Annotated in this window: 57 protein-coding genes and 1 tRNA gene (1 of these 58 only partly in view); 26 read left to right on the top strand and 32 right to left on the bottom strand. The window is 69.5% G+C overall.

All coding sequences use genetic code 11. The features are described from left to right. A protein-coding gene (locus ACFDS6_RS07565; protein ID WP_375271522.1) for a homoserine O-acetyltransferase crosses the window boundary here: on the bottom strand, positions 1-11 show its 5' end (the start). The gene continues 1120 nt to the left of window position 1, outside the view; 11 of the gene's 1131 nt are visible here — the first part of the coding sequence; it begins with the start codon at positions 9-11; its stop codon lies off the left edge, out of view. A 213-nt stretch (positions 12-224) separates the two neighbouring features. On the opposite strand from ACFDS6_RS07565, the gene hisC reads away from it, so the two are divergent. Continuing rightward, positions 225-1403 carry a histidinol-phosphate transaminase gene (gene hisC / locus ACFDS6_RS07560; RefSeq protein ID WP_375271521.1) on the top strand — a complete coding sequence of 393 codons (1179 nt, stop codon included), beginning with the start codon at positions 225-227 and terminating at the stop codon, positions 1401-1403. Further along, entirely contained in the window at positions 1403-2311 is a 909-nt protein-coding gene (locus ACFDS6_RS07555; protein ID WP_375271520.1) for a prephenate/arogenate dehydrogenase family protein, read from the top strand. The genes hisC and ACFDS6_RS07555 overlap by 1 nt, the downstream gene beginning before the upstream one ends. Before the next feature lie 167 nt (positions 2312-2478). Here ACFDS6_RS07555 and ACFDS6_RS07550 read toward each other — a convergent pair whose 3' ends face one another. From ACFDS6_RS07550 to ftsE, 4 genes are read right to left on the bottom strand one after another with little or no spacing between them, the layout of a single operon-like run. Beyond that, a complete protein-coding gene (locus ACFDS6_RS07550; RefSeq protein WP_375271519.1) occupies positions 2479-3168 on the bottom strand; it encodes a lysophospholipid acyltransferase family protein in 690 nt (229 codons plus the stop codon). After that, entirely contained in the window at positions 3161-3697 is a 537-nt protein-coding gene (locus tag ACFDS6_RS07545) for a YdcF family protein (RefSeq protein ID WP_375271518.1), read from the bottom strand. The genes ACFDS6_RS07550 and ACFDS6_RS07545 overlap by 8 nt, the downstream gene beginning before the upstream one ends. Next, entirely contained in the window at positions 3694-4563 is an 870-nt protein-coding gene (locus tag ACFDS6_RS07540) for a cell division protein FtsX (protein ID WP_375271516.1), read from the bottom strand. Before ACFDS6_RS07540 ends, ACFDS6_RS07545 begins: the two co-directional genes overlap by 4 nt. Further along, a complete protein-coding gene (ftsE, locus tag ACFDS6_RS07535) occupies positions 4560-5264 on the bottom strand; it encodes a cell division ATP-binding protein FtsE (protein WP_375271515.1) in 705 nt (234 codons plus the stop codon). Before ftsE ends, ACFDS6_RS07540 begins: the two co-directional genes overlap by 4 nt. Positions 5265-5435: 171 nt before the next feature. Between ftsE and ACFDS6_RS07530 the strand changes: the two genes are divergently transcribed. The 6 genes from ACFDS6_RS07530 (at position 5436) to ACFDS6_RS07505 (ending at position 11603) form a co-directional block, all read left to right on the top strand. After that, positions 5436-6149, top strand: a complete 714-nt coding sequence (locus ACFDS6_RS07530; protein ID WP_375271514.1) for an MJ0042-type zinc finger domain-containing protein — start codon at positions 5436-5438, stop codon at positions 6147-6149. Between the two features lie 106 nt (positions 6150-6255). Then, positions 6256-6342 (top strand) — tRNA-Leu (locus ACFDS6_RS07525). Between the two features lie 160 nt (positions 6343-6502). Continuing rightward, on the top strand, positions 6503-7585 hold the full coding sequence (locus tag ACFDS6_RS07520; protein WP_375271513.1) for a type III polyketide synthase: 1083 nt from the start codon (positions 6503-6505) through the stop codon (positions 7583-7585). A 35-nt stretch (positions 7586-7620) separates the two neighbouring features. Further along, the gene (locus tag ACFDS6_RS07515; RefSeq protein WP_375271544.1) at positions 7621-8268 is read left to right on the top strand and encodes a methyltransferase domain-containing protein; all 648 of its coding nucleotides are present in this window, start codon (positions 7621-7623) and stop codon (positions 8266-8268) included. Then, positions 8250-9338: an NAD(P)/FAD-dependent oxidoreductase gene (locus tag ACFDS6_RS07510; protein ID WP_375271512.1), complete on the top strand. Its 1089-nt coding sequence runs from the start codon at positions 8250-8252 to the stop codon at positions 9336-9338. The genes ACFDS6_RS07515 and ACFDS6_RS07510 overlap by 19 nt, the downstream gene beginning before the upstream one ends. Before the next feature lie 75 nt (positions 9339-9413). Further along, complete coding sequence (locus ACFDS6_RS07505; protein WP_375271511.1) at positions 9414-11603, top strand: PBP1A family penicillin-binding protein; 2190 nt, start codon at positions 9414-9416, stop codon at positions 11601-11603. Here ACFDS6_RS07505 and ACFDS6_RS07500 read toward each other — a convergent pair. The 3 genes from ACFDS6_RS07500 to ACFDS6_RS07490 are packed head-to-tail and all read right to left on the bottom strand — an operon-like array spanning position 11576 to position 13288. Next, complete coding sequence (locus ACFDS6_RS07500) at positions 11576-12253, bottom strand: M48 family metallopeptidase (RefSeq protein ID WP_375271510.1); 678 nt, start codon at positions 12251-12253, stop codon at positions 11576-11578. The genes ACFDS6_RS07505 and ACFDS6_RS07500 overlap by 28 nt on opposite strands. A gap of 10 nt (positions 12254-12263) precedes the next feature. Continuing rightward, positions 12264-12698 carry a YcgN family cysteine cluster protein gene (locus ACFDS6_RS07495; RefSeq protein ID WP_375271509.1) on the bottom strand — a complete coding sequence of 145 codons (435 nt, stop codon included), beginning with the start codon at positions 12696-12698 and terminating at the stop codon, positions 12264-12266. After that, the gene (locus ACFDS6_RS07490; RefSeq protein WP_375271507.1) at positions 12695-13288 is read right to left on the bottom strand and encodes an SCO family protein; all 594 of its coding nucleotides are present in this window, start codon (positions 13286-13288) and stop codon (positions 12695-12697) included. Before ACFDS6_RS07490 ends, ACFDS6_RS07495 begins: the two co-directional genes overlap by 4 nt. A 97-nt stretch (positions 13289-13385) precedes the next feature. On the opposite strand from ACFDS6_RS07490, the gene ACFDS6_RS07485 reads away from it, so the two are divergent. Beyond that, a complete protein-coding gene (locus ACFDS6_RS07485; RefSeq protein ID WP_375271506.1) occupies positions 13386-13997 on the top strand; it encodes an ankyrin repeat domain-containing protein in 612 nt (203 codons plus the stop codon). 2 nt (positions 13998-13999) lie between these two features. Here ACFDS6_RS07485 and ACFDS6_RS07480 read toward each other — a convergent pair whose 3' ends face one another. The 12 genes from ACFDS6_RS07480 to ACFDS6_RS07425 all read right to left on the bottom strand — a co-directional run bounded on the left by ACFDS6_RS07480 (position 14000) and on the right by ACFDS6_RS07425 (position 22750). Continuing rightward, positions 14000-14494: an MmcB family DNA repair protein gene (locus tag ACFDS6_RS07480; protein ID WP_375271504.1), complete on the bottom strand. Its 495-nt coding sequence runs from the start codon at positions 14492-14494 to the stop codon at positions 14000-14002. Positions 14495-14547: 53 nt separating this feature from the next. Then, positions 14548-15006, bottom strand: coding sequence for a cell wall hydrolase (locus ACFDS6_RS07475; RefSeq protein ID WP_375271503.1), 459 nt, complete (start codon positions 15004-15006; stop codon positions 14548-14550). Positions 15007-15363: 357 nt separating this feature from the next. Continuing rightward, positions 15364-15696, bottom strand: a complete 333-nt coding sequence (locus tag ACFDS6_RS07470; protein WP_375271502.1) for a DUF1491 family protein — start codon at positions 15694-15696, stop codon at positions 15364-15366. Continuing rightward, positions 15693-16097: a PaaI family thioesterase gene (locus ACFDS6_RS07465; RefSeq protein WP_375271501.1), complete on the bottom strand. Its 405-nt coding sequence runs from the start codon at positions 16095-16097 to the stop codon at positions 15693-15695. The genes ACFDS6_RS07470 and ACFDS6_RS07465 overlap by 4 nt, the downstream gene beginning before the upstream one ends. Before the next feature lie 40 nt (positions 16098-16137). Next, the gene (locus ACFDS6_RS07460; RefSeq protein WP_375271500.1) at positions 16138-16602 is read right to left on the bottom strand and encodes a PTS sugar transporter subunit IIA; all 465 of its coding nucleotides are present in this window, start codon (positions 16600-16602) and stop codon (positions 16138-16140) included. Between the two features lie 22 nt (positions 16603-16624). Beyond that, the gene (gene hpf / locus ACFDS6_RS07455) at positions 16625-17215 is read right to left on the bottom strand and encodes a ribosome hibernation-promoting factor, HPF/YfiA family (RefSeq protein WP_375271499.1); all 591 of its coding nucleotides are present in this window, start codon (positions 17213-17215) and stop codon (positions 16625-16627) included. A 66-nt stretch (positions 17216-17281) separates the two neighbouring features. Next, a complete protein-coding gene (dnaQ, locus tag ACFDS6_RS07450) occupies positions 17282-17974 on the bottom strand; it encodes a DNA polymerase III subunit epsilon (RefSeq protein ID WP_375271497.1) in 693 nt (230 codons plus the stop codon). Between the two features lie 10 nt (positions 17975-17984). Then, a complete protein-coding gene (gene coaE / locus ACFDS6_RS07445) occupies positions 17985-18599 on the bottom strand; it encodes a dephospho-CoA kinase (protein WP_375271495.1) in 615 nt (204 codons plus the stop codon). After that, positions 18596-19405 carry a shikimate dehydrogenase family protein gene (locus ACFDS6_RS07440; RefSeq protein WP_375271494.1) on the bottom strand — a complete coding sequence of 270 codons (810 nt, stop codon included), beginning with the start codon at positions 19403-19405 and terminating at the stop codon, positions 18596-18598. The genes coaE and ACFDS6_RS07440 overlap by 4 nt, the downstream gene beginning before the upstream one ends. Before the next feature lie 230 nt (positions 19406-19635). Continuing rightward, complete coding sequence (locus ACFDS6_RS07435; protein WP_375271493.1) at positions 19636-20928, bottom strand: sigma-54-dependent transcriptional regulator; 1293 nt, start codon at positions 20926-20928, stop codon at positions 19636-19638. After that, positions 20925-21929: a sensor histidine kinase gene (locus tag ACFDS6_RS07430; protein WP_375271543.1), complete on the bottom strand. Its 1005-nt coding sequence runs from the start codon at positions 21927-21929 to the stop codon at positions 20925-20927. The genes ACFDS6_RS07435 and ACFDS6_RS07430 overlap by 4 nt, the downstream gene beginning before the upstream one ends. After that, positions 21929-22750: a cache domain-containing protein gene (locus ACFDS6_RS07425; protein ID WP_375271492.1), complete on the bottom strand. Its 822-nt coding sequence runs from the start codon at positions 22748-22750 to the stop codon at positions 21929-21931. The genes ACFDS6_RS07430 and ACFDS6_RS07425 overlap by 1 nt, the downstream gene beginning before the upstream one ends. Positions 22751-22907: 157 nt before the next feature. Here ACFDS6_RS07425 and ACFDS6_RS07420 point away from each other — a divergent pair, with 157 nt between their 5' ends. The 3 genes from ACFDS6_RS07420 to ACFDS6_RS07410 are packed head-to-tail and all read left to right on the top strand — an operon-like array spanning position 22908 to position 26491. Next, positions 22908-24401 (top strand): alginate export family protein, encoded by a 1494-nt coding sequence (locus ACFDS6_RS07420; protein ID WP_375271491.1) that lies wholly within the window; start codon positions 22908-22910, stop codon positions 24399-24401. A 40-nt stretch (positions 24402-24441) separates the two neighbouring features. Beyond that, the gene (locus tag ACFDS6_RS07415; RefSeq protein ID WP_375271542.1) at positions 24442-25749 is read left to right on the top strand and encodes an MFS transporter; all 1308 of its coding nucleotides are present in this window, start codon (positions 24442-24444) and stop codon (positions 25747-25749) included. A gap of 37 nt (positions 25750-25786) precedes the next feature. Beyond that, positions 25787-26491 (top strand): alpha/beta fold hydrolase, encoded by a 705-nt coding sequence (locus ACFDS6_RS07410; protein ID WP_375271490.1) that lies wholly within the window; start codon positions 25787-25789, stop codon positions 26489-26491. Between the two features lie 209 nt (positions 26492-26700). Here ACFDS6_RS07410 and ACFDS6_RS07405 read toward each other — a convergent pair whose 3' ends face one another. From ACFDS6_RS07405 to ACFDS6_RS07390, 4 genes are read right to left on the bottom strand one after another with little or no spacing between them, the layout of a single operon-like run. Continuing rightward, the gene (locus tag ACFDS6_RS07405; protein WP_375271489.1) at positions 26701-28629 is read right to left on the bottom strand and encodes a glycoside hydrolase family 2 protein; all 1929 of its coding nucleotides are present in this window, start codon (positions 28627-28629) and stop codon (positions 26701-26703) included. 58 nt (positions 28630-28687) lie between these two features. Then, positions 28688-29896, bottom strand: a complete 1209-nt coding sequence (gene uxuA, locus ACFDS6_RS07400; RefSeq protein ID WP_375271488.1) for a mannonate dehydratase — start codon at positions 29894-29896, stop codon at positions 28688-28690. After that, positions 29893-31266 carry an alpha/beta hydrolase family protein gene (locus ACFDS6_RS07395; RefSeq protein ID WP_375271487.1) on the bottom strand — a complete coding sequence of 458 codons (1374 nt, stop codon included), beginning with the start codon at positions 31264-31266 and terminating at the stop codon, positions 29893-29895. The genes uxuA and ACFDS6_RS07395 overlap by 4 nt, the downstream gene beginning before the upstream one ends. A gap of 32 nt (positions 31267-31298) precedes the next feature. Next, positions 31299-33635 (bottom strand): TonB-dependent receptor, encoded by a 2337-nt coding sequence (locus ACFDS6_RS07390; RefSeq protein ID WP_375271486.1) that lies wholly within the window; start codon positions 33633-33635, stop codon positions 31299-31301. 187 nt (positions 33636-33822) lie between these two features. Between ACFDS6_RS07390 and ACFDS6_RS07385 the strand changes: the two genes are divergently transcribed. Next, complete coding sequence (locus ACFDS6_RS07385; RefSeq protein WP_375271485.1) at positions 33823-34608, top strand: FadR/GntR family transcriptional regulator; 786 nt, start codon at positions 33823-33825, stop codon at positions 34606-34608. A 13-nt stretch (positions 34609-34621) separates the two neighbouring features. On the opposite strand, the gene ACFDS6_RS07380 is transcribed toward ACFDS6_RS07385, so the two are convergent. From ACFDS6_RS07380 to ACFDS6_RS07370, 3 genes are read right to left on the bottom strand one after another with little or no spacing between them, the layout of a single operon-like run. Continuing rightward, on the bottom strand, positions 34622-37024 hold the full coding sequence (locus ACFDS6_RS07380; RefSeq protein WP_375271484.1) for a TIM-barrel domain-containing protein: 2403 nt from the start codon (positions 37022-37024) through the stop codon (positions 34622-34624). Continuing rightward, a complete protein-coding gene (locus tag ACFDS6_RS07375; RefSeq protein ID WP_375271483.1) occupies positions 37021-38298 on the bottom strand; it encodes an MFS transporter in 1278 nt (425 codons plus the stop codon). The genes ACFDS6_RS07380 and ACFDS6_RS07375 overlap by 4 nt, the downstream gene beginning before the upstream one ends. A gap of 56 nt (positions 38299-38354) precedes the next feature. Further along, positions 38355-39302 carry a sugar kinase gene (locus tag ACFDS6_RS07370; protein ID WP_375271482.1) on the bottom strand — a complete coding sequence of 316 codons (948 nt, stop codon included), beginning with the start codon at positions 39300-39302 and terminating at the stop codon, positions 38355-38357. A gap of 130 nt (positions 39303-39432) precedes the next feature. On the opposite strand from ACFDS6_RS07370, the gene uxaC reads away from it, so the two are divergent. Together uxaC and ACFDS6_RS07360 are read left to right on the top strand one after the other, a co-directional pair. Continuing rightward, positions 39433-40845: a glucuronate isomerase gene (gene uxaC, locus ACFDS6_RS07365; protein ID WP_375271480.1), complete on the top strand. Its 1413-nt coding sequence runs from the start codon at positions 39433-39435 to the stop codon at positions 40843-40845. Continuing rightward, positions 40842-42248: a mannitol dehydrogenase family protein gene (locus tag ACFDS6_RS07360; RefSeq protein WP_375271479.1), complete on the top strand. Its 1407-nt coding sequence runs from the start codon at positions 40842-40844 to the stop codon at positions 42246-42248. The genes uxaC and ACFDS6_RS07360 overlap by 4 nt, the downstream gene beginning before the upstream one ends. Before the next feature lie 860 nt (positions 42249-43108). On the opposite strand, the gene ACFDS6_RS07355 is transcribed toward ACFDS6_RS07360, so the two are convergent. Both ACFDS6_RS07355 and ACFDS6_RS07350 read right to left on the bottom strand, forming a co-directional pair. Then, complete coding sequence (locus ACFDS6_RS07355; RefSeq protein WP_375271478.1) at positions 43109-43699, bottom strand: Maf family protein; 591 nt, start codon at positions 43697-43699, stop codon at positions 43109-43111. A gap of 41 nt (positions 43700-43740) precedes the next feature. Further along, positions 43741-44568 carry a pyruvate, water dikinase regulatory protein gene (locus ACFDS6_RS07350; RefSeq protein ID WP_375271541.1) on the bottom strand — a complete coding sequence of 276 codons (828 nt, stop codon included), beginning with the start codon at positions 44566-44568 and terminating at the stop codon, positions 43741-43743. Between the two features lie 311 nt (positions 44569-44879). Between ACFDS6_RS07350 and hemE the strand changes: the two genes are divergently transcribed. The 8 genes from hemE to ACFDS6_RS07310 all read left to right on the top strand — a co-directional run bounded on the left by hemE (position 44880) and on the right by ACFDS6_RS07310 (position 52180). Then, positions 44880-45902 carry a uroporphyrinogen decarboxylase gene (hemE, locus tag ACFDS6_RS07345; protein WP_375271477.1) on the top strand — a complete coding sequence of 341 codons (1023 nt, stop codon included), beginning with the start codon at positions 44880-44882 and terminating at the stop codon, positions 45900-45902. 3 nt (positions 45903-45905) lie between these two features. Then, positions 45906-46364, top strand: coding sequence for a CopD family protein (locus ACFDS6_RS07340; protein WP_375271476.1), 459 nt, complete (start codon positions 45906-45908; stop codon positions 46362-46364). Between the two features lie 188 nt (positions 46365-46552). Then, positions 46553-47809, top strand: a complete 1257-nt coding sequence (rho, locus tag ACFDS6_RS07335) for a transcription termination factor Rho (RefSeq protein WP_375271475.1) — start codon at positions 46553-46555, stop codon at positions 47807-47809. Between the two features lie 244 nt (positions 47810-48053). Continuing rightward, positions 48054-48761, top strand: a complete 708-nt coding sequence (locus tag ACFDS6_RS07330; RefSeq protein ID WP_375271474.1) for a YjbE family putative metal transport protein — start codon at positions 48054-48056, stop codon at positions 48759-48761. A 104-nt stretch (positions 48762-48865) separates the two neighbouring features. Beyond that, positions 48866-49471, top strand: a complete 606-nt coding sequence (locus ACFDS6_RS07325; protein ID WP_375271473.1) for an outer membrane lipoprotein carrier protein LolA — start codon at positions 48866-48868, stop codon at positions 49469-49471. A gap of 365 nt (positions 49472-49836) precedes the next feature. Then, the gene (locus ACFDS6_RS07320; RefSeq protein ID WP_375271472.1) at positions 49837-50619 is read left to right on the top strand and encodes an exodeoxyribonuclease III; all 783 of its coding nucleotides are present in this window, start codon (positions 49837-49839) and stop codon (positions 50617-50619) included. Beyond that, positions 50613-51671, top strand: coding sequence for a GTP cyclohydrolase II (gene ribA / locus ACFDS6_RS07315; protein ID WP_375271471.1), 1059 nt, complete (start codon positions 50613-50615; stop codon positions 51669-51671). The genes ACFDS6_RS07320 and ribA overlap by 7 nt, the downstream gene beginning before the upstream one ends. 23 nt (positions 51672-51694) lie before the next feature. Continuing rightward, positions 51695-52180: a YdcF family protein gene (locus ACFDS6_RS07310; protein ID WP_375271470.1), complete on the top strand. Its 486-nt coding sequence runs from the start codon at positions 51695-51697 to the stop codon at positions 52178-52180. On the opposite strand, the gene ACFDS6_RS07305 is transcribed toward ACFDS6_RS07310, so the two are convergent. Together ACFDS6_RS07305 and ACFDS6_RS07300 are read right to left on the bottom strand one after the other, a co-directional pair. Next, positions 52170-52883, bottom strand: a complete 714-nt coding sequence (locus ACFDS6_RS07305) for an HAD family hydrolase (protein WP_375271469.1) — start codon at positions 52881-52883, stop codon at positions 52170-52172. The two genes, ACFDS6_RS07310 and ACFDS6_RS07305, sit on opposite strands and share 11 nt — an antisense overlap. Beyond that, positions 52880-53599 carry a YggS family pyridoxal phosphate-dependent enzyme gene (locus ACFDS6_RS07300; protein WP_375271468.1) on the bottom strand — a complete coding sequence of 240 codons (720 nt, stop codon included), beginning with the start codon at positions 53597-53599 and terminating at the stop codon, positions 52880-52882. Before ACFDS6_RS07300 ends, ACFDS6_RS07305 begins: the two co-directional genes overlap by 4 nt. A gap of 22 nt (positions 53600-53621) precedes the next feature. On the opposite strand from ACFDS6_RS07300, the gene ACFDS6_RS07295 reads away from it, so the two are divergent. Then, entirely contained in the window at positions 53622-54155 is a 534-nt protein-coding gene (locus ACFDS6_RS07295) for a thiamine phosphate synthase (RefSeq protein ID WP_375271467.1), read from the top strand. A 7-nt stretch (positions 54156-54162) separates the two neighbouring features. Here the strand turns inward: ACFDS6_RS07295 and ACFDS6_RS07290 are convergent, their stop codons facing one another. Beyond that, entirely contained in the window at positions 54163-54873 is a 711-nt protein-coding gene (locus ACFDS6_RS07290) for a hypothetical protein (RefSeq protein WP_375271466.1), read from the bottom strand. Positions 54874-55089: 216 nt separating this feature from the next. Here ACFDS6_RS07290 and ACFDS6_RS07285 point away from each other — a divergent pair, with 216 nt between their 5' ends. After that, complete coding sequence (locus ACFDS6_RS07285) at positions 55090-55539, top strand: DUF3576 domain-containing protein (RefSeq protein WP_375271465.1); 450 nt, start codon at positions 55090-55092, stop codon at positions 55537-55539. Between the two features lie 14 nt (positions 55540-55553). Continuing rightward, positions 55554-56067 (top strand): class I tRNA ligase family protein (locus ACFDS6_RS07280; RefSeq protein ID WP_375271464.1); only part of this gene is annotated, 514 nt, incomplete at its 3' end.

The raw sequence follows: 56067 nt of genomic DNA, 5'->3' as shown, positions 1-56067 counted from the left end.
GCGAGCGACATCGAGCCGCCGCGATAATCCGCGCCCCGTCATCCCGCAAGCAACCCCACCGCGTCATCTCGGGCTTGACCCAGGATCCCGCTTCTCGCGGCAGTAGAAAAAGTAAGCGGGACCCCGGATCAAGTCCGGGGTGACGAGAGGATTAGTGCGCCTTCACGCCCCGAAAACAACGACACGCTTCCCCCCGCTCCCGCCGCGCACTAAGCCTCCGCGCCATGACCGACACCGCTCGCCAGACCCGCACCGGCCCGTCCGCCCCCGCCCCGAAACAGTGGGTGATGGACATCGCGCCCTACATTCCCGGCCGCTCGACCACCGACGACGGGCGCAAGGTCGCGAAACTGTCGTCGAACGAGAACCCGCTCGGCACCTCGCCCGCCGCGCGCGCCGCCTACGCCTCCGCCGCCGACACGCTCGAGCGCTATCCGGACGCCAGCGCCGCGCCGGTGCGCGAGGCGATCGCTGCCGCGTTCGACCTCGATCCCGCGCGCGTCATCTACGGCAATGGCTCGGACGAGATCCTCCACCTCGCCGCCGGGGCGTTCGCGGGGCCGGGCGACGAGGTCATCTTCGTGCGCTACGGCTTCGCGGTGTACGAGATCGCGGCGCGGCGCGTCGGCGCGACGCCGGTGATCGCACCCGACCGCGACTACGCCACCGACGTCGACGCGGTGCTCGCGTGCGTCACCGACCGGACGCGCGTCGTCTACATCGCCAATCCCAACAACCCGACCGGCACCTTCGCGCCGCGCGCGGAGATCGCGCGCCTCCACGCCGCACTGCCGAGCCACGTGCTGCTGGTGCTCGACCAGGCTTATGCCGAATATCTCGACGCTGCCGACGACGACGGCGGGCTCGACCTCGCGCGGACCGCGTCGAACGTGCTCGTCACGCGCACCTTCTCCAAAATCCACGGCCTGGCGTCCGAGCGGATCGGCTGGGGCTACGCGCACCCCGACATTATCCAGGCGCTGCACCGCATCCGCCTGCCGTTCAACGTCACGATCGGCGGGCAGCGCGCCGCTGTCGCAGCGATCGAGGATCGCGCATTCGTCGAATCGACGCGGGTCCACAATGCCGAGTGGCGCGCGTGGTTCGCGGCCGAGATCGCGAGCCTGGGCAACGCAGGGCTGCGCGCGATCCCGAGCCAGGCGAACTTCGTTCTGGTCGTGTTCGAGGGCGCGTTGACCGCGGAGACCGCGTACAAGGGGCTGATGGACGCGGGCTATATCGTACGCTGGCTGCCCGGACAGGGCCTCGCGCAGGGACTGCGCATCACGATCGGCACCGAGGAGGAGACGCGCGGCGTCGCCGCGGCGCTGCGCGCTTTGGTCGAGAACCACGCCTCCCCGAAGCACGCCACGCCGGCCGATCAGGGCATCGAGCGCGGCTGATGCTCCCCTTCGCACGCGTCACGATCATCGGACTGGGGCTGATCGGCTCCTCGATCGCGCGCGCGGTGCGTGAATACATGCCGAGCGTCCGCGTCACCGGGCATGACGCGAGCGCCGAGGTGCGCGAGGCGGCGCGCGCGCTCAACCTCGCCGACGACGTGACCGACACCGCGGGCGCGGCGGTGACCGACGCCGACCTCGTCATCCTGTGCGTGCCCGTCGGCGCGATGGCCGCGGTCGCCGCCGAGATCGCGGCCGACCTGCCCGCAGACGCGATCGTCAGCGACGTCGGCAGCTGCAAGGCATCGGTCGCCGCCGCGCTCACCGCGCACCTGCCGCCTGCGCAGGTCATCCCCGCGCACCCGGTCGCGGGCACCGAGCAGAGCGGACCGGACGCGGGTTTCGCGACGCTGTTCCGCGGCCGCTGGTGCATCGTCACCCCGCTGCCTGAGAGCGACGCGACCGGCGTCGAGCGCGTATCGGAATTCTGGCGCCGGCTGGGGGCGGAGGTCGAGCGGATGGCGCCCGACCACCACGACCTCGTCCTCGCGGTCACCAGCCACCTGCCGCACCTGATCGCCTACACGATCGTCGGGACCGCCGACGACCTCGAACAGGTAACCGAGAGCGAGGTGATCAAATTCTCCGCCGGCGGCTTCCGCGACTTCACCCGCATCGCCGCGTCCGATCCCGTCATGTGGCGCGACGTATTCCTGTCGAACAAGGACGCGGTGCTCGACATGCTGCAACGCTTCTCCGAGGACCTGTCGCAGCTCCAGCGCGCGATCCGCTGGGGCGACGGCGACGCGCTGTATGACCGCTTCGCGCGAACCCGCGCGATCCGCCGCTCGATCGTCGACCAGGGCCAGGACGACGACGCCGCCGACTTCGGTCGCCGCCACGACTAACCCCGCACGCGAACCGCTGTCCTACACGAGCCCGACCGCCTACCCGGATCGGCGCTCTTTCACATCATTCGAGAAAGCAATCGCGCTCGCGACGTTCGCGACCTTCGGTGACCGGCCGGGACCCCCGCGACGACGCGCGTTGGCCTTACCTTTGCCTCACCTTCCGCTCAATCGTTGAGCGCGTTGATCGCGGCGTGGACGCGTTCCTCCGCCTCGCGCCGCGGCAGCCCGGGCGGGATCGCCTCGCCCACCAGCACGCGGATCGGCCCCGAGCGCGCGTGCCCCTCGCGCGGCCAACGCCGCCCGCTGTCGAGCGCGATCGGCACCACCGGATAGCCGAGCGCGCGGTAGAGCCCGGCGAAGCCCGAGCGCAGCGGCGGGCGTAGCCCATGCGGCATCCGGGTTCCTTCGGGAAACACGATCACCGATCGCCCCGCCGCCTTGAACACCGCCGCGTCGGTCATCAGCTGGCGCAGCGCCTTGGCCGACGCCTCGCGGTCGACCGGCAGCGCGCCGTAGATGCGCGCGGCCCAGCCCCACAGCGGGATCTGCGCCAGCTCGCGCTTGATGACCACCGCGGGGCCGCCCAGCCGGTACGGCAGCTCCAGCGTCTCGTACATCGCCTCGTGCTTGGCGGCGAACAAGACCGGTCCCGGCGGGATCGCCGCGCCCTCGAAATGCGCGCGCACCCCCATGACGTAGCGCGCGATGAAGGTGTGGAATCGGGCCCAGCCGTGCGCGTAGGGGATCATCGCGCGCGGCCCGAACAGCGCGACGAATGGAATCACCAGCACCACGATCAGCGATCCGATCGCGAACATTAAGCGGAACAGCCACGTCCGCAGCACGTCACCCACGCCACTTCTCCCACCACAACACCGCGCGACGCAGCAGCAGCTTGTGATATTCGTTCATCAATTGCGCCAGGCTCGGCTGGCTCGGCACGCCGTCGATCGTGATCGTCGTGCCCGGCTCCAGCGCCTGCGCCAGCTCCATCGCCGCGCGGCGCGCGTGCCAGTTGGAGGTGACGAGCCGCACCGAGCCGTAGCGGTGCTGCTCCACCCAACCCGCGGTCTCCGCCGCGTTGGAGCGCGTGTCGACCGCCTCCTCGCCCAGGTCGACGCAGCACGCGAAGGTCGCGGCATGGCCGTAGGTCCGCACCAGGTCGCGCTTGCGCACCCCGGGCGCGGTTCCTGTCACCAGCATGCGCCGCGCGTGTCCGGCCTCCAGCACCGCCAGCCCGCGGTCGATCCGGCCGGCCGCGCCCGTCGGCACCACGACCGCGTCGGTGCGCACCTCGCCCGCCGGCTCGGGCAGCGCGACCGCGAACAGCGCGAAGCCGAGCGCCCAGGCGATCAGCGCCAGCCCAGCGAGCCGCCCGATCACAGCATCCGCCCTAGGCTGCGCACCACCGCGCGCCGCGCCACCGTGGCGGCGAGCGCGACGAAGGCGAACGGCATCGCCATCAGCACCGCCCAGCCCAGCGTGCCGAGCGTCACCGAGCCGAGCAGTTCGGAGCCGAGCGCACTCGCCTGCATTCCCAGCAGCGCAACGGTGACGAGCCCCGCGACCCCGCCGACCGCCGCCCCCAGCGCGGCGTCGCGCGACAGCCGCCGCTGGAACAGCCGCGCGACCTGTACGTCCGTCGCGCCCAGCATGTGCATGACCTCGATCGTGCCGCGATGCGCCTCCAGTCCGGCACGCGCCGCCAGCACGACGACGAACGCGGTCGCGGCCAGCATCATCGCGACGAGCGCCAGGCCCAGCGCGCTCAGCACCGCCAGGAAGCTACGCACCGGCGCCAGCGCGGCGCTGTGCAGGTCGAGCCGCGCGCCCGGTGCCGCCGTTGCCAGCACCCGGCGCACGCGCCCTGCGCTCGCCGTATCCGCCAGCGTCAGGTCGACCATCGCGGGGATCGGCAGGTCGACGTCCGCCGCGTCGCCGCCCAGCCAAGGCGCCAGCAATTGCGTGATCTCGGCGCGCGGCACCACGCGGACCTGCTCGATCCCGGCGACCCCGGCCAGCGTCGCCGCGACCGCGGCGGCCTCCTGCTCGCGCTGCGCGGGGTCGGCGGCGGCGATCTGCACCGTCGCCCGCCCGCCCAGCCGCACGCCGATCGCGCCGGTGGCGCGCGCCGTGCCGATCCCGCTCGCGGTCGCCAGCACCGTCAGGAACAGCATCACCGCGATGACCCACACCATCCCGCGCCCGGTGCGCGCGGTATCGAGGACGCGGGTGCTCGCCGCGCTCACGCGCGTCCTCCCGGCGGATGGCGCAGCATGCCGGTCGGGTCGAGCAACCGCCCCTCGTCGATGTGCATCAGCTGCGCCGAGCGCACGCGCGACAGCAGGTGCATGTCGTGCGTCGCGATCACCAGTGTGGTGCCCAATCCGTTCAACGACGCGAACAATTGCAGCAGCCGATCGGCCATCGCCTCGTCGACGTTGCCGGTGGGCTCGTCGGCGATGAGTATCTCGGGCCGTCCGATCACCGCGCGTGCGATCGCCACGCGCTGCTGCTCGCCGCCCGACAGCGTGGAGGGAAGCGCGTCGGCGCGGCTGGTCAGCCCGACCCAGGCGAGCATCTCCGACACCGCCTCGCGCACCTCGTCCTCCAGCACGCCCGCGATCCGCAGCGGGAGCGCGATGTTGTCGGCCGCCGACAGGTGCGGCACCAGCCGGAAATCCTGGAACACCACCCCGATCCGCCGCCGGAAGCCGGGAATGCGCCCGCGCGGCAGCGTGACGACATCGGTGCCGAACAGGTGGATCGCACCGCGCGTCGGGCGCTGCGCCAGGTACAGCATCTTGAGCAGCGAAGTCTTGCCCGCGCCGCTCGCGCCGGTGACGAAGTAGAATTCGCCCGCGGTCAGCGAGAAGCTGAGGTCCGACAAAACCTCCTCGCCCTGGCCGTAGCGCAGCCCCACATTCTCGAACTGCACGATCCCGGCCACCGGTCCGCGGTCTCCCTTCACGTGAACGCGCCCGCCATCGCACGGCGCGGCCCCTTTCATCAAGCGCGCCCCCGTCGCGCGGCCTCGTCGCGCATCGTTTCGATGGCGACACTTGCCAGCGAGCCATGGTTAAGTGTTTACGTCCGTCACGATAACCGTCAGCGTGGCGTCATGATCCTAGAGTGCCCCGAATGCCGCACCCGCTACCTCGTGCCCGACTCAGCGGTGGGCGTGACGGGCCGAACCGTGCGCTGCGCCAATTGCCGGCACAGCTGGTTCCAGGAAGGCGCGGCACTCCCGCCGCTCGCCGCCGCCGCGCCGCCCGCTGCCCAGCCCTTGTCCGCCGGCGGCAGCGGGTTCGCCCCCGCGGGCTTCGCACCATCGCCGGTGGCCGATACCGCACCGGCCGCCGATGCCAGCTTCGACGCCTTCGCGCATCGCCCGCCGTTCCGCCCCAGGCGCAACATGACGCGGGTACGTACGATCGCCTCGATCGCGGCGGGGCTGATCATGCTCGCGCTCGTCGGCGTGATCCTGTGGACCACCGCGCCGGGGCTCGCGCAGCAGGTCGGGTTCGACATCGGGCCGGCGCAATCGCCGCTGCGGATCGTCGACAACCCGATCGAGCGGCGGCAGATGACCAACGGATCGGAGCTGTTCGCGGTCAGCGGACGGATCACCAATCCGTCGGCGGCGGCGCAGCGCGTACCAGACCTGCGCGCCGACCTGCGCGACGCGGATGGTCGCGTGGTGTTCAGCTGGACGATCACCCCGCAGCAGCGCACCCTGCCCGCCAATGGCGCGATCGACTTCAACTCGGCGCAGGTCGACGTGCCGCCGTCCTCCAAGCGGCTCGACCTCAGTTTTGTGGGCGAAGCGAGCTGAGGCCGAAATCGTGACCGAGCCCCAACAAGGGGCGTTGCCATCGCACAGGTGCTTTGCTAGAGGCCCGCTCCTGCCAGTCGCCGGGCCTGCCCGGTGAACAACACGTGCGGTCGTGGCGGAACTGGTAGACGCGCAACGTTGAGGTCGTTGTGGCCGAAAGGCCGTGGAAGTTCGAGTCTTCTCGACCGCACCATTTTTCGCTCCTGCAGCGGAATTGATCAGCGTCCGACAGCGTCGGGCGCCGTCCTCCTCCAAGCACCGCGCTCTACCGCCGCAGCTGCTCGTGATCGGCTCGTAAGTGCCGCGGATCGATGGGCCCGAACGAACCCCAGGCGCGTTCAACCGTGATGGCAATGGCCGAACCTGTGACACCGTACCTGAACGCGATCGGCACGGCGGTACCCCGTCACGACATCCACGAGGCCTTCATCGGCTGGGCGCGCGATCGTCTGCCCGGCGGTCAGCGCAAGCTGTTCGACCGAATGGCGTCCAGAGCCGCGATCCGTCACCGCTGGTCGGTGCTGCCGCAGGAGGCCGGTTCCCCGGTCGGCGATGCGGGCTTCTACGCGGGAGATATGCAGCCCGGCACGGCCGCGCGCATGGCGATCTATGCGGAGGCTGCGCCGCGACTCGCGTTGGCGGCGATCGCAGAGTTGCAGCAACAGGCACCGATCTATGGTGCCACCCACCTGGTTGTCGCCAGCTGCACCGGCTTCGTGGCGCCCGGTATCGACCAGATCGTCGCGCGCGCGCTCGGGCTGCCGCCCACGATCGAGCGGACGCTCATCGGCTTCATGGGCTGCTACGCCGCGGTTGCGGCGCTGCGCACCGCGCGCCACATCGTGCGATCGGAACCGCACGCGCGCGTGCTGGTGATCACGGTGGAGCTGTCGACGCTGCATCTGCAGGCGGTAGACGAGATCGAGCCGCTGCTCGCGATGCTCCAGTTCGGTGACGGGGCGGCGGCGGCGATGGTATCCGCCGACCCGCAGGGCCTCGCCATCGGTCAACCGTTCGCGACCACGCTCGCCGACTCCGATCGGCTGATCCGCTGGGACATCACCGACACCGGGTTCGCGATGCATTTGTCCGGCGAGGTGCCCGCGCGCATCGCCGCCGCGCTCGCCGACCGCGAGTTCGCCCGCGCGATCACCGCTGGACAGGCTGCGCAGGACGTGGACGCCTGGGCGGTTCACGCCGGCGGTCGCTCGATCCTCGACGCGGTCGAGCACGCGCTGAACCTCGATGGAACGGCTCTGGACGATTCGCGTGCCGTGCTGGCGGACAATGGCAACATGTCGTCGGCGACGCTGATGTTCGTGCTCGCACGCATCTTCGCCCGGCCTCGGGTGCAACGCGGCGTCGCGCTCGCCTTCGGCCCCGGTCTGGCGGCCGAGGGTTTCGCCTTCGGTCCGCACTTGGAGGCGAGCGCGTGAGCGGACTCGCGGCACGCAGCGACGCGGACGAGCTGATGGACGCCGACGATCTGCCGACGGAAACCTACGCGGCGGTGGTGCGCGATCTGGCGCGCGTCAACGCGGTGACGCTCGCCGCGCGACCGACACTCGCCTTTCTGCGCGCCCATACGCGGGCGGGCGGGCGCTATCGCCTGCTCGATGTCGGGTACGGCGACGGCGACATGCTGCGGCGGATCGCGCGCTGGGGCGAGCGGCGCGACGTGGCGTTCGATCTGGTCGGCATCGACCTTAATCCGCGCAGCGAAGCCACCGCGCGCGCCGATACGCCCGCGACGCTCCCGATCGACTATCGCTCCGGCGATTATGCCGACCTGGGCAACGAGCGATGGGACTTCATCATCTCCAGCCTGGTTGCCCATCACATGACGACCGAGCAACTCGTCGCCTTCCTGCGCTTCATGCAGCGCCACGCGCATGTCGGCTGGCTGGTCAACGACCTCCATCGCCACCGTTTCGCGCACGCCGGCTGGCCGGTGCTCGCGCGGCTGTTCGGGTGGCACCCGATCGTTCGCCACGACGGACGCGTTTCGATCGCGCGCAGCTATCGCCCGGGAGAGTGGCCGGCGTTGCTCGCGCGGGCGGGGGTCGAGGCACGGGTGTTCACCGCTTTTCCGTTCCGGTTATGCGTCGCGAGTCGCTGATCGTCGGCGGCGGTCCGGCGGGTAGCGCCGCCGCGATCACGCTGGCGCGGGCGGGACGTCCGGCGCTGATCGTCGAGCGTACGCGCGAGGCGGCGGATGCGCTGTGCGGCGGGTTCGTCAGCTGGCGCACGATCGACACGCTGTCGCGGCTCGGCATCGACCCCGACGCGCTCACGCCTGCGCGCATTGCCCGCGCGCGCGTCTTCGCCGCCGGACGGTCGGGCGAGGCTTGCCTGCCTCGCCCTGCGCTGGCGGTATCGCGGCGTCGGCTCGACACCTTGCTGCGCGCGCGGGCCGAGGCACTGGGCGTCGCGATCGAGCACGGGGTGACGGTGCGGGCGATCGACGATCGTCACGTGACCACCGCGGATGGGGCGAGACTTGATGCCGACGTGCTGTTCCTCGCCAGCGGCAAGCACGACATACGGGGCAGCGCGCGCCCGGCCACCGCGCGCGGCACGGACCCGACGCTCGGGCTGCGGGTACGGCTGGCGTCCTCGCCATCGCTTCGGCGGCTGGTTGGTGACACGATCGAACTGCACCTGTTCGATCGCGGCTATTGCGGCATCGTGCTGCAGGAAGACGGCAGCGCCAACGCGTGCATGGCGGTGCACCGGTCGCGCCTGCGCGAGGCGGGCAGCCCCGAAGCATTGCTGCGCGATCTCGCGCGCGGATCGCCGCAGCTGGGCGATCGGCTGGCGGGCGGATGGTCGTCGATCGACGCGATCGCCAACGTGCCCTACGGCTGGCGTACGGACCAGGGCTACAGCGGCGTGTTCCGGCTGGGCGATCAGGCCGCGGTGATCCCGTCGCTGGCGGGCGAGGGCATGGGGATCGCGCTCGCCAGCGGCCGCGCCGCGGCGCAGGCGATGATCGCGCACGGTCCGGCGGGATCGGGTGGCTGGCAGCGCGACTTCTCACGGTCGATCAGCGCGCCGCTGCGCCGTGCCGGCGCCGTCTGGGCGCTCGCCGACCGGCCGTGGACGGCCGCGCTGCTGCCATTCGCCGCGCGCGTGCCCGGTGCCCTGGCAATGATCGCTGCCGCCACGCGCGTTCCCGCAACCGAGTGACGACATGGTGGCGGCGTCCCCGCCGCTTCGGGTTGTTAAGCATCGCTCAAGCCTCTATTCGCCAAGGCCGACGCCATGGCCCGTGCCCGTCCCACCCGATCGCGAACGCGCTCCAAGACCCGTTCGCCGTGGCGGCGGCGCTGGTCGATCGCGTGGAAGTCTCTTCTCGTCCTCGCGCTGGTCGCGCTCGGGGCACTTGTGACCGCGGTCTACGTCGCGCGCGCGCAGCTGCCGAGCTTCGAGGACCTGAAATCGTCACCAAACGGGCAGATGATCCGCGTCCACGCTGCTGACGGATCGGTGATCGTGTCACTGGGGCCGAGCTACGGCGAGTGGTTGCCGATCGATCGCATTCCCGAAGTCATGCAACGGGCGATGATCTCGGTCGAGGATCGTCGCTTCTACAGCCATTTGGGCGTTGATCCGATCGGCGTCGCACGCTCGGTCGACGTGCGCGTGCGGCGCGGACGCTGGACGCAGGGCGGATCGACGATCACGCAGCAGCTCGCGCGCAATATCTTCCTCAATTCGGCCAAGAAGTTCGGACGCAAGTTCCGCGAGGCAATCCTGGCGCTGGCGATGGAGCGGAAGTTCTCCAAGGACCAGATCCTCGAATTGTACCTGAACAAGGTGTATTTCGGCGGCGGCGCCTACGGCATCGACGCGGCGTCCAGGCGCTTCTTCGGCCACGGCGCCGACGAGCTAAGCCTGTCGGAGGCGGCGATCGTCGCCGGGCTGGTCAAGGCGCCGTCGAGCTACTCGCCGACCGCCGACGCCGAGGCCGCGGTCGGCCGCGCCGGCGTGGTGATCGAGACGATGCGCGAGACCGGCGCGATCTCCTACGCCGAAGCCGCCGCCGCCGACCCGCAGGCCGTCAAGCTCGCGCCCGCGCCGCGGCAGAACAGCGTGCGCTACTTCACCGATTGGGCGCTGCCGCAACTGGAACTGCTGATCGACGAGACGGAGAAGCCGCTGGAGGTCTGGACCACGCTGGACACGTCGATGCAGCGCGACGCCGATGCCGCGATCCGGCAGAACGTACCCAAGGGTGCGCAGGGCGCATTGGTCGCGATCGATCGCGACGGCGCGGTGCGCGCGATGGTCGGCGGGACCGACTATGTCAGCTCGATCTACAACCGCGCTACCCAAGCGGTGCGCCAGCCCGGATCGGCGTTCAAGTTGTTCGTCTACCTCGCCGCGATCGAGGCGGGAAAGACGCCCGAGGACAAGGAAGTCGACGCGCCCGTCACGATCGACGGGTGGAGCCCGCGCAACGATTCGCGCCGCAACTCGGGCGAGGTGACGCTGCGCACCGCCTTCGCCTACTCGCTCAACACCGTCGCGGCGAAGCTGGGGCAGATGGTGGGGTTCCAGACGGTCGCCGACATGGCGCGGCGGTTCGGCATCACCACGCGCGTCAATACGCATCCCTCGATGGTGCTCGGCACCTCCGAGGTGCGGTTGATCGACATGACCCGCGCCTTCGCCAGCGTCGCCAACAAGGGCGTGGCAGTGACGCCATACGCGATCACCAAGGTGACGAGCGAGGGCGACACGATCTACGAGCACGAGGTCGACCGCAGCCAGGTGCTGGTCGCCCCCGACGTCGCCGCGCGGATGACCGACCTGCTTCAGACCGCGGTCAATACCGGCACCGGTCGCGCGGCGCAGATCGGACGCCCGGTCGCGGGGAAGACCGGCACGACCACCTCGTCAAAGGATGGCTGGTTCCTCGGCTTCTCGTCGGGGCTCACGACGGGCGTGTGGATGGGCCGCGACGACGCGCGCCCGATCGCCGGGCTCCACGGCGGTACCGCGCCCGCCAAGGCGTTCGCCGCGTTCATGAGCCGCGCGGTCGCCAGCCGCCCGATCGAGGAGTTCAACACCAAGGTGACCCTGCCCGAGTGGCAGCTGGAACCCGACGAGGAAGCCTATTTCGGTTCACCCGACAACGGCAGCTTCGTCGACGACGACGGCAACCCTGTCACGTCCGGCGGCACTGCGCCGCGCGCGGAGGATCAGTCGGCCACACCAGCGTATCCGGAATTGGATGAGCAGCGACTCGATCGGGACTGGATCGACCGCGTGACCAACGGGCGGCGCGAATCATCGCGGAGTGCAGTGCCGCCGTCGGCCACCGACGAGCCGCCATCACGCCTGCCTCCCGCGCGTCAGCCGCCTCGCGCCGACGGCTCGCCGATCGGCGAGCGCCGCACTCCGTCGCGTCCGGACCCCGCCTACGGCGACGAGCGGCCGTACCAGTGAAGCGCCGCGCCGTGGCGGCGTAGCCACTGCCGCTCGGGCGCTGGATCGCGGCCGAACAGTTCGGCGACCAGCGCGTGGAAAGCGGGACCATGGTTCATGTGGACGCGGTGCGCGACCTCGTGCGCGGCGGTGGCGCGGCGCACCTCCACCGGGGCGAGCGCCAGGCGCCAGCTGTAGCGGATCGCGCCGCTCGACGCGCAACTTCCCCAGCGGGCGCGCGGGTCGCCGACGCTGACCTGTGCGACGCTGACCCCGGCACGCGCGGCGTAGAAGGTCGTGTCGTCGCGGAGCAGAGCGAGCGCGTCCTGCTTGATCCAGGCGGTCACGCGCGCCTCGACCCGCTCTTCGGGTCCGCCGACGATCAGCTGCGCGCCGTGCCGCTCGACGTGGCGCGGGGCATCGGCGCGCCACGCGATCACGAGCTCCTCACCGTCGAATGGCAGCGTCGCACCGGCTTTGAACGGGCGAGCCTGCGGCAGCGCGCGGCGCTGTTCGGCGATCCAGGCCTGTTTCGATTGTGCCCAGGCGATCATCGGCGCGAGTGCCGCGCGCTTTGGCACCGTCAGCCGCACGCGACCGGTGACGGGATCGAACGACAATCGTGCACGGCGCGCGCGCGGATGGCGCACCACGTCGATCTGTTCGCTCACCGATCGCAGGTCACAGCCGACGATCGACCAAATGGTTCTCTAGGTCGCCGGCGTCGTCCTCGCTCACCGTCCAGCCGCGCACCGACTCGCCCGCGCGGTGCACCGCGTCGCGGTCGCCGCTCACCAGATAGTGCCAGTCGGGCAGCGGCTCACCCGCCGCGCGCAGGCGGTAAGCGCAGGTCGAGGGCAGCCAGTCGATCTGGTCGACGTTGCCGTTGGTCAGCCGCACGCACTCGCTGACGTAGGCGCGGCGATTGCGATAGTTGGAACATTGCGCGGTGCGACGATCGAGCAGCCGGCACGCCACGTTGGTGGCGTAGAGCTCGCCGGTCTCGTCATCCTCCAGTTTGTGCAGGCAGCATTTGCCGCACCCATCGCACAGCGCCTCCCACTGCGCGCGGTCGAGCTTCGACAGCGGCGTGTCTTCCCAGAAACGCGCGCTCACTTCGCCCACTTCGCAATCTCGTCCGCCAGTGCTTGCGGCGGCGCCTCTGGCAGCAGCGCGAGCGGTTTGCCGGCCGGGTCCATCAGGTAGATCTGCCGGCTGTGTTCCATCAGATAGCCGTCCGCCGTGCCCCTCCCGCGCGCGAAGAACACGCCGTACTCTTGGGCGACGCGCGCGATCTCCTGCGGCGTGCCGGTCAAGCCCACCATGCGCGGGTGAAAAGCGGTGACGAACTGCTTGAGCACCGCGGGCGTATCGCGCGCGGGATCGATGCTGACGAAGACTGGCACGACGCGCGACGCGAGCGACGGGTTCGATCGTTCGAGCAGCCGCAGGCCGGCCCCGATGTTCTGCGCGTCGGTCGGGCAGACATCGGGGCAGAAGGTGTAGCCGAAGTACATGATCCGGTAGCGGCCCGCGAAATCGCGATCGTTGACGCGGTGTCCGTCCTGATCGACCAGGTCGAACGGTCCGCCGATCCGCGCGCCGGCCAGCGGCGGCGCAGCGACCGCCGCCGGCTGCGACGAGCAGGAACTTAGCGCCGCTGCCAGCAAGGCGGCAGACGGCAGCATCAGACGGGGCATGTACATGGTGCGCTCAGCATTGGTCGGTTATACGATGGGGAGCAAGCCCGTGTTCGCCAAGGCGATTTCAGGCATTCCTGTCGTGCTCACTCGAGTGAGGTTCATGTTTCGTCACACCCTGACCATCGCCTTGGCCGTACCGCTCGCCACGGTGTCGATCGCCGCACCGGCCGCCGCGCAACAGCAATCGGCCAGCTACAAGTTCCTGCAAGCTGTCCGTACTGGCGACGGCAGCGTGGTGACGCAGATGCTCGACCAACCTGGACAGCGGATCGTCAACACGCGCGACACGACCACCGGTGAGGCTGCGCTGCACATCGTCGTCAAGCGCGGCGACGCGACCTACCTGCGCTACCTGCTGTCGAAGGGTGCCGACCCGAACGTCCGCGACAATGCCGGCAACACGCCGATGATGCTGGCGGTTCAGGAAGGCGAGCCCGGGCTGATCGACATTCTGGCGCTGGTGAAGGCCAACGCCAATCTCGGTAACTCGGGCGGTGAGACCCCGCTGATCCGCGCGGTGCAGCGGCGCGACCTGGCGCTGGTCCGCTCCCTGCTCGCCGCGGGTGCCAACCCGGACCAGCCCGACAATATCGCGGGCATGTCGGCGCGCGACTACGCCAAGGCCGATCCTCGCGCGGTTCCGGTGTTGAAGGTCCTGGCCGATACGCCAGTCGCCAAACCGCGCAGCGTCGCGGGTCCGACGCTGCGATAAGGTCAGCCGCCGAGCTGCATGGCCTCGGGATCGGATTGCGCGATCAACCGGCGCGCGGCGCGACGACCGAAGGCGAGCGTGCAGCGTTTGCGGACGTGCGCGGGTAGCGGATCGGTGCGGGCTTCGCGCACGATCTCGGCGTCGTAGCGATCGGCGACGATCACGCCGGTGCGCTCGGGCAGAAAAGCCGGTCCGTCGATCGGTGACGCGTCGAAGCCCGCGGGCACGGCCCAGTAGAAACGGTCGCAGTGCGCGAGGTAATCCTGCCACTTGCCGTCACCGAGCAGGTCGGCGCGCGAGACCTTGATCTCGACGATGACCAGCTGTCCGCGCGCGTCCACCGCCATAAGGTCGGCGCGGCGCCCCCCTTCCAGCGGTACTTCGTGGATCGTGACGAGGTCATGGCGCAGGAACATCCGCGTCACCCCGCGCGCTACATCGGCGGCGCACAGTGATTGCGTGTCGGTGTCCTGACAGGAGGCAGGCGGCTGCAACATGGTCAACCGCCTAGAACATTCGGGGAACGCAGGCTAGTCGCCCGCGAAACCGCTCAGCGATAAAAGGTGTGATTGCCGATCGAGGCGACGCGTACCAGCGCGCGGCTGGGCGAGCGGCCGGCGTTGAAGTAGAGCGCCTTCGCGGCGTCGCTGTCCCAGGCTTCCTTCATCGCGACCTTGGCCACCGCGACCGCCGTGCGCCAGCGCGCATTCTCGGTAACGTCGGGTATACGGCCGCCGCGCACGAAGGAGAACTGACCCGGCTGGGTCACCACACCGCACGCGCTCTTGGCGAACCGACCCGAGCTCGCGCGGTTGAGGATCACCTCGGCAACGGCGAGCTGCCCGCTCAGCGGCTCGCCGCGCGCCTCGAAATAGATTGCCCCCGCGAGGCAGCGGAGCTGCTCGTCATCCACCGCGTGGTCCTGCGCGGCGACGGCGGCGGCGAGCGTCGGGTAGGCGACAGTGTCGTCCTCGTCGGCCTCGGGCGCGAACGCGGGGTCCTGCGCCACCGTAGCGGCGGGAAGCTGTTGAACGAAATAGGAAACCGGGGGAACCGAGACGAAAGTTATCGGTTTGGAAGTCTGATCCTGCGCAACGAGAGCCGGAGCTTCCGCAGCGAAACTGGCGGTGCTGTGGAAAGCCAAGCCAGCCAGCGAGATCAGGGTCGCTGCAACCGTTGCAGCGCGCTTCCGAAACGTCATTCATCGTCTACATCGTGCGGTGGGTACACGAACGGTGCGCGCCACTCGCGAGCGAGTACGCCACCGCCGGGATCCCCCCGACTGCGTAACCGTCCGGCATCGCACACCGGCGCAGCACAACGCGTTTAGTTGATGGCCGGTCTTTTGCCCGCGGAAGTCAGCGGGTCAACAAGCCAGGATCGTTTCAGCGACGAACCGTTCGGCCTGCGGGATCATCAGTTCGACTACCCACAGGTCAGGATCAGAAACGCGTCGTTTCTTCCAATACTCATCCATGACCGTGCCGTCCGCCGATGGTCCGGCGGGTACCAGCGAGTCCCGGTCGTCCAGGTCACGAAAGCGTTCCAGCGCGCGGACGCTTCCGTGCTCCTCGATCAGAACCAGGATCGCGCCGGTCTGCGCCTCACCGCGGGCGCGGATCACGGCGAAGCCGCCGGCGTCGTTCACGCGGCGGACCAAGGCGCCCACGGCCAAGTGGGTAGGCAGCCGCGTGCTCACGCTGCCGCGCCGTAGCCGGGCAGACCCGCGAGCGCGATGCGCGAGCGCATGAAGGTGCCGGTGCCACGTGCCACCTCCTCGCCGTCACCGGCGATCAGCCGCGCCTCGGCGATGAAGACGCGGCGCTGCCCGCTGATCCAGCGACCCTCGGCGACGACCGGGCCGATCCCGAGCGGGCGGGTGAAGTTCAAGCTGAACTGCGTGGTCAGCAGGAAGCGATCAGTGACGAGGCTGTTGGCGGCGTAGAAGGCGGCGTCGTCCAGCATTTTGAAGTAGCTGGTGCCGTGCGCGGCACCGGCCGCGTGGAAATGCCGCTCGTCGATTGCGAAGTGGATGCGGGCGACGCCTGCCTCGGGCACTTCAAGGCGTGACTCGAACAGCCGATTGATCGGGGCGGCCATGTAGAGCGCCTCAAGCGCGCGGAAGTGCGCCGCGGCTCCTTCAGGCGGCGTCACGTGTCTCGTCCGAGGTGAGCAGCGCCCAGATCGCGTCGCGTGATCCCGCGCCACGCAGCTTGGCAACGAAGCCGCGGTCGCGCAGCCGTCGCGAGACGCGGGCGAGCGCCTTCAGGTGGTCACCGCCCGCGTTCGGCGGCGAGAACAGAATCAACAGCAGGTCGACCGGGACGTCGTCGACCGCGCCGAAGTCGATCGGATGCGTCAGGCGGATCGCGCCCGCGACAATGCGGTCCAGGCCCGGCAGGCGCGCGTGCGGGATGGCTACCCCGCCGCCGAAGGCGGTCGAGCCGAGCTTCTCGCGCGCGGCGAGCGCGTCGGCGATTACGCGCGCATCGAGGGGCAGCGCCGGTGCCGCGAGGGCACCGATCTGCGTGAAGGCTGCTTTGCGCGTGGCGGCGGAGACGTCCACCGCCACGAGCTCGGGCAGCAACAGGTCGCTCAGGTCCATGCTGCTTCGGTGGGAAGCGGGATCAGCCGCGCTGCGGCTCGACCCAGCCGATCGTGCCGTCGCCGCGACGATAGACCATGTTGTACGCGCCGGTGCCCGCGTTCTTGAACAGGAGCGCCTGGGTGTTGCGCAGGTCGAGCATCATCACCGCGTCGGAGACGCTGGCGTCGGGCACGTCGACGCGCGTCTCGGCGATGATCAGCGGCGCGTCGTCGGTGTCTTCCTCTTCGGAGATCGACTCCGCGAACAAGGTGTAGCCCGCATTGTCGTAGCCCGAGCGATCCTGCTCGGCCTCCGCGCCGACGTGCGCGGCGTGACGATCCTTCAGGCGGCGCATGTAGCGGCGCAGCTGCTTCTCGATCTTCTCGGCCGCGCCATCGAAGGCGACGTGCGCGTCGTGCGCCTCGTGCGCGCCCTTCAGCACCAATCCGCGCATGACGTGCGACACGATGTCACAGCGGAAACCGACGTCGTGCGGCCCCTTGCCGAAGGTGACTTCGGCGGAGATGGCGCGCGCGAAATACTTGTCGGCGATACCCTGGAGGCGGTCCTCGACATGGCTCTTCAGCGCGTCGCCGATCGAAACCTGGTGACCATTGGTCCGGATATCCATTGTCTTCTCCTCACGCGGGGCCAGGACGACCCCGCCATCCGCGCCAACCGGACGCGACGGCCCCCTTCACGAAGAGCCTTCGGCCGCTCCCCACAAAGGCTCCTTTATACCATTCACAAACGCTGCATGCGCCGCCAGTTCCGCCGCGCTGGCATGAAAGACGCGCGGGGCGCGCAACCGGCGCGGCGAGGCGGTGACGACGGGTGCCGCCTCGACGACCACTTCGCTGACCAGCCCGAGCCCGATCTGCCGCCCCCCGAGCAGTTCGACGTAGACCTGCGCGAGCAGTTGCGCGTCGAGCAGCGCGCCGTGGAGCACGCGGTGCGAGCGGTCGACGCCGTAGCGGTTGCACAGCGCGTCCAGCGTGTGCTTGGCGCCGGGATGGCGGCTGCGCGCGATTTGGAGCGTGTCGACCATGCGCGAGCGGCACACCGCAGTGCGACCGCAGCGTTCCAGCTCGCCGTTCAGGAAGGAAAAGTCGAACCCGGCATTGTGCGCGATCAGCGGGCTATCGCCGATGAAGTCGAGCAGCGCATCGACGCCGGCGGTGAACACCGGAAACTTCGACAGGAAGTCGCTGCGCAGCCCGTGCACGCGCGCCGCCTCTTCGGGCATGTCGCGTTCGGGGTGGTAGTAAGCGTGGAACGTCTGCCCGGTCTCGACCCGGTTGAAGAGTTCGACGCAGCCGATCTCGACCAGGCGGTCACCGCCGGCGAAGCTGAGTCCTGTGGTCTCGGTGTCGAAGACGATCTCGCGCATGGGGGATTGTTTATCGGGCTTCGCGCGCGCGTAGGCAAGCGACGACGCGGCAGACGGCGGCGCGGGTCTCATCGAGCGCGGTGTCGGTCGCGATCACGACGTCGGCGCGCGCGCGCTTCTCCGCGTCGGGAGTCTGGCGCGCGAGGATGGCGTCGAGCTTCGCCGCGGTCATGCCGGGGCGGGCGAGCGTGCGGGCGCGCTGAACCTCCGGTGCGGCGGAGACGACCACCACCCGATCGACGCGGGCGTCGCCGCCGGTCTCGAACAGGAGCGGTACGTCGAATACGATCAGCGGCGCGTCGGCGTGGGCCGCGAGGAAGGCGGCACGCTCGACGCCGACCGCGGGATGGACGATCGCCTCCAGTGCCTTCATCGCCGCGTCGTCGCCGAGCACAGCGGCCGCCAGCCTCGCGCGGTCGACGCCTGCCGCACCGGTCGTGCCGGGAAAGCGCCTCTCGATCGCAGGCACCAGCGCGCCACCGGCACCCTGGAGGCGGTGCACCTCGGCGTCGGCGTCGAACACGGGCACGCCCTCGTCGCGGAACATCTGCGCGACCGTCGACTTGCCCATGCCGATCGAGCCGGTCAGGCCGACGATCAACGAACGGGCGAAGGGGGCGCTCACGCGAGCAGCAGTCCGCGCAGGGCCTCATCGTGCTCGCGCGGAGCGGGCTGGCCAAAGAACAGCTCGAACGCGAGCGCCGCCTGCCCGACCAGCATGTCGAGCCCGTCGATCGTGTCGAGCCCGCGCTCGTGCGCCCGGGTCAGCAGGTCGGTCTCGAGCGGGTCGTAGACGATGTCGTAGACGACCGCATCGGCGGGGAGCGCGAGCAGGTTGAGGTCGAGCGGGGGCTGGCCCGCCATGCCGAGCGTGGAAGCGTTGACGAGAAGCGCGGCGGGCGGAAGCTTGGCGGTGAGCGGCAGCGCCTGCCTCTTCAGCCCGAACTGCGCGAGCAGCGCCGCGCCCTTGAGCGGCGTGCGGTTGAGCAGGGTGACCGGGCCGGTGCCGACCTTCGACAGGGCGAACAGGATCGCGCGCGCCGCGCCCCCTGCCCCGACCACCACCACCGGTCTGTCGGAGAGGTCGAGGTCGGCGATCGGCGACAGGAAACCCGCGGCATCGGTGTTGGTCGCCGCCAATCCGTCTGGCGTGCGGAAGACAGTGTTGGCCGCCCCGATCGAGCCGCGCACGTCGCCGGGATCGGGCACGTGGTCGAGTGCGGCGACCTTGTGCGGCACGGTGACGTTGCAGCCGCGCCAGTCGGGGTCAGCGGCGCGATCGGCGAAGTAGCTGGCGAGGTCGGCAGGCGCGACGCGGGTGGCGCGGTAGTCGGCGTCGATCCCGAGCCGGTCGAGCCAGAAGCGGTGGATCAGCGGCGACTTGGAGTGGGCGATCGGGTCGCCGATCACTTCTGCGTAGGGACGGGTCATGGCGTCATCATGCGCGAAAGGTGAGGCAAAGGTTAGCCCAACGCGACGCTTTTCGGCGGCGGCAGCGGGCGGGCCACGCTAGGATGTTCAATCCCACGGTTGGTTGGTGCGATCCGCTCGATAGACGGAAGAAAGCCGCAAGGGACGAACACGTTACGAAAACGTAACGGTTTCGCACGTCGCTCGAGCAGCCTGACAGCGACCTCATCTGAAATCGCTCGCATGACCCATCAGTCCGATCGGCGGTGCTCGCTGGCGTCCAGGCCGTAGCGTTGCAGGCGATCGTACAAGCTGCGTTTCGACATCGACAACGCTTCGGCGGTCGATGCGACGTCGCCTGCCGCCGCGTGCAATGCTTCGCTGATGACCGCGGCTTCGAACCTGGCGACCCGGTCCGCGAGCGTTAGGTTGTCCTCGTCGCCGTGGGCGCCAGGCAGTGCGAGCACGGTCTGCACGGCGAAGTTGCGCAGCGCGCGCACGTTGCCCCGCCACGGGTCGGTCATCAGCCGCGCCTCGACCATCGCCGTGAGCGGCGGGACCGGGCGCGCGAACCGCTCCGCCGCTTCGTTCACGAAATAGCTGAACAGCAGCGGCACGTCGGCGCGGCGCTCGCGCAGCGGCGGGACGCGGACGCGAACGGTCTCGAGCCGATAGAGCAGGTCCTCGCGGAAACGCCCCTCCGCGCAGGCCTGCGACAGGTCGCCCTTCGCCGCGGCGACGATGCGCAGGTCGACGCTGCGCGGCGGTCCGCCACCGATCGAGGGCAGTTCGCGCTCCTCGATCACGCGTAGCAGCTTGCCCTGCACCGCGCTTGACATGCTGTCGATCTCGTCGAGGAACAGAGTGCCGCGGTTGGCATCGCAGATACGGCCGTGTTGCGCGCGTGCGCCGAACAGGGCCTCGTCGGCGAGTTGGTCGGGCAGCGCCGCGCAGTCGATCGCGACGAAGTCGCGCGCGCGCCGCTTGCTCCAGCGGTGCAGCATCCGCGCGACCAGTTCCTTGCCGGTGCCCGTCTCACCCTCGATCAGGACGTCGACCTCTACCTGCGCCAGCTGGCGCACCGCGTCGCGCAGCGACGACATCGCGGGCGTGGTGCCGATCAGCGGGAAATCTTCCTCGGCGGCGGGAAGCGCCGCGCGCAGGCGCCGGTTCTCGAGCACCAGCCGGCGCGTTTCCAGCGCGCGACGCACGCTGGCGACGAGGTGGTCGCTCGCGAAGGGTTTGGCGATGAAGTCGAACGCGCCCCGCCCGAGTGCTGCAACCGCCATGGCGATGTCGCCGTGGCCGGTGATCAGCAGGACCGGCAATTCGAGGTCGCCGGCGTGGACCGCGTCGAGCACCGCGTGCCCGTCCATCCCCGGCATGCGGATGTCGGTGACGACGACGCCGGCGAAGTCGGTATCGACGCGCGCGAGCGCGCCGCGTGCATCGGCATGCGCCTCGACCTCCACCCCTGCGATGACGAAGGTGTCGACGATCGCGGCGCGCAGTTCGTCGTCGTCGTCGATCAACAGGACCTTCATGGCGTTGCCCCGCTCGCGCGTGTCAGCGTGACCTGGAACCCGGCGCCGCCCAGTGGCGATGGCACGGTCGCCACCGTGCCGTCGAAGGCCGTGACGATGTCGCGCACGATGCCGAGGCCCAGCCCCAGGCCATCGCGCTTGCCGGTGACGAAGGGTTCGAAGATCTGGTCCGCGATCGCCGGGTCGATGCCCGGTCCGTTGTCCGCGACGGTCAACGCGACCCGTTCGTCATCCCCGTCGATCAACAGGCCGACGCGCGGCGAGTCGCGGCCGGCAACCGCGTCGAGCGCGTTCTGCAGCAGGTTCACCAGCACCTGCTCCAGCCGCACCCTTCCCGCGATCACGCTCGGCTGGCCCGGCGCCGGCCAGTCCAGCGCCACGCCCGCGGCGCGGAACCGGTCGCCGATCAGCAGCCGCGTGCCCGCGATCACGGCGTCGAGCGGCACCGGCTCGACCGTGCCGGTGCCACGCCGGGCGAACTGCCGCATCTCCTGCGTGATCGCGCCGATCCTGGCGGTCAGGCTGACCGCGGTGTCGAGATTGGCGGCGACCCGGTCGAGCCGGCCGGCCGCCAGATGAGCGCGCGCATTCTCCGACAGCGTGCGGATCGTCGCCACCGGCTGGTTGATCTCATGCGCGAGGCCGGCGGTGATCGACCCCAGAGATCCGAGTCGATTCGCCTGCGCCAGTTCCTCGCGCGCGTCGCGGAAGCGCTGATCGACGCGCGTCCGCTCCGCGATCTCGGCGCGCAATTCGGCGGTCCGGGTCGCCACCGCGGCTTCCAGCCGGGTGCGTTCGCGTGTCGCATCGGCCGCGCGGGTCAGGCGCCAGAGGAGAAACGCCGCGATCAGGCCGGCGATCAGCGCCGCGACCAGTCCGATCAGCCGCGCCAGATTGGCCGCCCGGTGCAAGGCGGTGACGACCGGCACGACGTGGATCAGTCGCCATCCCCGCACCGGCATCGCGACCGACCCGGCGACGGCGCGCACGCCGCCCGGCATCACGGCCCGCTCCCTTGTCCCCTCCCCGAGCTCGACCCGGTCGCAATCATATAGCGACTGGGTCGCAGCGGCGCCTGACCGAACTGGGCAGCGCCGGCGATCGCCGCCCGCTCGGCGACCGTCAGCGGACGTGTCGTGCGGAAACGCTCAGCCGCGTCGGTCGAGAACAGGATGATGCCGCGCGAGTCCAGCGCCAGCGTCTGCCCCGGATCGGTGCGCCAGATGCGCACCAGCTGGTCGAACTCGACCTTCACGACGATCACGCCCGCCGGATCGGTCGCGGGGCCGATCCGGCGGGAGAGGAACAGCCCGGGACGACCGCTTACGTTGCCGACCGCGTAATATTCCGCCGCCCCGTCCCGCATCGCCCCGACGAAATACGGCCGAAAGCGGTAGTTGCGACCGACGAAACTCTCCGCGGTCCCGGCGTTGGACGCGGACACCGTCATGCCAGACCGGTCGATGAGGTAGATGACCGGCGCACCCGTGCGCGCGGCGAGCAGGCGGAGCTTGCCATTCATCCGACGCCGCGCGGCGGGATCGCCCCGGCGCAGCGCCTCGCCCAGGTCGTTATATTCGCCCAGCACCAGCGGCAGCAGGCGGAACTGCGCTAGGTCGCTGGCGAACAGGCGCACCTGCTGCGTCGCCACCTGCCCCGCCTCGTCGCGCAGGTCGGCGCGGGCGGCGCGGCCGAGCCAGACCGACGCGGCCAGCCAGGTCAGCAGGCCGATCGCGACGGCGGACAACCCGGCCAGGATCAGCGGCAGGCGGGAACCCGTGTGCGTCGTTGCAGGATGCTGCAATTCGACCCGCAGCGCCATGCAGATTCTCGCACGGAAGATCGCGGAGTTACAGCACGAACGTCCCTAAGGCGCTTAGATCAGACCTAATTCGTCTTTCTCTGCGCGTGCATTTACCGTCGAAAGGCCGCCGCGCATCCTTGTCGCGCACCGAAACGATCGGGCGAGAGAGGATCGAATGATGAGCCTGAAGGAGGGGAACAGCCGACGCGTCACCGTGTGTCTGGTGGCGACGATGCTTTCGACTCCCGCGATCGGGCAGACGACGGGGAAGAAGGCGTCTGCGACCCCGATCGCCGACAGCACGCCCGCCTACCCGGCCGGCGCGAATGGCGACGGTACCGCGCAGGGAGCGTACAACCTGTCGCGCTGGGCCGAGAACTGGCACGGGATGAAGGACCCGGCGAAGCGCGACGATCCGCTCGACGCGCTCAAGTTCATCCCGCTCGACCGCGCGGGCGACAGCTACCTGACGCTGTCGGGCGAGTTGCGGTTGCGTGTCCAGGGCGCCACCAATCCGAACCTGCGCGAAGGCGACGCGCAGCGCCAGAATCGGTTGCGCGTGTTCGCGGGTGCTGACCTGCACCTCGGCGATCATTTCCGTGCCTATGACGAACTCGCGCACGGCGGCCTGGGCGGCGTCAACCTCGGCACGCCCAATACCAACCTGCGCAACGACCTGGCGCTGCAACAGGGTTTCGCGGAGGTGATGGGCAGCATCGACGGCGTCGCGGTCGGCGTGCGCGGCGGGCGGCAGGAATTCACCGACGGCCCCAATCTGCTGACTTCGGCGCGCGACGACAACAGCCTGCGCTTCGTGCTCGATGGCGTGCGCGGCTACGCGCGCGGCACGCGGGTGCGCGTCGACCTGTTCGACTATCGCTACGTGCGCTACGGCTACGAAGGGTTGGGCGACGACGAGACCGACAGCAACCGCCGGGTCAGCGGCGTCACCTTCGGCTACGCGCTGCCGACGAAGCTGTTGGGGAGGTCGAAGCTGTATTTCGATCCCTTTGTCTGGCGGCTGCGCAACCGTGGGGCGGTCTGCGGCGGGCGCACCGCGCGCGAGGAACGCATGTTCTACGGCCTCCACCTCTACGGCGATGCGGGACCCATGACGCTCGACTGGACGCTCAATCACCAGGGCGGCCGCTACGACGGGCGTTCGATCAGCGCGTGGCAGGCGTTCTTCGCGCAGACCTACCGCGTCGGCAAGGCAGCGACGGCGCCGCGCGTGGGCGTCCATCTCGACTATGCCTCGGGCGGCGGCGCCTACGACCGCGGCACGCTGCGCACCGCCAGCGGGCTGTTCGGCAACAACATCTATTACAGCTACCAACTGTTCCTGACGCCGAGCAATCTGGCGGTGATCGCCCCCAACCTGACCGTGCAGCCGACCAGGAAGCTGCGGGTCACCGGCGAATACGGCTTTGCCTGGCGGCCGAGTGACAGCGACGCGGTCTACCGCGCATCGGGTGCGGCGTTCGCCAGCACGCAACGCGCGGCCGGACACCGCGTCGCCGACGTCGCGCGCCTGCAGGCGATATGGAGCGCGACCGCGCGGCTGAGCGTGACCGCGCGCTACGAGCATCTGATGGCGAGGGAGGCGCTGACCGGCGCCGGTTACGCCAGCTCCGACTTCCTCGCCTTATGGGGCAGCTTCCGCTTCTGAGATGACCATGAACCACGATGGGAGAGACGACATGGCGACGATGCCCATGACCCCTGCGGCGCACTCCGCGCCGCCCACCACCAACGCGCGGCTGAAATCGATCATCGGCGGGTCGACGGGCAATCTGGTCGAATGGTTCGACTGGTACGTCTACGCCGCCTTCACGCTGTATTTCGCGCCGCATTTCTTTCCCAGCGACAACCAGACCGCGCAACTGCTGAGCGCGGCGGCGGTGTTCGCGGTCGGATTCGTCATGCGGCCGATCGGGGCCTGGGTGATGGGCGTCTATTCCGACCGCCACGGTCGCAAGGCGGGGCTGACGCTGTCGGTGACGCTGATGTGCCTCGGCTCGCTGATCATCGCGCTGACCCCCGGCTACGCCACGATCGGTGTCCTCGCGCCGACGCTGCTGGTCATCGCGCGCCTGATGCAGGGCCTGTCGGTCGGCGGTGAATATGGCGCCAGCGCGACCTATTTGTCCGAGATGGCGGGCAAGGATCGCCGCGGCTTCTTCTCCAGCTTCCAGTATGTCACGCTGATCTCGGGCCAGCTGCTCGCGATCCTGCTGCTGCTCCTGCTCCAGAACGTCATGGACAAGCCCGCGCTGGAGGAATGGGGCTGGCGCATCCCGTTCGCGGTCGGCGCTGTGCTCGCCGTGGTCGTGTTCCGCCTGCGGCGCGGCCTCGCCGAGACCGAGAGCTTCAAGAACGCGAAAAAGACCGATGCGCCCAAGTCCGGTTTCCTGACGCTGCTGCGCCATCACCCGAAGGAGACGGCGCTGGTCATGCTGCTGACCGCCGGCGGTACGCTCGCCTTTTACGCCTATTCGATCTACATGCAGAAGTTCCTGGTCAACACCTCGGGCTTCACCAAGGAAGCGGCGACGCAGATCAACGCGGTGACGCTATTCGTCTTCATGCTGCTCCAGCCGGTCGCGGGGGCGCTGAGCGACAGGATCGGGCGCAAGCCGCTGATGATCGCCTTCGGCATCTCGGGCGTGCTGTTCACCTACCCGATCTTCTCCGCGCTGGAACAGACCCGCGAAATGTTCACCGCCGGGCTGCTGGTGATGGCCGCGCTCATCATCGTGACGGGGTACACCTCGATCAACGCGGTGCTGAAGGCCGAGCTGTTCCCCGCGCATATCCGGGCGCTCGGCGTCGCGCTGCCCTATGCGCTGGCCAACACCATCTTCGGCGGCACCGCCGAATATGTCGCGCTGAAGTTCAAGGCGGCCGGGTGGGAGCAGGGCTTCTACTGGTACGTCACCGCGATGATCGGGATCTCGCTGATCGTCTACCTGCGGATGCGCGACACCCGCCGCGACAGCCTGATCGCCGAGGATTGAGCCGAGACCGCCGCCGTTTCGAGTAAGGATCACCATCATGCGACCCATGTCGGATCATCGGAACGGCGGCTGTTTCACCCACCACGTCGATGTCGACCGTGTCGCGGCCGCGTCGTCGGCGGTGACGACGGAGCGGGCGGCTCCTGAACGGGCACGGCCTGAACCCGTCGTGTTCCTGCCGGGGCTGCTGTGCGATCAGTCGTTGTGGCGCCGCCAGATCGACGCGCTGGCGGATTGCTGCGCCCCGTTCGTCGCGGACCTGACACTGGACGACAGCATCGCGGCGATGGCCGAGCGCACGCTGACCGCGGCGCCGCCCAGCTTCTCGCTCGTCGCCTTGTCGATGGGCGGCTATGTCGCGCTGGAGATCGTGCGCCAGGCACCCGAGCGGGTCCGCCGCCTCGCCCTGATCGACACCAGCGCGCGGCCGGACACGCCGGAGCGGACGCGCGAGCGACTGCGCGGTATCCAGTCGCTCGAGCGCGGCAAGTTCCTGGGCGTCTCGCGTCCGCTGCTCCGCCCGCTCGTCCATCGCGCCCATTGGGAGGACGCGGTCGCCACCGCGATGCAGGCGATGGCCGGGCGGGTGGGAAAGAGCGCTTCCGTCCGCCAGCAGCGCGCGATCATGGACCGGCCCGACAGCCGCGATCATCTCGGCGACATCGCCGTGCCCACCTTGATCGTCGTCGGAAGGCAAGACCGCATCCGCCCCTGGACCATGCGCGCGAGTTGCACGAGGTGATCAGGGGATCGTCGTTCCATGTCTTGGAGCAATGCGGTCACATGGCGGCGTTGGAAGAGCCCGACCAGGTCAGCACACTTTTGCGGAACTGGTTGCAAACCGAGGCCTAAGCCGAGGCCAGGACCCGAGTCGGAGTTCGGCGTGGGCGCGGCTGAGGAACGGCATGTCGTTCAGCAGCTCGTTGCGCATCCGGGATAATCGCCGCGATCCTATCGCTGCTCCGTCGTCCCATCGGCTTTGGCACGATAGAAGTCGGACAGGACGCCGAACGCTTGCTTGCGCTCGCCCGTTTCGGAGAGCAGCCCCTTGCGGTTCCAGGCCTGCTGAAAATCGGGGTTCTGCCGCCTGGGCGAGCGGAAATCCTTCAGGATCCACGGCGACATGCCGCGCAAGCTCGGCAGCCGCGCCGCCATCGCGAGCGTCGCGCGGTAGTAGTCCACCTGATAATCCTCGGAGAATTTCTGCTTGTTGGCGGGATCGTGGAAGCCCGCGCGCGCGTCGGCGCCGAATTCGGAGAAGATCAGCGGCTTGTCCGCGGGCACGCGCCACTCGCTGGCGGGCAGGTCGCGCAGGCGATCGGGCGTGTACCAGCCGTTGTAGGTGTTGATCGCCAGCACGTCGAGCGCGGGCGCCAGCGGATCGGCGAGCGTCATCACCGGATGGTCCGCGCTTTGGTCGCGCTCGACCAGCAAGGCGGCGCTGACCAGCCGGGTGTCGTCCATCCGCCGCGCGTCGCCGACCAGCGTGCGCAGGAAGGCGTCGCGCTGATCGTTGACGGGTGTTTCATTCGCGACGCTCCAGATCGCGATCGCGGCGCGGTTGCGGTCGCGCAAGATGTTCTCCGCCAGCATCGTGCGCGCGCGCTTGAGCGTGTCGGGATTACTCCAGGCGACGCGCCAGTAGACGGGCACTTCGCTCCACACGATGAGCCCGAGCTCGTCGGCGAGCCGCAGCGTCACCTCGGAATGCGGGTAATGCGCCAGCCGTACGAAATTGCCGTGCAGGCCGTCCTTGATCTCCGACAGGAGCGCGCGGCTCGCCGCCGGGGTCATGGCGCGCGTCGGCTCGGCACCCAGCTCCTCCTCGTGCATCGAGATGCCGCGCAGGTACACGGGCTTGCCGTTCAGCAGGATGTCGGCGCCGCGCACCTCGACCGTGCGAAACCCGATGCGGTCGCGCCAGCGGTCCGCGCCGACCTCGACGCTCACGTCGTACAATTGCGGGCGCTCGGGCGACCAGCGCACCAGCGCGGCGGGCGCGGCCATCGTCGCGTGCCAATCGCCCGCGGCGTCGGTCCGCCCGGCCTGGTCGAGCCCGAGCGCCGCGATCCGCAACCGCACCGCGCGGTTCGCCGCCTGCGGCCCGTCGAGGTGGACGTCGGCCGCCAGCCGCCCGTCGCGCGTCATCCGCACCCACGCATCGTCGACATAGGTGTCGGGCGTGGCGATCAAGCGCACCGCGCGCGTGATCCCGCCGTAATTTTCCCAATCGGTGACGGGCGGCGGCACCGTCGCCTCGGTCGCCTGAGAGTCGACACCGACAGTCACCTGGTTGCTGCCGTCGCGCAGCAGCCGGGTCACGTCGAAGGCGAACGGCGTGAACCCGCCCTCGTGCCGGCCGACCTCCTGTCCGTTCAGGTACACGCGCGTCGCGTAGTTCGCCGCGCCGAACCGCAGGAAATAGCGCCCCTGCCGCTTCGCCGGCGCCGCGAACGTACGCTGGTACCACATCAGCCCGTCGTAGTGGCGCAGCTCGGCCGCGTGGGTCAGCCACGACGACGGGAGCGAGGCGAGCGGCGAGCGCGCGAGGTCGAACTCGTACAAGGTCCGACTATCGCTCGCCATCGCTTGACGCACGTCGACGTCGCGCCAGCGCTGCTGCCCGCTGTCGGGCGCTTCGCCGTGGAAACCCGCGATCCCCGATCGGAACGGGTCTATCGAGTAATGCCACGGACCCGACAGATCGGTGCCGTCGCGCAGGTCGGCGGCGACGAGCAGCGGCGTCGGGGCTGGTAGGGGTGCCGGGACCGCAGCCGGAACTGGTGCCGGGACCGGCGAAGGGGCCTGCTGCGCCGCGATCGGACCGACCACCAGCGTCGCCATCAATCCCGCGGCTATCAGCGTGAACCTGCTCGACATATCGTCTCTCCCGCCTCTCGATCGTTGGTCGCGGTCGCTCGCCGCCCTGCCATCTGCCTCAGCGTGCCGCGTGCGCGATCCCCGCTTCCAGCCCGCGCAACTCGGCCAGCCCGCGCATGCGGCCGAGCAGGGAATAGCCCGGATTGGTCACCTTGCTCAGGTCGTCGAGCATCTGGTGCCCGTGGTCGGGGCGCATCGGGATCGCGCGGCCAGTGCGGCGTTGGAGACGGTGCACCGCCGCTACGACGGCCGCCATGCCGGCATCGCCCGCCAGGTGCGGCGCCTCGTGAAATGCGCCGTTCGCCTCGCGCTCGACCGAGCGGAGGTGAAGGAAGCCGATCCGCGCGCCCAGCCGGTCGACCATCCCGGCGAGATCATTGTCGGCGCGGACGCCGAACGAGCCGGTGCACATGCACAATCCGTTGGATCGGTTGGGCACCGCCTCGAACAGGGCAGCCACGTCGCGCTCGGTGCTGACGACGCGCGGCAGGCCGAAGATCGGGAACGGCGGATCGTCGGGGTGGATCACCAACTGCACGCCGACCTCGTCCGCGACCGGGCAGACCGCGCGCAGGAACGCGACGTGGTTCGCGCGCAGCGTGTCGGCGTCGATCCCGTCGTAACCGCGTACCGCCTGCAGGAACGCCGCGGCGGTGAAGCTTTCCTCGCTGCCCGGCAGTCCGGCGATGATCGTCCGCTCGAGCCGGTAGCGCGCCGCCTCGTCCATGGCGTGGTAGCGGCGCTCCGCCGCCGCGAGCGTCGCTGGCGCGTAATCGTCCCGCGCACCCGGCCGCGCGAGCACGAACAGGTCGAACGCCGCCACCATCTCGAGCTCGAACCTGAGCGCCAGCGCGCCATCGGGCATCGGCCACGCCAGATCGGTGCGCGTCCAGTCGAGCAGCGGCATGAAATTGTAGGTGACGACGCGGATGCCGGCGGCGGCGAGGTGACGCAGGCTGGCGCGGTACGCCTCGATCAGCCGGTCCCAGCCCTGTCCGCGCTTCTTGATGTCCTCGTGCACCGGCAGGCTCTCGACCACGGTCCAGTCGAGCCCCGCCGCCTGCACCAGCGCGCGGCGCGCGGCGATCGCGTCGAGCGGCCAGACACGGCCGTTGGGTATGTCGTGCAGCGCGGTCACCACCTCGGTCGCGCCGGCCTGGCGAATGTCGCGCAAGCCGACCGGGTCGGCGGGACCGAACCAGCGCATCGTCTGCGTCATGCGCGGCGCGGCGCCGCGCCCCTCGTCCGGGCGCCCGTCGTCGCTCACGAGGCCGGCTCCGCCTCGAACCGCAGTCCGGTGGCGCGGCTCGGCTGGAAACCCTTCCACACGGTCGCGACCGGCGCGCCGGGGCTGAACCCGTCGTAGCGCCCGATCGGCGCATCGGGCCACGTTCCCGCGTCGGCGTCGCTCACCAAGCCGTCGATATAGCTGGCCTTGGCCGTCTCGCCCTTAACGAAACGATCGAGGAACGCGGTGATGAAATGCGCCTGGATCGGTAGCAAGCGGTCCTTGCGCCACACCGCGTCCTCGAACCAGTCCATGTCCCAGAAGGTGCGCCGCATTTCGGCCGGCGCGCCCGCGAGCGCGATGCTGTGCCCCGCGCCCTTGAAGGTCAGCAGGTAGCGCGGTGCGCGCCGCTCGCGCGCGAACAGGTCGCGCACCGCGTCGTAGCCGACCGCGTGGTCGTGATCGCCGACGATGAACAATGTCGGCGACGTGATCGCGCCGACGCCCGCTCCTGCCGCGGACGGCGACCAGGCCGGCACCGCGCCGAAGCGGCTGGCGGGCGCGATCGCGACCACAGCCTTCACCTTCACGACCTTGAGCGATGCCGCGCGCGCACCGCCCGCGGCGTACTCGCTTAGGATACCGCGCGACAGCGACGCCATGCCGGGGTTCAGCGGCGCACCCGCGGCGGTCAGCACGCCGTAGCCGCCCATCGAGTAACCGATCAGCACCGTGCGCGATGCATCCGCGGCGGCGAACACCCCGTCGCGCCGGGTCGCGCGACGCTGTGCCTCGCCAGCCACGAACGCGATGTCGAGCGGTCGCCGCGTGATCGGGCCGGAGCGCGCCGCGGCAGTACGGATGCTGATCGGCGGATCGCCGAACGCCGGGGCGACGACGACGTAACCCTTGCTCGCCAGGTTCTCGCCGAGCCACGCGAGTGCCTCGGGCGCGTTGCCGTAGCCGTGCGCGAGGATGACGAGCGGGAACCGGCCCGCCGCGGCGCGCGCGCCGGGGGTCGCGAGCCCGGCTAGCGTGAACGGCACGTCGCGCCCGTCCGCGCCCGACATCGCCGCATGGTAGGTCGTGCCGGCATCGCTCCCGGTGCCGGCGCGCGCCGCCGCCGGATACCAGACCAGGGTCGGCAGCCGCCGATCGGTGACCAGCGGCCGGTCCGCGCCGCGCAGCGGGTCGGCCTGCCCCGGCTGCACCAGCTCGACCCGCGCGAGCCCGACCTGATGCGGGCCGAGCCGCGCGAGTTCGGGCGCATCGACCGGTGGGCGCGCCTGCGCGTCGCGCGGCGCTCCAGCCCCGCGCTGAGTCGTGGCGCGCGGCTCCTGGGCGGCGATCGCCGCGCCGGTCGCGAACGCCAGCACCGCACCCGCCAGCAGCACCTGCTTCGATATCATCACCACTCCCCGCTCGTGTTCCGCCTGCGCGCCTAGAAGTTCAGGCCCAGGCGCAGTCCGGCGTAACGCTTGAAATCGCGCGGCAGCACGGCCTGGGTCGCGATGTTGCCGCCGAAATTGCCCGCCGTGTTGACCAGCGCGCCGTAATATTGCTGGTCGAACAGGTTGTTGACGAACGCGACCAGTTCCCAGCGACGCTCCTCGTCGCGCACGCCCAGCCCCACGTTGACGATGTGGTACGCAGGCTGGAACAGCTGCGGATCGCGCGGCGCGAAATACAGGCTGCTCTGATACTGCCAGTTGAACTGCGCCACGCCGCGCAGCGCAGCCGTCAGCGACGGCGAGTAATCGCCGCTGACGTTGAACTTCCATTCCGGCGCCTGCGCCACGCGCTCACCATTCAGGTTCTGGCTTGCAGGAGTTCCGGTGCAGCCCTGCGCCGCGGTCTGCAGCGGATAGCATTGCGCGATCGGGAAGGACTTGTAGCTGGCGTCGAGGTAGGTCACCGCGCCGTTGACGTTCAGATCGTCGGACAGGCGCAGCGATCCCTCGAACTCGATGCCGCGGGTGTTCAGCTTGCCGACGTTGGTCAGCCGGTAGTTGGAGGTGCCGTCGGCCAGCGTCTCGATCGTCTGCGCCTGCAGGTTGCGGTAATCGGTGTCGAACAGGGTGACGTTCGCGGTCAGGCGGCGGTCGAAGAACTGGCTGCGGATCCCGAGCTCCTTGTCGCGCGATCGTTCGGGACGGATCGGACCGGCGGCGGCACGGTTCTGGTTAAATCCGGTCGTCAGGTCGTAGGTCTGACCCTTGTAGCCGGTCGCGTAGGTAAAGAAGGCGTTGATGTCGCGCGTCAGGTCGTACTTGACACTTGCGCGGTAGGTGCCCGCGGTGTCGCTCGCGTCGCCCGAGTAAAAGCGATTGGTCAGGTTGTCGCGGTAGGTATAGGCGACCCGCTCGTTCTGCACGCGCCCGCCACCGGTGACGGTAAGCCCGGGCGTGAGCGTCCAGTCGATCTGCGCGAAGCCCGCGATCTGGCGCGACTTCGAGGTCGCGAACCAATCGGCGAGCGAGAACACGGGGCCGCGGAAGAACGGCCGCTCGAACTTGTTGCTCGCCAGGTACACGCCGACGGTATAGCGGAACGGCTTGTCGCCGGGCGACTGTAGCCGGACTTCCTGCGTATATTGCTCGGAATCGAACTGGCCGATCTGGTTGTTGTTGCCGACCGCGGCGGGAGCGGACGTGTCGTCCTGGTCGAGGAAGTCGTCGAGGTGGAAGCGATCGTAGGAGGAGATCGTGACCAGGTTCATCTCACCCAGCCCGATCTCGCCGCGCAGATAGCCGCCGCCGCCCTCGTACTTGGTGCGCGAATTGTAGTTGTTGCTGATCTCGTCGTTGTCTTCCTCGACGCTGACGCCGGGCAGGACCACCGCGGGCGTCAACCCGGCGATGCCGCGCAACCGCGCGTTCGGGCCGAAGCGGACGAACGGACGCCCGACGTCGGTGTTGCCGTTGACGTAATTGAGCGACAGCGTCAGCGACGCATCGTCGACCGGTTCCCACCGCACCTTGCCGCGCAGGTTGAGCGTCTCGCGACCGTTCACGGTCTTGCCGTTGAAGCGGTTCTTCACGTTGCCGTCCCAGTTGTTGTACGCGGCGGAGACGACGTAGCCGAGATCATCGGTCGCGGGGCCGGAGACGCTGAAATTCAGGCCGTATTCGTCGTCGGTCGTGGCGACGCCGTTGGCGCGCACGCGCAACGTGCTGGTCGGGCTGCGCGTGATCAGGTTGATCAGGCCGGCGGACGCCGACTTGCCGTACAAGGTGCTCTGCGGCCCGCGTAGCACCTCGATCCGCTCGACGTCGGGCAGATCGGTGAAGGCGCGCGCCTGGAATGCGAGCGGCACCTCGTCAACCAGAACCGCGACGCTCGATTCGACACCGATGCCGAACGCGAACGTGCCGACACCACGCAGCGAGATGTTTGAATTCTGCGGCTGCTCGGCCGGGCGCACGACGAGCGACGGCGCGATCTTGCCGATGTCGGCGAAGTTGCGCACCCCCGCGCTGGCGAGCTGCGCCGGGGTCACCACCGCGACCGCGAGCGGCACCTGCTGGATGTTCTCGGCGCGCTTGTTGGCGGTGACTATGATGTCGCCGGTCGAGGCCTCGCCCTGAACCGCGGCGGTCGGACCACCCGGTGCGCTCTGTCCCTCCTGCGTCAGTCGCGTGGACGCCGGGTCCGCCGGTGCCGGCCCGGGCGCGGGAGCCGGCGGTGCTTGCGTCTGCGCCCCAGCCGGAGTGGCAGCGGCAGCGGCAGCGAGCGCAACGGAAATGGCGATGGTCGCGGCGGACGTGCGCAGATTCATCGAAATCCTCCCTCATATCGTCGCCGCTCTAGGTCGGCTGTCTGAATGTGGACGTACCAAGTGGCCTTACCATTGGCAAGCGTGATTCGCGTTCCGGTAGATCGGTGCGGTGCCGACACCGACTGCCACTGCGTTGCAGCGGCGAGGGCAAGCCGCTAGGTTGCGGCGCCATCCGGGAAGAGTTGCAGTGATAAGACCACTTCGCGCATCGTCGTCGCTCCTCCAGCCCGACGGCCGCAAATTGTACCAGCAGGCCGCGGCCACGATCGCCGCGGCGATCCAGCGCGGCGACTATCGCCCGGGGCAGCGCATCCCGTCGGAACGCGACCTGGCCGAGGAGCACAAGGTCAGCCGCCCGACGATCCGCGAGGCGCTGATCGCGCTGGAGGTCACCGGGCTGGTCCGCTCGCGCCACGGCTCGGGCATCTTCGTCGTCGACAATCCCAGCAGCGACGCGCTGTCGCTCAGCCTCGATATCGGCGCGTTCGAGCTGACGGAGGCGCGTCGCCTGTTCGAGGGCGAGACCGCCGCGCTCGCCGCGCTGTCGATCACCGACGCCGATCTCGCGCGACTGGAGAAGTTGATCGGCGAGATGGAGCGCGAGAACCAGCAGCAGGTCGGCGGCGAACGCGCCGATCGCGAGTTCCACCTGGTTATCGCGCGGGCGACCGCGAACTCGGCGATCGTCGGCGTGATCGAGTCGCTGTGGGACGCGCGCTACAGCTCGCCGCTCTGCGCCGAGATGTTGGAGCGCGCGCGCAAGGTCGGCGTGCAGCCGCGCATCGACGAGCATCTCGTCATCATCCAGGCGCTGCGCAACCGCGATCCCGCGGCCGCGCGCACCGCGATGCGCGAACATCTCGCCCGCGTGATCGACGGGCTGCTCAAGGCGACCGAGATCGACACGATGGAGCGCACGCGCGCCGAACTGGAGGAGAAGCGCAGCGCGCTGGCGCGCCGCGTCTCCGTCTGACGCCGCGTAATGGTCAGACCAGGTTGAGCATGACTCCCGCGCGATTGTCGTGCCGAGTCACGCTGCCCGCGCCGTCGTTCACGATCAGCCGCCGCGCGTCGCCCGGCGGCAGCAGCAGCGTGACGCCTGAGTCGCCGCACGTACCGGGGCCATCGCGGCGCAGCCGTACCGAGACGCTGTCCGCGTCGGCGGTACCCGTCACGTGCCAGCGATCGATCGGCCCGTCGCCGTCGCCGGCATCCTCCACCGCGTCCCAGGCAAAGGTGCCCACACGCGGCGGGAACAGCCACACGCCGCGGCGGTACGGCCCGGGTCGCCAGCCGCCGCGCGCCAGATCGACCAGCATCGCCGAGCCCGCGCGCGCGAGCAGCGGCGGTGCGCCGTCGAGCGGCGCGTCGAGCGTGACCTCCGTGCCGCCCGCGACTTCTCGCCCGCCCCAAACGTCGATCCAGTCGGCGCCCGCGGGTACGCGCACGCGCCGCGTCGTCGCGCCCGGCTCCATCACCGGTGCGGCGAGCAGGTTCGGGCCGAGCAGATGCTCATCGCACTCGTCCCAGCTTCGCGCATCACCCGCGAAGTCGAGCCAGAGCGGGCGCACCATCGGCTCGTACTCGCGCGTGTAGCGGTGGAGCAGGTCGTAGAAGAACGGGATCACTGTCTGCCTGAGCGCCATCAGCCGGTGGATCGCGGGCAACACCTCGGGGTACATCCACGGTTCGTTGACGCTGCGATCGTCGTTCCAGCTGTGGATGCTGAACCGCGGCATCAGGATGCCCGCCTGTACCCAGCGCACCAGCAGCTCGGGCGACGGCGCCGGGCCGGAGAAGCCGCCGACGTCGTGCCCGCTGTTCGACACGCCCGATAAGGCGAGTCCGATCGATTGGCGCGCATTGTAGCGGATCGTCTTCCACTCGGTGCGGTTGTCGCCCGACCAGGTCTGCGCGTAGCGGTGCAGCCCCGCCATCCCCGACCGCGTAACGGCGTACGGGCGCCGATCGGGGCGTGCCTCTACCTGTGCACGGCGCGACGCGCGCGACATCAGCATCGGCTGTACCGGCCGCATCGCCGACGCGGCCCGCGGGTTGCCGAAGCCGTGAACGCGCGCGCGGGCGTCCCACAATTCATACTCGTTGTTGTCGTTCCACGTCGCCTCGATGCCGTGATCGAGCAAGGCTTGGCCGACCTGCGCGCGCCACCATCCCGCCGCCTCGGGCTTGGTGAAATCCAGGTAGCTGCCGACCTCGTCCCAGAATTGCGCCTCGACGGGCAAGCCGTCCTCGTCCGACACGAACAGCCCGGCCGCCGCCACTTCGTCGTAGCGCGGGTGGCTGCGCAGAAGTGCGGGCTTGATGTTGGGGACGAGCCGCACGCCTGCCTCGGCGTAGCCGGCGACGAACGCAGCGGGGTCGGGGAACTTGTCGCGGTTCCAGTGGAACACGTAGCGTTTGTCGCCGATCGAGGTGTAGCCCGACGACAGGTGGAACGACGTGCACCCCAGGTCGTGCTCCGCGCATTGGTCGAGGAACCCTGCCATCTGCACCGCGGCGTCGGGCGCGTCGGTATAGGTCATCGTCGAGCCCGAATAGCCGAGCGACCAGCGCGGCATCATCGCCGGACGCCCGGTCAGCCAGGTGAAGCGCCGCGTCACCGCCAGCGGGTCCGGCCCCGCGATCATCCACAGGTCGAGGTCGCCCGCGTCGGCGACGACGTGGCGGTAGTGGCCGTGATAATTGTCGAGCTCGCGCCCGAGATCGACCGTCACGTCGGCGACGCTGTCGTAGAACGCGCCGTGGCAGCGACCGCCCGCGTCGGCGACGAGCAGGTACGGGATCGACTTGTACATCGGATCGCTATGCTCGGCATCGAAGCCCATCGGGTCGACGTTGGTCAGCCGGAAGCGGCGTCCGGCACGGTCGCAGTCGCCGGTCCGATCGCCCAGACCGAAGAAGCGTTCGCCCGACTGGCGCGCGACGTAATGATGCGCGCGCCCGTCCCACCAGCCGAAGTCATAGGCTTGGGTCGGACGATCCGCCGCCATCAGGCACCAGTCGCCCGTCGCGGGGTCACGCTGTTTCCAAAGACAGTGCAGCCCGACGAGCGCGATCGTCACGCGAATCTGCGCGGTTCCCACGATCAGCGTGCCGTCGTGCTCCTCGCAGGTGAAATCGGGCAAGGCGAAGCCGGCGGTGTCCATCCGGTCGCGTCCCGGCTCCGCGAGATCGCTCAGCCCCGGCGCGATCGCCCAGCTTGGCGGGCTCGTGACGCGCCCGTCGGCCAGAAGCAGCAACCGCATCACGTCGTCCTCGAGCACGAAGACGTGCGCGACCGCGCCCGTGTCAGCGGTGAGCGTGACGTGCCCCGGCGCGCGCGCCGATGGCGTGAAGACCGGGGGGCGGGAGAGCGTCGCGCGCCTCATGCGGAGAGTTCCTTGGCTGGATTGGGCGTGGCCGGGGTCGGCACCGTCAGCTTGCCGATGAAGATGATGAAGATCGCAGCACCGATCAGGTCGAGCACCGCGAGCACGCCGAACAGCGGACCGTAGCCGACCGCGTCGGCGAATTGCCCGATCAGCAGCGAGAAGATCAGCCCGCCGATCCAGCCCGCCTGCCCGATGAAGCCGTTGGCGGTGCCCACCTCACCCGGCGCGAACACGTCGGCCGACAGCGTGTTGATGAGGCCCGAGATCATCTGGTGCGCGAAGCCGCCGATCGAGAACAGTAGGATGGCGGTGTACGGGCTGGCGGCGAGCCCGATACAGCCGGGCGCGATCATCAGCACCGCGCCGAGTGCGATGCCCGCGATGCGCGACGGGATCAGCGACACCCCGCGCCGCATCAGGAAGGGCGACAGATAGCCGCCCGGGATGCCGCCGAAATCGGCCGCCAGGAACGGCAGCCACGCGAACAAGGCGATCTGTTTCAGGTCCATGCCGCGCTCGGTCGCGAGGTACAGCGGGATCCAGAAGCTGAAGGTCTGCCACGCCGGCTCGGCGAGGAAACGCGGGACCGCGATCACCCAGAAACGCTGGCTGCGCAGGATCTCGCGCGGGCGCGCGCGTGCGGCCGGGGTCGCCGGCCGGTTGGCCGCGATCATCTCGCGCTCGGCCGGTGTGATCGCCTCGTGCTGCTCGGGCGGGCGGTAGCAGACGTACCAGGCGACCGCCCAGACGACGCCGACCGCGCCGGTGACGATGAACGCCCAGCGCCAGTTCGCCCAGATCGCGACCGCGGCGACCACCGGCGGCGCAATCAGCGCGCCGAGCGAGGTGCCGGCATTGAACCAGCCGACCGCGACCGAGCGCTCGCGCGCCGGAAACCATTCCGCCACCGCCTTGATCCCCGACGGGATCGCGGCAGCCTCGAAGATGCCGAGCAACCCGCGGAACAGCGCCAGGCTGATCCAGCCGAAGGCGAGCGCGTGGAGCATGTTGGCGGCCGACCAGGCGAGCCCGAACATCGCGAACCCGACGCGCAGCCCGAAGCGGTCGACCAGCGCGCCCGCGATCGGCTGCATGATCGTGTAGGCGAGCTGGAACGCGCCCACGACGTAGCTGTACTGCTGCGTCGTCATGTGCAGCGCGGATTTGAGTTCGGGGGCGAGCACGCCGAGCGAGTTGCGCGCGAGGTAATTGGCCATCGTGCCGGCGCAGATCAGCGCCACGATCCACCAGCGCAGGTTCCGTACGCGCAACGTCTGCCTCCCCCATCAATGCCGGGCTCGCGCCGAGTTCGGCGTCGACCGGTTGGTTAGCGCGAGGAAGATGGCCTGTCCATATTGGTCCGGCCAGTCATGAGCGCATAAGGCGCCTCGGCCGTCAAATCAGGGATGGCGCCGCGCTGCATCACCACCCATCCCGCCAGCTCGTGTCCCGCGCGCGCGGCGGCGAGCGGTGCGTGGTGGTTCAGCCGCGCGTGGAGATACCCTGCGTTGAAGGCGTCTCCGGCGCCGCTGGTGTCGACCGGGGACAGCACCGCCGCGGGCGGCACCAGCGTTCGGTCGACCAGGCAACCGTCCGCGCCGCGCTTCAGCGCCACTTCGCCGACACCAGCGCGCATCCAGCCGTCGACGATCGTGTCCGCCGCGGCCACCCCGGTCAGCGCTTCCTCGTCCTCCAGCGTTGGCAAACCGATATCGGAAACGGCCAGCGCGTCGCGATAGGCCGCGCACGCAGCCTCAAGGTCGGGCCACAATGCCGGGCGGAAATTAGTGTCGAATGCAACTCTTCCCCCGTTTGTGCGCACCGCGCGCGCGAGATCGAGCAGCGCTGCGCGCCCCGCAGACGGCAAGATCGCCAGCGAGATCATCGAGAACACGAGCAGGTCGGCCCGCGCCGCCGCGGCGATCGCGCCGGCGCTGTCGGGCAAGGCGAACACCTGCCGCGCGGCGCTGTCGCTGCGCCAGTACGTGAAATGCCGCTCGCCGCGGTGATCGTTGCTGATCGCGTACAGCCCCGGGCGGCGCGCGGGGTCGGTCAGCAGGTACTCTGGCCTGAGCCCTTCGCCGACCCATGCCGCGCGCAGGTCGTCGCTGAACGGATCGGAACCCAGCGCGCTCAGGAAGCCGACATCGTGGCCGAGGCGGGCGAGATGGATCGCGGTGTTGAGCGTGTCGCCGCCGTACGCGAGCGTCCATGCGCGCGCCTCGCCCGCGGGCGCCAGCTCGATCATCCCCTCACCCACTACGATGATCGTCATATCGCGCCTATCTTGCCTGACCAATAGTGCAGCTCTGGTAAAATGAGTGAGGCTTGGCTAGCAAGCGGCAACGCCGAAGGAGAGAGGACATGCGACCGAGCGCCCCGATCATCACGCGCGGTTCGAGCCGATGACCCGCCTGCTGCGCCTCCACCCCGACCGGCTGTTCGCGAGCGACCCGACCCAACGCGAGATCGCGCGCGCGTTGTACGCCGAGGTCGCCGACCTGCCGATCGTCTCGCCGCACGGCCACACCGACCCGAACTGGTTCGCGACCGACGCACCGTGGCAGAATGCCGCCGAACTGCTGCTGACACCCGACCATTATATCTTTCGCATGCTCTACAGCCAAGGCGTGCCGCTCGACGCGCTCGGCGTGCCATCGCGTGCTGGCGCGCCCGCGACCGATCCGCGGGCGGCGTGGCGGACCTTTGCCGAACATTACCACCTGTTCCGCGGCACGCCGTCGCGGCTGTGGCTCGACCACGTCTTCGCAGAGATCTTCGGCTTCGACGTACAGCTGGAGGCGACGACCGCCGACACTTATTACGATGCGATCGCCGAGGCGCTGGCGTCGCCCGCCTTCCGCCCGCGCGCGTTGTTCGACCGGTTCGGCATCGAGCTGCTCGCCACCACCGAGGGGGCGGAGGCGGATCTGTCGGCGCATCATGCGATCCGTGCGTCGGGATGGAGCGGGCGCGTCGTCACCACCTACCGTCCCGACGGCGTGATCAACGTCGAGCACGAGCAGTTCGCCCCCGCGATGGCGCGCTTCGCCGCGCTGACCGGCGAGGACGTGTGGTCGTGGCAGGGCTATCTCGCCGCGCATCGCCGCCGCCGCGCCGACTTCCGCGCCGCCGGCGCGACCGCGACCGATCACGGCCATCCCTCGGCGCGCACCGCCGACCTGTCGCCGCGCGAGGCCGAGGCTTTATTCGCGCGCGTGACCGGCCCCGATCCGTCGTCCGAGGACGCCGACCTGTTCCGCGCGCAGATGCTGACCGAGATGGCGCGGATGAGCGTGGAGGACGGCATGGTGATGCAATTGCACCCGGGGTCGTTTCGCAACCACAATGCGGCATTGTTCGCCAGCCACGGCCGCGACAAGGGCGCCGACATCCCGACGCGGGTCGACTACGTCACCGCGCTCAAGCCGCTGCTCGACGCGGTCGGCAACGAGCGCGACTTCACGCTGATCCTCTTCACGCTCGACGAATCGACCTACGCGCGCGAACTCGCCCCGCTCGCCGGCCATTACCCGTGCCTGCGGCTCGGCCCGGCGTGGTGGTTCCACGACTCGCCAGAGGGGATGCGGCGCTACCGCGAGATGACCACCGAGACTGCGGGTTTCCACAACACGGTCGGGTTCAACGACGACACCCGCGCCTTCCTGTCGATCCCCGCGCGCCACGACGTCGCGCGCCGCGTCGATTGCGCGTTCCTCGCCCGGCTCGTCGCCGAGCACCGGCTGGAGGATTGGGAAGCCGCCGAGCTCGCGCACGAGTTGACCGTCGGGCTCGCGCGCCGGGCATACCGGTTGTGAGGCTGTCTCGCACCACGCTGCCGCATCTGCCCGCGGATGTGGAACGGCCGGACTACGACTCCACTGCGCAACGCCGCGGCATCGTCCACCTGGGACTGGGCGCATTCCACCGCGCGCACCAGGCGGCGTACACCGATCGCGCAATGGCGGCGGGCGACTGCGACTGGGCGATCACCGGCGTGTCGCTCCGCTCGCCGCAGGTGCACGACGCGCTGGCGCCGCAGGACGGGCTCTACACGCTGACCGAGCGCGATGCCTCGGCGGAGCGGACGCGCGTGATCGGCGCGATCCGCGACGTGCTGGTCGCGCCGCGCGATCCCGCCGCGGTCGTGTCCGCGCTCGCCGCGCGCGACACGCACGTCGTCACGCTGACGATCACGGAGAAGGGCTATGGTCGCCGGCCCGACGGGACGCTCGATCCCGGCGTGGTGAACGGCGGCGCGCGCACGATCTATTACTATCTGCGCGACGCATTCGCCGCGCGGCGGGCAGACGGGCATACCGGCCTGACGTTGGTGTCGTGCGACAATCTGAGCGCCAACGGCGCCGCCCTGCACCGATCGGTCGCCGAGTTCCTCGACGCGGCCACGCCCGATCTGCGCGCGTGGTTCGAGGCCGAGTGCACGTGCCCCTCGACGATGGTCGATCGCATCGTCCCCGCCGTCACCGGGGCCGAGCGCGACGCGCTCGCCGACCGGCTCGGCCTCAGCGACGAGGCGGCGGTGTTCACCGAGCCGTTCCACCAATGGGTGATCGAGGATCGCTTCGCCGGGCCGCGGCCTCACTGGGAGGCGGGCGGCGCGCAGTTCGTCGCCGATGTCGGTCCTTACGAGACAGCGAAGCTTCGCCTGCTCAACGGCGCGCATTCGGCGCTCGGCTATCTCGGCCTCGCGCGGGGATTATCGTTCGTCCACGAGGCGGTGGCCGACCCGGCGATCCGTCCGCTGGTCGAGCGCTTGATGCGGGTCGAGGCCGCGCCGACGATCGGCGCCGCCGTCGGGCAGGACCTGCCCGCCTATATCGACGCGCTGCTGCGGCGCTTCGCCAACCCGACGCTCGCGCACCGCTTGGACCAGATCGCCACCGACGGATCGCAGAAGATCGGCCCGCGCTGGCTCGAACGACTGGCGAGCACGCGCGCGCAGAGCGTGCCGTGCGAGGCGACGCTGCAGGCGCTCGCCGCGTGGATCGTGTTCGTACGCGGCGATCGCCAGCCCGTGTCCGACCCCCTCGCCAACCAGCTCACCGCCGCGTGGCGCGAGGCGGGCGAGGCCGGGATCGTCGAAGCCCTGTTCGCCGAGGGCGGCCTGCTCGCGGCCCCCGCATCGCTGGACCGAACGCGCCGCGCGACCCTGACGCAGATGGTGCAAGCGCGCGTTCAGGGTCAGGAATCATCGAGGTAATCGTCGCGGTCCCATTCGGGCTCTGCGAGAAAACCGGCCGCCGGACGAGCAAGTCAAACGTCTTTCCCCCGAAGTCGTGGCAGCCCCGGGGTGGGTCACTGGCGGGTGCAGAGCGACATCGTCTCTTCAGCAGCAACGGGTCGCGCTGGCGAGATGTATCCACGCGCATGACGGAGGAGCTTGCATCGATCTATGCCGAGTCGGAGATCGTCCAAATCGATGAGATCTACTTGAATGCGCACTGCGCGGCTTCAAACCTAGAGGAAATCCTCTCGCTCGGCTGATCGGTCGCTTAAGGTCGGTCGGTCGGCGCGGTGCCCGGCGGAATGGAAATCCCGAGTCAACCATCGTTTATACACCTGCACGTGTTTTCCGCTTTCGGTCAGGGACCCTCCTCGGTGGTCATCTGCCACCCGACGACACGCTGCGGCGCCGGACGCCGGCATCGCTCGGTCGCTACAACATCACCGCGGCGACCAGCGGGTCAGTCGCCGTGGTGGACAGCTGGCATGAAGCGTCGCCGCGGCGCTTTCGACGGCTGTAGAGCGTCTCGTGCGGGTCGTACTCGCTGGGCGTCTGTCAGCGCAGTCCACGCGGCTGGCGAATACTATGCCAATCAGCACCAGCCGATTATCGCCTCGAGGCTTGCCGTGGCTCTTGGGGAGCAACGGTTGCAGCCGCTCGCTCTGCTCTAGCGTCAGCCAAACAGGTCGCTCAAACCCGGCCTTCTCGCGAACCCTGGATCAGATCGCGACGCTCATATCGATGGCACCTTATCCAATGGTGAGGCTAGGACGACTCACGTAGATCGTCCCCTTTCCTTCAGATCGTCCCGGTCTTCCTCATGGCAGACCGCCCGATCACGCGGGCAGCATGCCGCGGTCGCGCAGGTAGCCGAGTACCGGGAGCATCGGCATGCCGAGCACGGTGAACTGGCTGCCCTCGATGCGGCTGAACAATTGCGCGCCCGGCCCCTCGATCCGGTAGCAGCCGACGCAGCCCGCGATCGCCGGCCACTCGGCGTCGAGATAGGCGTCGACGAAGGTGTAGGACAGCGGGCGGACGAACATCTTGGCACGGTCGACGTGGCGCCACACCGGGCGGCCGTTCTCCGCGATCACCGCCGCGCTGACGAGGTCGTGGCGCTTGCCCGACATGCGCAGCAGGTGGTCGCGCGCGTCGTCGCGGCTGCGCGGCTTGTCGAGGATCGTGCCGTCGTTCAGCACCGCGAGCGAGTCGGAGCCGAGCACCAGGCGGCCGGGATGGCGCGCGGATACCTTGAGCGCCTTCAGCTCGGCGAGCGCATCGGCGACGTCGCGTGGGGGCGCGCCCGTCATCGCGGCCTTCAATGCCGCCTCGTCGGCGTAAGCCGGCTCGGCGGTGAAGGGTACGCCCGCGGCCGACAGCATGGCGGTACGCGAGGCGGACTGCGAGGCGAGGATAATGCTCAAGATATGATGCTCATGGGTATGATAAGACAGCCGTCATCGGGTCAGTCGCGCGGGCGCGCGGCGCCGCCGCGATGCTCGTTGCACAAGGAGATGATCGCCGCAGCGGTTTCTTCGATCGAGCGGCGGGTGACGTCGATTACCGGCCAGCCATTGTCGGCAAACATCCGGCGCGCGAAAGCGATCTCGCGCGCGACCGCCTCACCGTTGACGTAATCGGTTTCGGGCGCCTGGTTGAGCGACAGCAGCCGGTTGCGGCGGATCGCGATCAGCCGGTCGGCACTGGTGGTCAGGCCGACGACCAGCGGGTTCTTGAGCTGGTAGAGCAGAGGCGGCGGCGGGCTCTCGACCACCACGGGGATGTTGGCGGTCTTGTAGCCGCGGTTGGCGAGGTAGATCGAGGTCGGCGTCTTCGACGAGCGGCTGACGCCCGCGAGCACGATATCGGCCTCCTCCCACTCCTCCCAGGCGATCCCGTCGTCGTGCGCGATGGTGAACTGGATCGCGTCGACGCGCGCGAAATAGGCGGCGTCGAGCACGTGCTGGCGACCCGGACGCGCCTTTGCCTGCTGCCCGAGCAGGCCCGAGAGCGCGTCGTTGACCGGATCTAGCGGCGCGACGGTCGGCAGGCCGAGCGCGCGGCAGCGCGCCTCCAGCGCGCGGCGCGTCTGCGGATTGACCAAGGTGAAGATGACGAGGCCGGGGTTCTGCGCGATCTCCTGCAGGATGCGGTCGAGATGCGCCTCGGTGCGGACCATCGGCCAGAAATGCCGGACCGTCTCGACATCGTCATATTGCGCCAGCGCCGCCTTTGCGATGTTCTCCAGCGTCTCGCCGGTCGAGTCCGACAGCAGGTGGAGGTGGAGCCGGATCGGCACGGACGCGCTCAGGATCGAACTGTGGACAACATGGGGACGAGGGCTAGCGTAACTCGGCCGACCCGCCAACCCGGCTGCGCGGCGTGGATAACGCGGCACTTGTCCACAATCCCGTCAACGGCGCGCCGATTTATCCACAGGGTGTGAGTCGTGGTGGCGATTGAATCGAATCCCGGCGGAATCGCGGGCTCGCACGAGTCAATCTGTTGGCATTAGGTGTGCGAACGCATAATCCCCGGCGCCCACACGCCAACAACATCAACAACCCTCATTCTAGATTCTTCTATTGAAGAAGGAGTGCCCGATTGTCCGGCTCCAAGCCCCTGCTCGCGGTTCTGAAGGGCGAGACGCGCGCGCGTCCGCCGGTGTGGCTGATGCGTCAGGCCGGGCGCTACCTGCCCGAGTATCGCGCCTTGCGTGCGGAGAAGGGCGGGTTTCTCGCCCTCGCGACCGATCCTGAAGCCGCAGCCGAAGTGACGGTGCAACCGATCCGACGTTTCGGGTTCGATGGCGCGATCCTGTTCTCCGACATTCTGATGGTGCCGTGGGCGCTGGGGCAGGAGCTGACGTTCGGCGCGGGCGAAGGTCCGCGGCTGGCACCCGCGCTGGTCGAGGCCGATCTCGACGCGCTGATCCCTGACCACACGCGGCTCGATCCGGTCTACGCGACCGTCGAGCGGGTGGCGGCGATGCTGCCGGCGGAGACGACGTTCCTAGGGTTCGCCGGATCGCCGTGGACGGTCGCGACGTACATGGTGGCGGGCGCGGGATCGAAGGATCAGGGCGCGACGCGGTTGCTCGCCTATCGCGATCCGGTGCGCTTCGCGACGATCATCGAGCGGGTCGTCGCGCTGACGGTGGAATATCTGTCGCGGCAGATCGCGGCGGGTGTCGAGGCGGTGCAGCTGTTCGACAGCTGGGCGGGATCGCTCAGCCCGGCGCAGTTCGAGCGCTGGGTGATCCAGCCGAACCGCGCGATCGTCGATGCGCTGCGCGCGCGGCACCCGGGCGTGCCGATCATCGGCTTTCCCAAGGGCGCGGGCGCGAAGCTCCCCGATTACGCCGCGGGCGTCGCACCCGACGCGATCGGGTTGGACGAGACGGTCGACCCGGCCTGGGCGAACCGCGTGCTGCCCGCGGGGCTGCCGGTGCAGGGCAATCTCGACCCGCTGCTGCTGGAGGCGGGCGGCGACGCGCTGGAGCACGGCGTGCGCGCGATCCTGGCGGCGCTCGAGGGGCGGCCGCACGTGTTCAATCTGGGGCATGGCATCGGGCAGCACACGCCGATCGCGCATGTCGAACGGCTGCTCGCCGTGCTAAGGAGCTGAACCATGGAACCGGGTTTTCTGGGCGCGACCTACCTGTGGGTCAAAGCGGCGCATCTGATCTTCGTGATCTTCTGGATGGCGGGGCTGTTCATGCTGCCGCGTTACCTGGTGTATCATCAGGAGGGCTTGGCGGACGCGGCCGAGGCAGCGCGCTGGACCGAGCGCGAGAACAAGCTGCGCTCGATCATCCTGACGCCCGCGCTGGTGCTGGTGTGGGTGCTGGGCATCCTGCTCGCGATCAACGCCGGGCTGTTAGCGGGCGTGCCGGGGCTCGGCTGGCTCCATGCCAAGCTGCTGATCGTGGTGCTGCTGTCGGGCTATCACGGCTGGGCGGTCGGGTACGCGAAGAAGCTGGTGCGCGGCCGCGCGACCGTGTCGAACAAGGCGCTCAGGATGATGAACGAGGTGCCCGCGCTCGCCGTCACGCTGATCGTCATCCTGGTGATCGTGAAGCCGTTCTGATCGAAAGCCGTTCCGACCGGGTGGGCGCGCGCGGGCGCGCTTGACTTGGCTACGCACCAATCTTAGGTCGCGAGCACGGTAGAGGCGCGCCCGCGCCCTGCCGCCTCCTTCCAGCGTTTCCGCCAGCGACCATTCTCTCGCCGGAACCAGCTTCTCCCTGTTTACCCGATCGTATCGGACCGACCACCATGCACCTGAAAGACTTGAAGAAGAAGGCTCCCGCCGAGCTGGTCCAGCTGGCCGAGGAGCTGGGCGTCGAGGGCGCCTCCACGCTGCGCAAGCAGGACCTGATGTTCGCGATCCTGAAGGTTCAGGCGGAGAACGGCGAGCAGATCATGGGCGAGGGCACGATCGAGGTGCTGACCGACGGGTTCGGTTTCCTGCGCTCGGCACAGGCGAACTATCTCGCCGGCCCCGACGACATCTACGTCAGCCCGAACCAGGTGCGGAAGCACGGGCTGCGCACCGGCGACACGGTCGAGGGCGAGATTCGCGGTCCGAAGGACGGCGAGCGCTATTTCGCGCTGGTGAAGATCACCCAGGTCAATTTCGAGGACCCCGACCGCGTGCGCCAGCGGGTCAACTTCGACAACCTCACCCCGCTGTACCCCGAGGAGCGGCTGAAGCTGGAGATCGAGGACCCGACGATCAAGGACAAGTCGGGCCGCGTGCTCGACGTCGTCGCGCCGCTCGGCAAGGGGCAGCGCTGCCTGATCGTGGCGCCGCCGCGCGTCGGCAAGACGATCATGATGCAGAACATCGCGCGCGCGATCTCGCTCAACCACCCCGAGGTGTTCCTGATCGTGCTGCTGATCGACGAGCGGCCCGAGGAAGTCACCGACATGCAGCGCACGGTCAATGGCGAGGTCGTGTCGTCGACCTTCGACGAGCCGGCGACGCGCCACGTCCAGGTCGCCGAGATGGTGATCGAGAAGGCCAAGCGGCTGGTCGAGCACAAGAAGGATGTGGTGATCCTGCTCGACAACATCACGCGCCTGGGCCGCGCCTACAACACGGTCGTCCCGAGTTCGGGCAAGGTGCTGACCGGCGGCGTCGACGCGAACGCGCTGCAGCGGCCGAAGCGCTTCTTCGGTGCGGCGCGCAACATTGAGGAGGGCGGCAGCCTCACCATCATCTCGACCTCGCTGATCGACACCGGCAGCCGGATGGACGAGGTGATCTTCGAGGAGTTCAAGGGCACCGGCAACGCGGAGATCGTGCTCGACCGCAAGGTGTCGGACAAGCGCATCTTCCCGGCGATCGACGTGTCCAAGTCGGGCACGCGCAAGGAGGAGCTGCTGGTCGACAAGGGGCAGCTCAGCAAGATGTGGGTGCTGCGTCGCATCCTGATGCAGATGGGCACCGTCGACGCGATGGAGTTCCTGCTCGGCAAGATGAAGGATTCGAAGACCAACGCCGATTTCTTTGACAGCATGAACCAGTAATTGAGTGCGGCCTGCCGCGTGCCGCGGCAGGCCTCGCACCGGTTCGGCCGGCGAGTGCGTGAAACGTACCCGACCGACGACGCGGGCTTCGCCCGCGGCGCACATCCCCTCGCCTCCCTTCATCCGTGTCGAACCACGTCCGTCGGCTCACCGGACGGATCATCGGTCAGGATAGTGCGTCTGACCCGCTTGGCGCGCGCGGCGGTTGCGCTATGACGCAACTCATGAACCGGGAGCTGCCAGCGTGATCCTCGCCACCATCCTATCCGTCGCAGGCGTAGCCGGGCCGGGGTCGCTGTCTGACATCTGGAGCCACGTCGTCGCCGATTTCTCCAACCTGGGCGAGCCCGCCGCACTGGCCGCGTTCGGGCAGGTGCTGCTGATCGACCTGGTGCTGGCGGGGGACAATGCGATCGTCGTCGGCGCGCTGGCGGCGGGGCTGCCCGCGGCGGATCGGCGCAAGGTGATCGGGATCGGGATCGGCGCGGCGCTGGTGCTGCGCATCTTCTTCGCGTTGATCGTCACTTGGCTGATGGGGATCGTCGGGCTGATCTTCGCGGGCGGATTGCTGCTGCTGTGGGTCAGCTGGAAGTTCTGGCGCGAGATCCGCGAGGGCGGCGCGCACGAGGGCGAGGAAGTGTCGGGCCTGCGTCCGGCCAAAAGCTTCGCCGCGGCGGCGTGGGCGGTGACGGTCGCCGACGTGTCGATGAGCCTCGACAACGTGCTGGCGGTCGCGGGCGCGGCGCGCGAGCACCCGGGTATCCTCGTCATTGGTTTGCTGCTGTCGGTGGCGCTGATGGGGCTGGCGGCGAACTTCATCGCGCGGATCATCAACAAGTACCGCTGGATCGCGTACATCGGCCTCGCCGTGATCGTGTTCGTCGCGGGCAAGATGATCTACGAGGGGTGGACCGGCACCGCGGAGACGGCGGGGATCATCTCGCTGTTCTAAGCCGGGGCCATATTGGTCGGTGAGCGGATCGGTCGGGGTTCACGGCGCGTTCAATGCCGCCGTGCCATCAACGGCCGATCATTCAATCACCGGAGCGTCCCATCGTGAAAGCCTTTCTGCCGCTCGCCGTCCTCGCCGCGACCGTGGTCCCTGCCGCGGCGCAGAGCGGCGACCTGGCGGCGGTGCAGCGGCACCTGTCGGCGGTCAACACCATGACCGCCGGGTTCAGCCAGACCGATCGCAACGGACAGGTGCTGACGGGGACGCTGACACTGAAGAAGCCGGGCAAGATCCGGTTCCAGTACCAGAAGGGCGTGCCGATCCTGATCGTCGGCGATGGCAAGGCGCTGACCTTCATAGATTATTCGGTCCGGCAGGTGCAGCGCTGGCCGATCGGCAACTCGCCGCTGGGTGTGCTGCTCGACCCCAACAAGGATATCTCACGCTTCGCCAAGATCGTGCCGAGCAGCGATCCACGCGTGGTGACGGTCGACGGCTACGACCCGAAGCACCCGGAATACGGGCGCATCACTTTGGTGTTCGCGCGCGACGCGGGCGCGCCCGCCGGGTTGATGCTGCAGGGCTGGGTGCAGCTCGACGCGCAGGGCAACCGCACCACGATCCGGCTGTCCAACCAGAAGTTCAACCAGCCGGTGAGCGACGGAACGTTCCGCTGGAACGACCCGCGGAGGCAGGGGCGCGCGGGTTGACGCGGTTTCTTGCAATTCCGTTCATCGCAGCGACAGGCGCGTGCGCCTAGAAACGTCCCTGCGGTCGTGGGGGCCTGGCGGGGATTTTTCCCCCTGTTGCCCCGCCCCTCCACGGTCCCCTGCGTGACGAACGACAGGTCGGCCCTCGCTCCTCGCCCCCGGAGCGAGGGCCATTCTGCGAATGGGCCAATGAATTGGCCCATGAGCACGGCCGGCGGGCCGCGAGGCCCGTCCGACGACGCGGGCTCTGCCCGCGGGGGGCCCCCACAACCATCTCGGCGTCGCGAAGAAGCGGGAGCCCGGGATGAAGGTGGAAAGCCTCCCTCCCCTTGGCAGCGCCTCCCCCGCGGCGCTACACGGCGCGCGTGAAGATCGTGTCCTGGAACATCAACTCGGTGCGGTTCCGCATCGACATCGTGGAGCAATTCCTGCGTGAGGCGCAGCCCGACGTGCTGTGTCTGCAGGAAACCAAGGTGATCGACGCCGACTTCCCGGTCGAGACGTTCCGCGCCGCTGGTTACGAGCACGTCATTCTGCACGGGCAGCGGATGCACCACGGCGTCGCGATCGTCGCGCGGGTGCCGGTGGTGGAGGACGACCGGCTCGACTGGCAGGCGAACAAGGAAGCGCGGCACCTGGGCGTGCGGCTGCCGAACGGCGTGCGGATCGAGAACGTCTACGTGCCCGCGGGGGGCGACGTGCCCGATCGCGCGGTCAATCCGAAGTTCGGGCAGAAGCTCGACTTCGTCGAGCGGATGACGCGCTGGTCGGAAGGGCTCGATTGCCCGACGATTCTGACGGGCGACTTCAACATCGCCCCCCTGCCCGCCGACGTGTGGAGCCACAAGGCGCTGCTGAAGGTCGTCAGCCACACGCCGGTCGAGGTCGAGGCGCTCGACGCGCTGAAGGCGTCGAACACCTGGGTCGATCTCGGGCGGCACTTCCACCCGGCACCGGCGCGGCTGCACACCTGGTGGAGCTACCGCTCGCCCGACTGGACCAAGAACGATCGCGGGCGGCGGCTGGATCACATGTGGGCGACCGCCGACGTCGCGGCGCAGGCGCGCGCACACACGGTGTTCGAGGATTGCCGCAGCTGGTTGAAGCCGAGCGACCACGTGCCGATCATGACCGAGTTCGATTGGTGAGCGCGCGCGCCGCGGCCAAGGCGATCGACGCGCTGCGCCGCGGCTGGGGAATCGCGATCCACGCCGCGGGCGAGGCGCCGCTGGTACTGTTGGCGATCGAGACCGCGGACGAGGCGCGGTTGCGCGACTTCGCGGGCGACGATTACGGCATCCTGATCTCGAGCGGGCGGGCGGAGACGCTAAAATTGCTCAACCAGCGCGCGTCGGGCGACCCCGACCAGCCGGTGCTGATCGAGCGCGCGCCGTGGTTCGACATGGCGCTGGCGACCGCGATCGCCGACCCGCAGCGCGACCTGGCGACGCCGATGAAGGGGCCGTTCCGCACATTGGAGAACGACCGACCGGTCGCGACCGCGGCGGCGCTGCAACTGGCGCGGATCGCGGGGTTGCTGCCGGCCTTCTTCACCGACGGGCGCGACCCGGAGGTGACGATCACCCCCGCGGATATCGCCGCGCACGAGGATGCCGCGCGATTGTCGATAGCGGTGCGCGCCAAATTGCCGGTCGACGGGGCGGAGGACGCGGAGATCGTCGCCTTCCGCTCGCCCGAGAGCGCGGACGAGCATGTCGCGCTGCTGATCGGGACACCGAACGGGCGCGCGCCGGTGGTCCGGCTGCACAGCGAGTGCCTGACCGGCGACGTGCTCGGCAGCCTAAAATGCGACTGCGGGCCGCAGCTGCACGCCGCGATCCACGCGATCGAGGGGAGCGGCTGGGGCATCCTGCTATACCTGAGGCAGGAGGGACGCGGGATCGGGTTGATCAACAAGCTGCGCGCCTACGCGCTGCAGGATCAGGGCTTCGATACGGTGGACGCGAACACCAGGCTGGGCTTCGCGATCGACGCGCGCGATTTCGGCGTCGCGGCGCGGATGCTGACGCTGCTGGGCCAGAGCGCGGTGCGATTGCTGACCAACAATCCGGCCAAGGTCGCGGGGTTGGAGGCGGCGGGGGTGCGCGTGATCGAGCGCGTGGCGCACTTCCTGCCGGCGAACCCGCACAACGAGCGCTACCTGGCGACCAAGCGCGACCGGACGGGGCATCAGCTCTGACCGATGCGCCGACGCTGATCGTGGTGTTCGGCGCGGCGGTGCGCGCCGACGGGCGGCCGAGCGGCGCGCTGGCGGGGCGGATTGCGCTGGCAAGGCGGCTGGCGCTGGATGATCCGTCGGCGATCGTGTTCTGCTCCGGCGCGGTCGGGCGCGCGAGGCCGTCGGAAGCGTCGGTGATCGCGGAATCCTTGCGCGACGTGGTGGCGGGCGAGCGGCTGGTGCTCGACGAGGTGAGCCGTGACACTTTGCAGACCGCGCGGGCGGCAGCCTGCTATGCAAAGGCGAATGGCGTCAGGCGTGCGGTCGCGTGTACCGACAATTGGCATCAGCCGCGCGCGCGCATGCTGCTGTGGATGTTCGGCGTGCGCGAGGCACGAGGCGCGTGGATGACGCACCGCGCACAGCCGATCCGGCTACGCGCGCGTAATTACGCGCGCGAGGCGGTGGCGCTGCCGTACGACGCGGTCGCCGGTGCTTGGGCGTCGACCGGTGCGCGCGTCACGCGATGAGCGCGCCGACCTCCGCAAAGTCGCGCGCGACCGCGTCGACGCCGATGGCGCGCAACCGGTCGGCGTGGTCGGGCGCGCAGTGCGTCCCGGCGACCAGCCCGATGACGTAGCCGCCGCTCGCCACCGCCCCGGTCGCGCCGACGGGCGAGTCCTCCAGGATCGCGCAATCCCCGATCCTGACGCCGAGCCGCTCGGCACCGTAGAGGTAGAGGTCAGGCGCGGGCTTGCCGCGAGCAACGTGCTCAGCGCCCGAGTAGACGTGGTCGCCGAACATGTCGGTGAGGCCGAGATGCGCCAGATGCGCGTGGAGCCAGCGCGTGTTGCTCGACGACACCACTGCTATGGGCAGATGGGCGGGCAGGGAGCGGACGAAGGCGACCGCGCCGGCCACCTCCTCGATCCCCTCGGCGATGCAGCGCGCATCCTCGGCGGCGCGCGCGTCGTGGAAGGCGGCGGGCAGCGGTCCGCCGATCCAGCGCTCCACCGCGCCGCGGAAATCCGCGCCCGACAGCCCCATGAAGTTGGCCATCGACTGTTCGGGGGTGGTCGGGTGACCGATGCCGGTCAGAAACTGCGCGATCTGACGGTTGCCGGCGGCCTCGCTCTCGATCAGCACGCCGTCGAAGTCGAACAGGAGTGCCGCGAAACGGCACGGGATCGATCCGGGGGATCGATCCCCTCGCGGCGCTCCGGCGGATTTCACGCGCGCGCTCCGAACAGCGCGGAGCCGACGCGGACGTGCGTCGCGCCGAGCGTCACCGCGGTCTCGTAATCGTCCGACATGCCCATGCTGAGCCCGACGAGGCCGTGGTCGCGCGCGATCTTCGCCAGCAGCGCAAAATATGGTGCGGCTTCCAGCCCGGCGGGCGGCAGGCACATCAGCCCCGCGACGGGCAAATCGGCGCCGCGCGCCTCGGCGAGCAAGGCGGGAAGGTCGGGGAGCGCGCACCCGCCCTTCTGCGGCTCGTCGCCGATGTTGACCTGAAGGAAGCAGTCGGGACGGCGATCCTCCTGCTCCATCGCGCGGGAGAGCGCGGTGACGAGCGAGGAACGGTCGACCGCGTGGATCGCGTCGGCGAGCGCCACGGCGTCGCGCGCCTTGTTCGATTGCAGCTGCCCGATCAGGTGGAGGCGGGTGTCGGGAAACCGCTCGCGCAGGGCGGGCCATTTCTCCTGCGCTTCGGCGACGCGGTTCTCGCCGAAGTCGCGCTGCCCGGCGGTGAGCAGCGGCTCGATCGCGGCGGCCGGGTGGGTCTTCGACACCGCGATCAGCGTGACCGCGGCGGGTGCGCGCCGCGCGATAGTCGCGGCCTTGTCGATGCGCGCGCGGATGTCGGCGAGGCGGTCGGCGACGGGTCGGTCGTCTGGCGCGACGCGCCTGGGTGGGCGCGGGATCTGCGAGGGTTCGTCGAAGGGCATCGCGCGGGCTATAGGTCGGGGGATGGAGCCCCGCCACCCCTGCTACCAGTCGACGCGCCACCTGCCGACGCGCTGGTTGATGACCGACGAGCGGATGGCGGATGGGCTGTGGCGCGCGCTGGCGCGGCTGCCGCGCGGCGGGGGCGTGGTTTTCCGGCACTACTCGCTGTTGCCGCGTGAGCGACGGCGGTTGTTCGCGCGGGTGCGGCGGGTGGCGCTGCGGCGCGGGCTGGTGCTGGTGCGCGCAGGTCAGATGCGGATGCCGGGCGAGGTGGGGACGCACGCGCGGCGGGGATCAGGATTGGTGACGTGGCCGGTGCACGACATCGGCGAAGCACGCGCCGCGCGGCGCGTGGGTGCGGACGCGGTGTTTGTCTCACCGGTGTTCGCGACGCGGTCGCATCCGGGCGCGGCGGGGCTGGGCGAGCGTCGCGCGCGCGTCATCGGACGCGCGGCGGGCGTTCCGATCATCGCTTTGGGTGGGGTGAGCGACGCGCGGTTCAGGCGTCTGCGCGGCTTTCACGGCTACGCCGCGATCGACGCCTGGCTGGCGTAGCGCCCGATCAGAAGCGGAAGGCGGTGCCCACGTAGACCGCTTGGCTGTCGCGGCGATCGTCCTCGCGCCGAGTCAGCCGCTCGCGCTCGCTCTTGTAGCGCATGCCCGCGGTCAGATCGATGTTGCGCGTGATGGAGTAGGAGCCGCCGAGGTCGAGCGCGTAGCTCGGACGCTCCGCCACGAGGGCCGGCGTGCCCGCGAGCGCGCGGTCGGCGGTGGCGCGCAGCTGCCCGGAGACGCGGTTGCCGGCGTAGCTGAGCGAAACGTCCGACGTCTCGCGTCCACCCGGCACCGAGACGAGGTCGACCTTGGCGGTGTCGCCGGTAACGGCGAAGCGCTTCCACCCGACCGACACGCCGAGGTTGTACGCGATCGGTGCCGGACCGACGGTCGGCGCGGCGACCGCGGCCACGCGGGTCTCGGTCGGCGGCGTGAGCGTCGAGCGCGCGCGCACCGCAACGGTGACCGAGCGGCTGCCGCTGCGCGATTCGGTAGGAGTGAAGCGGAAGCTGCTGGCGTCGAGCCCGCTGCGCGCGAAAAGGGCGGCGAGCTTGGGATCGGCGGCGGCGGGAGTGAAGGAGCCGGCAACACGCGGTGCGACGAAGCGCTTGACCGAGCGCGGTGCCGTCTCGGCCGCACCGAAGGCGGGCGCGACGGCAAAGGCGAGCGCCGCGCAGGCGACCCCCATGCTGCCAACCATGACCCGACGTGCGTTCACGACAAAACCCCTCAACGGCGATCTACGCCGCCCCGGAGAAGCGACCTAGCAGCTTTGTGTTCCGTGTCCATTACTCCGACTGGCGAATCCGCCGGAGTGTTGCGGAATCGGCACAGGCGAGCGGTCCGTGTCCATCCTTGCCGCGCCCTTGCCACGACGGTAGAGATAGGCATGCCGTGCGCCGTTCAAAGGCGCGAGTTTTCCAAGGATCCTGCCATGTTTCGCCGTTCGCGTGTCGCATTTGGCCTCTGCGCCGCCCTCGCCGCCACGTCCGTGCTGGGGGGATGCAGCACTGGGGGCGGCAAGCGCCCGAGCGCCGACCTGGCGGCGTCGCGCGTCACGACGATCGGCGTCAACAGCTACCTGTGGCGCGCGACGCTCGACGCGCTGAGCTTCATGCCGCTGCTCCAGACCGATTCCAACGGCGGGGTCGTGGTGACCGACTGGTACGTCAACCCGCAGCTGCCGACCGAGCGGATGAAGGTGACGGTGTCGATCCTCGACCAGGACCTGCGCGCCGACGCGGTGCGCGTCGCGGCGCTGCGCGAGGTGAACCGCGGCGGTCAGTGGGTGTCCGCGCCGGTGGCCGCCGCGACGACGCAGAAGCTGGAGGACATCATCCTGACCAAGGCGCGTGACTTGCGCCGCGGGTCGGTGACCGGCTGAGCGACGCGACACTGATGGCCAACCGGTTCAATGCCCTGAAGGCGGACGCGCACTGGCAGGGGGTGTGGGACGAGCGCCGCACCTTCGCCGCCGACGACAACAGCGCCAAGCCCAAAAGCTACGTGCTCGAGATGTTCCCCTATCCGTCGGGGAAGATCCACATGGGGCACGTGCGCAACTACACGATGGGCGACGTGCTAGCGCGCTATCGCCGAATGACTGGTCACGAGGTGCTCCACCCGATGGGGTGGGACGCGTTCGGGATGCCGGCCGAGAATGCCGCGATGGAGAAGGGCGTTCACCCGGGCAATTGGACGCGGGCGAACATCGCGACGATGAAGGCGCAGTTGAAGCGCCTCGGCTTCGCGCTCGACTGGACGCGCGAGTTGGCGACGTGCGAGCCCGATTATTACGGGCACGAGCAGGCGCTGTTTCTCGCTTTCTACGAGGCAGGGCTGGTGTATCGCAAGGAGTCGGCGGTCAACTGGGACCCGGTCGACATGACCGTGCTCGCCAACGAGCAGGTGA

Source organism: Sphingomonas sp. (assembly GCF_042095875.1).
Lineage (GTDB): Bacteria > Pseudomonadota > Alphaproteobacteria > Sphingomonadales > Sphingomonadaceae > Sphingomonas.
Note: the sequence above shows the minus strand (reverse complement) of the source record. Positions and strands in the feature narration are given on the sequence as shown.

Bases quoted from the DNA above. Each gene is read 5' to 3' on its own strand.
- hisC (WP_375271521.1), top strand. From the start codon at position 225: ATGACCGACACCGCTCGCCAGACCCGCACCGGCCCGTCCGCCCCCGCC.
- ACFDS6_RS07555 (WP_375271520.1), top strand. From the start codon at position 1,403: ATGCTCCCCTTCGCACGCGTCACGATCATCGGACTGGGGCTGATCGGC.
- ACFDS6_RS07530 (WP_375271514.1), top strand. From the start codon at position 5,436: ATGATCCTAGAGTGCCCCGAATGCCGCACCCGCTACCTCGTGCCCGAC.
- ACFDS6_RS07520 (WP_375271513.1), top strand. From the start codon at position 6,503: ATGGCCGAACCTGTGACACCGTACCTGAACGCGATCGGCACGGCGGTA.
- ACFDS6_RS07515 (WP_375271544.1), top strand. From the start codon at position 7,621: ATGGACGCCGACGATCTGCCGACGGAAACCTACGCGGCGGTGGTGCGC.
- ACFDS6_RS07510 (WP_375271512.1), top strand. From the start codon at position 8,250: ATGCGTCGCGAGTCGCTGATCGTCGGCGGCGGTCCGGCGGGTAGCGCC.
- ACFDS6_RS07505 (WP_375271511.1), top strand. From the start codon at position 9,414: ATGGCCCGTGCCCGTCCCACCCGATCGCGAACGCGCTCCAAGACCCGT.
- ACFDS6_RS07490 (WP_375271507.1), bottom strand. From the start codon at position 13,288: ATGTACATGCCCCGTCTGATGCTGCCGTCTGCCGCCTTGCTGGCAGCG.
- ACFDS6_RS07485 (WP_375271506.1), top strand. From the start codon at position 13,386: ATGTTTCGTCACACCCTGACCATCGCCTTGGCCGTACCGCTCGCCACG.
- ACFDS6_RS07480 (WP_375271504.1), bottom strand. From the start codon at position 14,494: ATGTTGCAGCCGCCTGCCTCCTGTCAGGACACCGACACGCAATCACTG.
- ACFDS6_RS07465 (WP_375271501.1), bottom strand. From the start codon at position 16,097: ATGGCCGCCCCGATCAATCGGCTGTTCGAGTCACGCCTTGAAGTGCCC.
- ACFDS6_RS07460 (WP_375271500.1), bottom strand. From the start codon at position 16,602: ATGGACCTGAGCGACCTGTTGCTGCCCGAGCTCGTGGCGGTGGACGTC.
- hpf (WP_375271499.1), bottom strand. From the start codon at position 17,215: ATGGATATCCGGACCAATGGTCACCAGGTTTCGATCGGCGACGCGCTG.
- dnaQ (WP_375271497.1), bottom strand. From the start codon at position 17,974: ATGCGCGAGATCGTCTTCGACACCGAGACCACAGGACTCAGCTTCGCC.
- ACFDS6_RS07440 (WP_375271494.1), bottom strand. From the start codon at position 19,405: ATGACCCGTCCCTACGCAGAAGTGATCGGCGACCCGATCGCCCACTCC.
- ACFDS6_RS07435 (WP_375271493.1), bottom strand. From the start codon at position 20,928: ATGAAGGTCCTGTTGATCGACGACGACGACGAACTGCGCGCCGCGATC.
- ACFDS6_RS07430 (WP_375271543.1), bottom strand. From the start codon at position 21,929: ATGCCGGGCGGCGTGCGCGCCGTCGCCGGGTCGGTCGCGATGCCGGTG.
- ACFDS6_RS07425 (WP_375271492.1), bottom strand. From the start codon at position 22,750: ATGGCGCTGCGGGTCGAATTGCAGCATCCTGCAACGACGCACACGGGT.
- ACFDS6_RS07420 (WP_375271491.1), top strand. From the start codon at position 22,908: ATGATGAGCCTGAAGGAGGGGAACAGCCGACGCGTCACCGTGTGTCTG.
- ACFDS6_RS07415 (WP_375271542.1), top strand. From the start codon at position 24,442: ATGCCCATGACCCCTGCGGCGCACTCCGCGCCGCCCACCACCAACGCG.
- ACFDS6_RS07410 (WP_375271490.1), top strand. From the start codon at position 25,787: ATGCGACCCATGTCGGATCATCGGAACGGCGGCTGTTTCACCCACCAC.
- ACFDS6_RS07405 (WP_375271489.1), bottom strand. From the start codon at position 28,629: ATGTCGAGCAGGTTCACGCTGATAGCCGCGGGATTGATGGCGACGCTG.
- ACFDS6_RS07395 (WP_375271487.1), bottom strand. From the start codon at position 31,266: ATGATATCGAAGCAGGTGCTGCTGGCGGGTGCGGTGCTGGCGTTCGCG.
- ACFDS6_RS07390 (WP_375271486.1), bottom strand. From the start codon at position 33,635: ATGAATCTGCGCACGTCCGCCGCGACCATCGCCATTTCCGTTGCGCTC.
- ACFDS6_RS07380 (WP_375271484.1), bottom strand. From the start codon at position 37,024: ATGAGGCGCGCGACGCTCTCCCGCCCCCCGGTCTTCACGCCATCGGCG.
- ACFDS6_RS07370 (WP_375271482.1), bottom strand. From the start codon at position 39,302: ATGACGATCATCGTAGTGGGTGAGGGGATGATCGAGCTGGCGCCCGCG.
- uxaC (WP_375271480.1), top strand. From the start codon at position 39,433: ATGACCCGCCTGCTGCGCCTCCACCCCGACCGGCTGTTCGCGAGCGAC.
- ACFDS6_RS07340 (WP_375271476.1), top strand. From the start codon at position 45,906: ATGGAACCGGGTTTTCTGGGCGCGACCTACCTGTGGGTCAAAGCGGCG.
- rho (WP_375271475.1), top strand. From the start codon at position 46,553: ATGCACCTGAAAGACTTGAAGAAGAAGGCTCCCGCCGAGCTGGTCCAG.
- ACFDS6_RS07300 (WP_375271468.1), bottom strand. From the start codon at position 53,599: ATGCCCTTCGACGAACCCTCGCAGATCCCGCGCCCACCCAGGCGCGTC.
- ACFDS6_RS07295 (WP_375271467.1), top strand. From the start codon at position 53,622: ATGGAGCCCCGCCACCCCTGCTACCAGTCGACGCGCCACCTGCCGACG.
- ACFDS6_RS07285 (WP_375271465.1), top strand. From the start codon at position 55,090: ATGTTTCGCCGTTCGCGTGTCGCATTTGGCCTCTGCGCCGCCCTCGCC.